Genomic DNA, 57,671 nt, shown 5'->3' with positions numbered 1-57,671 from the left:
TTGCGAACCCTTCAGATGAATATAAATTCATGATTATTTTATCTCCTGTTACATCTTATTATTCAGGTGATGTAAAGGTCCTTATTGCTGAGCATTTTAGTAGAGCTGCAAATGGTGGAATCGGAGCTGCTAAAGCTGCCGGAAATTATGCAGCACAGTTTTATCCAACGAACTTGGCTAACAAAGAAGGTTTCCAACAAGTAATTTGGACTGATGATGCAACACATACCAAATTGGAAGAAGCAGGTACAATGAATGTATTCTTTAGAATCAATGATACTTTACTTACCGCCCCTACAAGCGAAAGAATACTTGATGGTGTTACCAGAAAAACACTAATCGATTTAGCTAAAAGTGAAGGTATAAATGTAGAAATTCGTCCTGTTCTAGTATCTGAACTAGTTGAAGCATCTAAAAATGGAAGCTTGAAAGAAATTTTTGGAGCAGGAACCGCAGCTGTAGTTAGCCCAATTTCCGGATTTTCATATAAAGATGTTTACTATGAATTACCGAAAGTTGAAAACTCAGTTGCTATCCAACTGAAAGAAAAACTGACTAATATTCAAAATAAGCTGGCAGAAGATACTTTTGGATGGACAGTTAAAATATAACATTACCTAATAGTGTATTAAAAAGCGATTTTCAATTGAAAATCGCTTTTTTTATGCCTTATTTTAAACTGTATGAAAACCTTATTATTCAACATCAAGGATTTTGGAAAAATCAGGTTTAAAATAATTAGGACCTTTCATAACTTTTCCGTCTTCGCGATAAATTGGATTTCCGTCCTGACCCAATTTACTCATATTACTTCGCTGAATTTCGTCAAAAACTTCCTCAATTTTATGTTGCAATCCGTGTTCAATGATTGTTCCGCAAAGAATATACATCATATCTCCCAACGCGTCCGCTATTTCTACTAAATCATTATTCTGAACAGCTTCAAGGTATTCTTCGTTCTCTTCTTTCATCAAATGATAACGAAGTGTATTTTTACTTTCACCCAAATCGGCTCTTGGAGTTTCACTATGTCCTATTCTAAATGCAGTGTGAAATTCCTTAACGGCATTAATTTGTTTTTGCATATTTTTATTTGATTAAATGAAGCGGAAAATTAGTAACTATTCCTGAACAATTAACTAAATTTGTCGCAAATAATTTAAACTATGTTTAGTCAAGGACAATTAATTTTTGCTGGCTGTTTCTTTGTTGCTTTTGTTATTGCAATGATTTTTGCCTACCGAAAAGATGCAACGCTTCATCAATTTTTTTACAAAGGAAACTATAAGATTCTAATCGGTTTTGGAATATTTATCGCTATTTTATTCCTGATAAAAATATTTTTCAAACGTTAGTTTTTCTTTTTCAAATAAAAAATGCCCACAATACAGCGGGCATTTTTCTTTATAATAAACTGTTGTAATTAATTTTCTAAAGGCAAAAACCCAAAGTTTTTGGAATAATTCAACATTTGTTCCTCAAAAGATTTAGGCTGCTGTACCTCAATAGACATAATATTTCCTTTATTGTCCAATTTAGGAACCAAAACAGGGTTTACAAAACCGCTGTAAGCCGCCGAATCAAATTGTTTGTTACGTTCTAATACCTCAGCGTGTAATTTTTGATCTACTTTTACACCATAATCTTCCACTAATGCTTTTCCTGCATTATAATCCCCTTCAGATTTTATACGTTGTACTTCACGCAATAATTGCCCGAATAAATCATGCAATTTGTCATAATCCGTAATATTAAAATATGTTTTACCATCACGGCTTATTTTCTCAATTACGTTTTCACTTTTTCCCTTTTCAAAAACCCAAGCACTCACCCATTGGCGATTTCTCATGTGTGCTTCTTCAATATTCGCACCTAATTCCAAACGGACTAATTGCGTCATTAATCCATTGCGGATGTAACTGTCATAAGACTCCGTTCCTAATTTCTTCCAATCATCAACCAAACCTAATTCTTGTAATTTTGGATTGTACAAATAGTATAAACCAACCAAGTCTGCTCTTCCTTCCTCAAGTGTGGAGGCATAACTTTTTAATGATTCTTTTGGAGTACCTACCCCTTGATTTATTTGACCAGATGCATGACCAACCACTTCATGTAAAGCAGTGTGCAATTTATCTCCCAATTCACCGTATTTTTCTGACAAGGCAATCTCTTCCTCATCGTTTGCAAATTCCTTTAATTTCCCTTTTCCTCCAGAATTAGCATAAGAATCTATTATATTCCCCAAAGAAACTGATTTAGAACCATGTTCTGCCCGAATCCAATCTGCATTTGGAAGATTCACACCGATAGGGGTACTTGGTGAAGAATCACCAGCTTCTCCTGCAACAACAACTGTTTTATAAGATACTCCCACAACATTTTTCTTTTTATGTTCTGGCATCAAAGGAGAATTATCTTCAAACCATTGTGCGTTTTTAGACACAACTTCCATTTTGGCAGACATATCAAAATCTTTAATTTGCACCACAGCTTCATAAGAGCCACGATACCCTAAAGGATCATTATATACTTCGATAAAACTGTTTATATAATCAATATTTCCTTCTGTTGCTTGTAACCAGGCAATATTATAATCATCCCAGGTTTGCAAACTTCCAGTTTTGTAATAACTGATAAGTAATCCCAATGCGTCGCCTTGTTTTGGGTTTTCAGCTACACTTTTCGCTTTTTTTAACCAAAAAATAATTTTATCAATCGCAGCCCCGTACATACCTTTGCTTTTCCAAACTTTTTCTTCCAATTTCCCTTTTGAATTGCGAACCAATTTAGAATTCAAACCATAAGAATAAGGTTTCTGTGGATCTGGACTTGATTTTTTAGAATAAAAAGCTTCTACTTCCTTTGCTGAAATCCCTTTGTCATAAAAATTTATTGCCGAACCCTCTAATAAACCTTTTGATTCATCCAAATTTACTTTTTTAGAATCAACATCATTAAATAGTATAGCTGAAATTGTCGGTGACAAATTTGTCTTTGTTTCTTTTAACAAGCTTTTGAAATACGCTTCTGTAAAAGCCGGCTTAATTTTATCACTGGAATAATGGTGGTGAATTCCGTTAGAAAACCAAACTCTTTTTAGATAGATTTCAAAATTTTTCCAATCTGAAGTCGTTTTATCCCCCGAATAATTTTGATAAATATGTTCTAATGCTTTCCTGATTTTCAGATTGTGCTTATAATTTTGGTCCCACATAATATCGCGACCACATGTTCCTGCCTGTGTAAGATAATAAACCAGTGCCTGTTCTTTAAGCGTAAGATTTTCCCAACCAGGAATTTGATAACGCAACACTTTAATGTCTGCAAATTGCTCAACAACGTAATCAAATGGAGCTTCTTGAGCAGTCTTTTTCTCTTGTGCATTACAAATAAATGAAACTGCAACAGTCATAAAAATCCCAGCAATTTTAAATAATTTCATCATTAACGATCTTTAAATGTTTAATATCCAACAAATATACATGATTTTAAAACAAAATATAACAATAATACGTTCGGTTGCCCGATAAAAAATTTACAAGCCTTTGATTTAAAATTCCTTACTTCTAAATCCCAATTTTTCAATTTCTAAATTTAGTTTTAGAAAAAAGGTTCAAAAAGTATGATTTTTTTTAATTTTTTAATACTTACTATAGCATATTAATAAAATTTTTAACTTTACAAAACAAAACATCACCCCAATCATGAGAATTTTAAAATATTTATTTCTTTTACTTATACTTAGTCTAGTTTCATTATCTGTTTTTGTGGCAACTCAAAAAGGGAATTTCAGTGTGGAAAGAAGCGAAGTAATCAATTCGCCTCGATCAGCAGTGTATAACTATGTGAATGATTATAGAAATTGGGAAGATTTTAGCACGTGGATTAATAATGATTCAGAAATGAAAATCACTTATTCGCAAAAGACAATCGGTGTAGGAAGTGCCTTTTCTTGGGAAGGTAAAGACGGTAATGGTAATATGAAAACTCTCTTCGTAAAAGAAAATGACAGTATAGCCCAAAAAATGGACTATGATGGGACTTCTTCAGATGTTTATTGGACTTTTAAAGACACATTAGGTGGAACAAAGGTTACTTGGAAAACGACGGGAAAAATGAGTTTTGTATTTAAAATTTACACAGCACTTAACGGGGGGGCGGATAAGGTAATAGGAAGAATATATGAAAAAAGCCTAACTAATTTAGACAAACGTTTGGATTATGAAATTAAGACTTATGCCGTAAAAGTAAATGGTCTGGTAAAAAAATTGGAAACTTTTTATTTAAAGCAAACATTCACCAGTAAAATTTCAGATGTCACCAAAAATACTAGAGTTGTATTTCCTAAAATTATTGAGTTTTGTACCCAAAACAATATAGAACTTAACGGAAAACCATTTGTAATCTACCATACCTATGATTTGGTAAAAGGATTAACAAAACTGTCATTTTGTGTACCTATTAAACAAGGGATTTTCACCAGCGAAGGAAGCGATATTTTATCTGGTAAGCTAAATTCCTTTGTGGCGGTAAAAACAACTTTGAAAGGTGATTATTCACATAATAAAAAGGCATTAGATAAAGCAACTGAATATTTCAAAACAAACCATCTGGTTGCTGATCCGTCCTTTTCACATCTTGAAATATACACTATTGGTAAATCAGAGGTAAAAAACCCTTCAAAATGGACTACCGAAATTTACTTTCCAATAAAACCAAAAGTAATCGCTTCAAAACCAAGAGTAATCACTTCTAAAACAGAAGTTATAGAAACTCCGAAAATTGAAGAAGAGGTTCCTTCCGAATTTTAATATTTTTTCAATAATAATTTTAAACCTTTTTGATAAATTCCGTTCTAACTACACAAATAAAAGCTTTGCAAGAAGAAAAGGAATTTATACAAGAGCTATTGAACCCTAAAACGCAAAATGAAGCGTTTCAAAAACTCTTGTTCACCTATCAAAAGCCTTTATATAATCACATTCGGAATATTGTTTTGAATCACGATGATACGGATGATGTTTTACAAAATACATTTATAAAAGTATTTCAATATTTAAAAAATTTTAAAGGAGAAAGCAAACTTTTTTCATGGATGTATCGCATCGCTACCAATGAAGCAATCACTTTTATAAATCAAAAGGCAAAATTAAACGGTATTACTTCGGAAGCATTACAGAACAAGACCATTGATAATTTGAAAGCTGACGTTTTTTTTGACGGAAATGAAATTCAGATAAAACTACAAAAAGCCATTGCAACTCTACCTGAAAAACAACAATTGGTTTTTAAAATGAAATATTTTGAAGAACTCAAATACGAAGAAATATCAGAAATATTAGGAACATCTGTCGGTGCTTTGAAAGCTTCTTATCATCATGCCGTAAAAAAAATTGAATCCTTTGTAACAACTGCTTAAACCTTTTTTGTTTAATGAAGTCTAATGAACAATTATGAAAACATTTAAATTAGAAGACGAACCAAAAATTGAATCTGGATTTAAAACTCCAGAAAATTACTTTGAAAATTTTTCAGCTAAAATAATGCAACAATTACCTGAAAATGAAGCTAAAGTAATTTCACTTTTTCAAAAAAGAAAAATAATCCTTATGGCTGTAGCTGCAATTTTAGTTGTAGCAATGATGATTCCCATTTACACTCTCTTTTCAACAAACTCAAAAGAACTGGACGAAAGCACTTTAGAGAATTATATAACCTATCAATCCAGCATGAATCAATATGATTTAATAAGCGAATTGGAAGCTGAAGACATTAACAGAATCAAAACTACAATCCCTTTGGAAGATGAAACCATTGAAGATATATTGACAACAAATTCAGATACGGAGCGTCTTATTCTTGAATAATATCTAATTTATAAATTGAAACTGAACACAAAAAAGAGAACAATGAAACTAAAAAAAATATTCCCAATACTACTGTTTCTCGTTTCTTTTAGTTTTTACGCCCAAGGCGAAGGAATGAAAGAAAAAAAAGAACAAATTAAAGCTCTAAAAGTAGCTTTCCTAACGACAGAACTTAATTTAACGGCTAGTGAATCTGAAAAATTCTGGCCGGTCTATAACACTTTTGATGACAAACAATTTGAATTGAGACATCAAAAAATGAAAGCCTTTATGAGGAGAATGAATGATGAATCAATTGAAAAAATGACCGAAAAAGAAGCCATTGCTTTTTTAAATCAAATTGAAAGTACAGAAGAAGAATTATTTTTGTTGCGAAAAAAATTCATAATCACATTAAAAAAGATTCTGCCAGCTACAAAAATTATACAATTAAAGAAATCTGAGGAGGATTTCAATAGAAAATTACTGCATCAATATAGAGACAGAGGCTCCAGAAAACAATAAAATACTTTTTTCATCATTTGGATATCTAACCCTAAATAATGAGTTATCATTATTTAGGGTTTTTATTTTTTAAAATGGATACGAATCATTTTATTTCTTCCTGCGGCAACTGCAGTATTATTATCAATAAAACGAATCGTATAAAGATTCGGGTCAGCCAATAATTGTTTCCATAAATTACCTCCATCTGAAGAATAATACAATCCGGAAGCCCCTACCGTGACTAATCCCTTTCCATAACTATTAGGAACGTATTGCACACAGGAAGTGTAACCAAATCCTTGATTTTGGGCAAGGGTATTCCAGTTTTTCCCTCCATTAAAAGTTACCGCTTTATTATCAAAATTTTGAGCAGGAATTTCATAATTTCCACCTGCTATAAATCCTGTTTTCGCATCATAAAAATCTGCAGTGAAAATTCCTGTCATTTTTTCCCCTTGAACAATTGGTGTCTCATAAACTGTCCATGAATTCCCTTTATCAGCCGAATAAAAAATCCTTGCTTTTTGACCTCCTGAAACAACCCAAGTATTCTTTCCTTTTACTACAATATTTGTATTGCTTGCCGCAAAAGCCGCTTCACCCTCATAAATTTTTGGCAATTTTTCGGAAGAAATTTTATGCCACGAATTACCTCCATCTCTAGTTATTATAATAGAAAAGCAATTATCAATCGGGTCTCCTATTGCTATTCCTTCTTTATCATTCCAAAACTGCATACTATCATAAAAAACCTTTTCATGGTTTTCCTGATAAACTAATTTTGTCTCCAAATTGTCTTTTGAAACCTTATAAAGCAAAGCTGGATTAGCTACATTCAATATAAAAATATAATCAGCGGTTTTAGCAATACTTCTAAACTCTAATTTCAAACTATCTTTTACAATATGGTTTTCAGTTTTCTTATTTTCTTTTAAATCAAAAAAACCATATCTGGATTTATCTCCAGCATACCACACTTTATTTTCGTCAAAAACGATTGCTCTGATACTAATTTTATCTTGAAACAAAGTATCTATTTCAACCGTATTAAAAACCCCGTTCTGCTCATTTTTAATTTTATAATCAACTGTTTTACAAGATAAAAAAGCGAAAAACACGAATAGGATCAGGATAATATTCTTCATTTTTAAGATTAATTTTGGTAGCTAATTTACAATTAAATTAAAGAATCCAAATTGTTTCTTTTATTTATTGGCACAGTAATTGGATTATTGGAAGTATTAAACTTAAATACACTGCCATGAAAACTAAATTACTTTTATTAACTGCATTGACATCAATTTTTGCAACACAAATTCAAGCACAAGACAGAACCACTATAAATGCGATGAATTCTGAAATTAGCGATAATTTAGACTTACGGGCCGTTGCCTCCATTTTTGGTGATTCACAAAATTTACAGGATTTTGAAAGACGCTTAAATGATCCTAAAATTCAAATATCGAATTTAGATTTAAATAATGATAATGAAGTAGATTATTTGCGAGTTATTGAAACCGTTGAAAAACGCACACATGTTATTATTATCCAAGCTGTTTTAGATCGCGATGTCTATCAAGATATAGCAACAATTGATGTTGAAAAAGATAAATACAACAGAGTCCATGTACAAGTTGTTGGTGATGTCTATATGTATGGTCAAAATTACATTTACGAACCGGTTTATTATAGCAGACCTGCAATTTACGCTTCATTCTGGTTATCTAATTATCGCCCGTATTATTCAAATTGGTACTGGAATTACTACCCAACTTACTATTATGCATGGAATCCTTACCCAGTTTACAGATATAGAAATAACATTAACCATTGTTTGAATGTAAACAACTATTACAATTACGTAAGTTATAGAAGAAGTTATAATGCTCCATATATATATAACTCCAGACGCTCTAATGGCTATGAAAGACAATATCCAAATTACTCTTTTTCAAAAAGAAATTCGAATGTTGCCAATCGTTACGAATTGGATCAAAGAAGATCCTCTCGAAACGTATCCTATAAGAACGAAGTTGGTTATTCAAATAGAAGAACAGTAAATCAAAAAGACTATTCTCAAAACAGAACAAATTCACAAAGAGAGGTGAACTCTCAAAGGGATTATTCACAAAATAGAGGAAATTCTTCCAGAGAAGTAATAGAACAAAGAAAAGACAATCAAAGAGACTATTCTCAAAACAGAACAAGTCCATCCAAAGAAGTAAACTCTCAAAGGGATTATTCAGAAAATAAAACTAGCCCTTCAAGAGAAGAAAGAACTCAAAGAACGGTCTCTCAAAGGGACTATTCACAAAACAAAGGGAATTCTTCAAGAGAAACGACTTCGCAAAGAGGTGCAACTCAAAAAGACTACTCACAAAACAGAGGAAATTCTTCTAGAGAAGCAACTCCACAAAGAGCAGCAACTCAAAAAGAATATTCCCAAAATAGAGGAAATTCTTCCAGAGAACAAAACTCACAAAGAACTGAATCCCAAAGAGATAATTCTTCTTCAAGAAATAACTCCAGAAGATCTTAAATTCAAGAAATAAATTGGAATTGAAAACACGGTCAATATGACCGTGTTTTTTTTTATCTTTTTATCCATATTTCCCTATAATTTATTAGAAAGCATTAACTTTGAAAAGTTTTTTAAAAAAAATTCATGAGCGCATCGCATAAAGACCTCCATACTAAATTAACATTAGGCGGTTTATTAGTTTCTTTAGGAATAATTTATGGTGATATTGGTACATCACCTTTATACGTAATGAAAGCCATTCTTGGTAGTCATATTATTGATGCCGATGTCGTTTTGGGAGGCGTTTCGTGTGTCTTTTGGACGCTTACACTTCAAACTACTATTAAATACGTACTTATTACCCTTAGTGCTGACAATCATGGTGAGGGAGGAATTTTTGCTTTATACGCCTTGGTCAAAAAAACAAAAATTCAATGGCTCATTGTCCCCGCCATTATTGGAGGGAGTGCCTTACTCGCCGATGGAATAATAACACCTCCTATTTCTGTATCCTCCGCAGTTGAAGGAATCAGAACATTTTCTCCAGAAATAAATACGGTTCCTATTGTTATTGGAATCCTTTTTATACTTTTTACCATACAGCAATTTGGGACCAAGTTGGTGGGCAAATTTTTCGCTCCAATTATGTTGATTTGGTTCAGTATGCTTGCCATTTTAGGAACTTTACAAATAGCACAACACACTGAAGTTTTCAAAGCACTGAATCCTTACTACGCTTACCACTTATTGACTATTCACCCTGATGGTTTTTTTGTACTTGGGTTTGTTTTTTTATGTACCACAGGAGCTGAGGCATTATATTCAGACATGGGACATTGCGGAAGAAAAAACATCAGAATTAGTTGGATCTTTGTAAAAACAGCTTTAGTTCTTAACTATTTCGGTCAAGCTGCTTATCTAATTCACCACGAAGGAGAAACTTTGCAGAGCCTTGGAGGAAAAAATGGAAATCCATTCTATCTTATAATGGCTGATTGGTTTCAACCTATAGGAATTGTAATCGCTACCCTTGCTGCAGTAATCGCTTCGCAAGCATTAATCAGTGGATCATTTACACTTATAAATGAAGCTATGCGATTAAATTTTTGGCCAAAAGTTAAAATTAAATACCCAACCGAATTAAAAGGGCAATTGTATATCCCATCAATAAACTGGTTATTGTTTTTAGGGTGTGTGGGAATCGTTTTACACTTTGAAGAATCCAGCAACATGGAACACGCCTACGGTTTGGCAATTATTTTATGCATGATAATGACCACTATTCTACTCAATTATTATCTGATAATGAAAAGAGTAAAATTGTATTTTTTCATGCCATTAATAACTATTTATTTATTAATTGAATTTAGTTTTCTTGCCGCCAACATCACAAAATTTGCCGAAGGTGGTTATGTAACACTTTTCATAGCCATATTATTGATTTCAGTAATGACGATTTGGTATTTGGCTAAGAAAATCAACAAGAGTTATACTAAAATTGTCAAAATTGAAGACTACAAAAAAGTACTTGTTGAATTGAGCGCTGATTTATCTATCCCTAAATATGCTACTCATTTAGTTTATATGACAAATGCCGGCAGAACAGATGAAATAGAGGAAAAAGTAATGTATTCTATTTTACAAAAAAGACCTAAAAGGGCTGATATTTACTGGTTTGTTCACGTAAACATTTTAACAGAACCCTATAAAACGGAATACAAGGTTACCGAAATTGTAAAAGACGATTTGTATCGTGTCGACTTTAATTTAGGTTTTAGAGAACCTACAAAAATAAACTTGATGTTTAAAGAAGTAATTAAAGACATGGTGAAAAAAGGAGAAGTTGACGTTACGAGCCGTTACGAATCCTTGAATAAGAATAATATTATTGGTGACTTCAAATTTGTATTGTCCGAAAAGTTCCTTTCTAATGACAGTGATTTGTTGTGGCATGAAAAATTAATCATGAATTCTTATTTCTTTATTAAAAAACTAAGTTTATCCGAAGAAAGAGCATTTGGTTTAGACAGTAGCTCTGTTAAAATAGAAAAATTCCCAATGGTACTTCATGCTCCAGAAAATATTGGATTAACACGAGTTAAATAACAAATATAATTTTCAAAAAAACACTGTTTTGAACAGTGTTTTTTTTTGCTCAAAAATTTAAAAACAACATTAATTATTTAAAATTTAACTTTCAAATCAATTAATAGTACCTTTGCACCTCAATTATTTAAAATGAGATTACACAGAAATTTAGTTTATACTACCATCGATGCCTTAAACGCCATTTTCAATGAAGGTGAATATGCCGATAAAGTGGTAGCAAGATCCTTAAAAAAAGATAAGCGTTGGGGAAGCTCCGACAGAAAATTTGTTGCAGAAACCATCTACGAAATCGTACGTTGGAAAAGACTATACGCAGAGATTGCTGAAGTAAAAGAGCCATTTGACAGAGATAATCTTTGGAGAATGTTTTCAGTATGGGCCGTTTTAAGAGGCTATCCAATTCCTGATTGGAGACAATTAGAAGGGACACCTGAACGAAAAATAAAAGGACGATTTGATGAGCTTTCAAAAATAAGAGCTCTAAAAGAATCTATTCCTGATTGGATGGATCAATTGGGAGTTAAAGAATTAGGCGAAAAAGTTTGGGCTACTGAAATAGCAGCTCAAAACCAACCTGCTAAAGTGATCCTTAGAGTAAACACCCTAAAAACGACTAAGGAAAAATTAAGAGCAATCTTGATGGACTTAAACATTGAAACTGAATATTTAAAAGATCAGCCGGACGCTTTGGTACTAAAAGAAAGAGCCAATGTTTTCCTTACTGATGCTTTTAAACAAGGCTTTTTTGAAGTTCAGGATGCCAATTCACAATTGGTTGCCGCTTTCCTTGATGTAAAACCAGGAATGCGTGTAGTAGATACTTGTGCTGGCGCTGGCGGAAAAACATTGCACATTGCCGCTCTGATGGAAAACAAAGGTCAGTTAATTGCTATGGATTTATATGAAAGTAAATTGAAGCAATTGAAATTGAGAGCCAAAAGAGATGGAGCTTTCAATATTGAATATCGCATTATTGATTCCACAAAAGTGATCAAAAAATTACATGAAAAAGCAGATCGTGTTTTGATTGATGCGCCATGTAGTGGATTAGGAGTTCTAAAAAGAAACCCTGATGCCAAATGGAAATTACAACCGGAATTCATTGATAATATTCGCAAAGTACAGTCGGAAGTTTTAGAAAGTTATTCTAAAATTGTAAAACCAGGCGGAAAATTAGTTTACGCAACCTGTTCTGTTTTACCATCTGAAAATCAAGAACAAGTAGCCCGTTTTCTGACTACTGACATTGGTAAGCAGTTTAATTTTATAAAAGACCAAAAAATACTGGCTTCTGAGTCTGGTTTTGACGGTTTTTATATGGCTTTATTAGAACGAAAAGAAGAAGCTAAAAAAGTATAAGGTTTAAAGTTTTAAATCTTACTTTCATAAAAAAGTCCTCGAAATTCGAGGACTTTTTTTATATCATTATTTTTTCTGCTTACTCTTTTTTCTAGGTTAAAATTAAACTAAAAACTTTCAACTAAATTCTTAATCATTCATCGAGATTAAAAACTCTTCATTGTTTTTAGTTTTCTTGAAACGATCGTTTATAAAATCCATGGCTTCAACCGGATTCATATCTGAAAGATATTTTCTCATAATCCACATGCGTTGCAAAGTCTGTTGATCTAATAATAAATCATCTCGTCTTGTACTGGAAGAAGTTAAATCAATTGCAGGAAAAATACGCTTGTTTGCAATTTTTCTATCCAATTGTAATTCCATGTTACCGGTACCTTTGAATTCTTCAAAAATCACCTCATCCATTTTAGATCCCGTTTCTGTCAGGGCTGTGGCGATAATACTCAATGAACCTCCATTTTCAACATTTCTGGCGGCACCAAAGAAACGTTTTGGTTTTTGTAATGCGTTGGCATCAACACCCCCACTTAATACCTTTCCGGAGGCAGGTTGTACCGTGTTGTAGGCTCTTGCCAAACGCGTAATCGAATCTAAAAGAATCACAACATCGTGACCACATTCTACCAAACGTTTTGCTTTTTCAAGAACGATATTAGCAATTTTCACATGTTCTTGTGGTTCTCTGTCAAAAGTAGAAGCAATTACTTCCCCACGCACGCTACGCTGCATATCAGTAACCTCCTCTGGCCTTTCATCTATCAATAATACAATTAAATATACCTCAGGATGATTTGCGGCAATGGCATTAGCAATATCTTTTAACAACATCGTTTTACCCGTTTTAGGCTGCGCGACAATCATACCACGTTGTCCTTTACCTATTGGCGAAAATAAATCGATAATTCGAGTTGAAATCGTGCTTTGCTTTTCAGCTAATTTGAATTTTTCTGAAGGGAAAACTGGCGTTAAATGTTCAAAAGAAACACGATCACGAACTACTTGAGGATCATGTCCGTTTATTTTTAAAACTCGAACTAAAGGGAAAAACTTCTCCCCTTCTTTAGGAGGACGAACCACACCCTTTACAGTATCACCCGTTTTTAGTCCAAACAATCTAATTTGTGAAGTTGATAAATAAATATCATCTGGCGAAGCTAAATAATTATAATCTGAAGAACGCAAGAATCCATATCCATCAGGCATCATTTCCAAAACACCTTCACTTTCTATGATTCCATCAAACTCAAAATCAGAATGACTGAAATTATTTTTTTTGTTTTTAAAATTTGGATTTTGATTCGGATTTTGGTTTTGCTTATTCAGCTGGTTTGGGTTTATTTTTTTTGCTGGAGCAACTGTTTCCGTACTCTCCGTTTTTGCAGGAACAACTACTTCTGTTTCTGTCGCTTCTGTCGTCTCTGTAACTGTTGTATTAGAAACAACCTCATTTTCACTTTTAACTTCCTTAGCTTTTTGTAAAGCTATTTTCTTTTCGTAAGCCGACTTATTAAATTTTACAATTTTGCCCACTTTTTTACCCGGTGTTTCTTGTATTGGAGCTTCACTTGCTTCCACTGCAACTACCGGATTTATTTCCACTGAAATATTTTCTTTTACTGGAATTTCTTCTGCTGGAAAAAGAGAATCGGCTGAAGGTTTTTGGATAGCTACTTTTTTTACTGGAGTAATTCGAGCTCTTTTCGGCTTATCCTCTTCTTTTTTACTTTGTTCTTTTTTAGCTGGAGCTGATTCAACGGTTGCCGCTTGATGCTCTAAAATCTGACTTATTAAAGTTTCTTTTTTTACACCGTTAAATTTTATGGTTTTAGCCGATTTAGCTATTTCTTGAAGCTCAGATAGCTTCATTTCTTTTAATGCAGAAATTTCAAACATGAATGTTCTATGAATTTAATTTATTTGGAAATAGTGAAAAGATAGGTAGTAAATTTTTTCGTTCTGAATAGACCGCAGTATGAAGTGCTTACGGCATTGTTATGCAATATTACGAATAAAATTTAATCATACAATAGTATTTATTAAAAAGAAAATATATTTTTGTAAAACAATTTCAAACAATGATACAAAGAATTCAAACCATATATTTACTTCTTGCATTTGTTGCTACCGGAATTTTGCCGTTTATTTTTCCTTTATGGACAGTAACCGGCGGTAAAGATTATTTCTTCATGCAAAACCAAATTTATGTTATTGCATTAGGTTTAAGCACTACACTTACTTTATTAAGCATTGTATCGTATAAAAAAAGACAAAATCAATTTGTTATAGGCAGATTGAATATCATATTAAATTTAATTTTATTAGGATTGTTTGTATATCGTTCACTAAATTTATCTGGAGAAACACCTGCTGTTTCTGAGAAAGGTATTGGGATGTTTCTACCTGTCTTGGCTATCGTATTATTAGTCTTAGCTAATAAGGCCATCAAGAAGGATGAAGATCTTGTAAAATCTGTGGACCGATTGAGGTAAACCTATAAACTTAGTTTATTAGTGCGAAGAAAACCCGAATAGTATTATTCGGGTTTTTTTGTGGTATATTAGATTTATTTTGCGAAATAAGGATAAAAAAAATCTTATAAAATTAAACTGCCGAATTGTTATTTTTTTATAAATTTGGAAACCCAGAAATAATACCATGACTAAGAAAATCCGAATTCATTTGGCCGATGACCACCAAGTACTCATTGACGGTATGAGGTTCCTACTACACACCATTCCCGATTTTGATGTTGTTGGCTTCTCATTAGACGGAAGTCATCTTTTTGATGAAGTTGTTGCCAACAAAACAGACATTCTTGTCATTGACATTAGTATGCCTGTAAAAGATGGTATTGAAGTACTCAAAGAATTCAACCAAAAAGGATTTCCCTGCAAAGTAATCGTTTTATCCAGTTATGACGATGTAAAAATAATCAAAGAGGTCATGAAACTGGGTTCGAGTGGCTATTTAACCAAACAATGTGCAGGCGAAAACATCGTTGAAGCCATCCATACTGTTTTGAACGGGGAAGAATTTTTTTGCAAATCAGTAAGAGAAAAAATCTTCAGTACTGCCACTAAAGACAATCCTAAACTAAACAGCTATCAAACGGCAGAGAATTCCATTTTAACCGGCAGAGAACTTGAAATTATCACTTTAATTTCGCTGGAATTCAGTGGTAAGGAAATTAGCGAAAAATTGTTTATCAGTACCAATACAGTAGAGACCCATCGCAAAAACATCATGAAAAAACTAGACTTAAAAAACAGTATAAGTCTGGTAAAATACGCCCTCAAAAACAATATAATAAAATCCTAAATCAAGCGATAAAAAAGATTTTTCTATGTCTAAAACCAGAATTCTTTTATTGCTGATCGTATTACTAAATGTTTTTGGTCGAGAGATTTTTGCCCAAGAAAAAATACTTAGTAAAAAAGAAATTTCAAAAGAGCTAAATGAGGCAAAAGAACTCATGAAAGCAGACAATTTTGAAAAATCTTTGGTGCTTTCAAGACATGCTTTACGTCATGCCATAATGATTAAGGACGATAATCTTATCGCCTATTCCTATAATACCATAGGAGGAAATTTTGACGGCTTGGCCGAAGTCGAAAAAGCTTTTTTTTACTACAAGAAAGGATTGCTTTATGCCAGTAAAACCAATAATGATGTGTTAAAAAATTGGCTGTACAACAATCTAGCTAATATCTATTGTTTTGATAAAAAACAATACAAAAAAGGAATCTTTTATTACAAAAAATCACTGGCCTACAGCAAAAAAATAAAGGACGCCAGTCAGGTCCTGTTCACCAAACTAAATATAACCTGGGCCTATTTTGATATTGGCAGTTTTGACGAAGGCTACCCCTATCTGAAATATATCAATGAGAATCATCCAAAATATGGAGACGCTTCGACAGCTGTTGTATTAAACATGCTCAACGGCATGTATTATGCTAATAAAAACGATACTAAAAAAGCCCATTTCTATTTCCAGAATGCAATAAAACTAGGAAATGAAGGAAGCGAAAAATCAGACTTATCGTATTCGCTCCAAGAATATTCTAAATTTTTACTAAAAAATAAAGAATATCAAAAAGCGTATGAAAATCTGGCGCTTTACAACACGATTACAACAGCCCTTAATGATGAGGAAAAGCTGAGAAAAGCAAATGTAGCAGGAATTAATCTCGAGATTGATGAATATAAAAGAGAGATTGATAATATTGAAACCAAATACAAAACCAAGGAACATCAATTATTAGAAAAACAATCCAAAAACAAAAAAATCAGTATTGTTATTATTTCTGTATTGTTAATGGTGATCATCCTTTTGTATTTTTTCTTTCAAAATATACGACTAAAACAAAAAAACAAACTCAACAGCATTAGAAGTAAAATTCAGCAAAACATCATTAATGCCTCTATCACCGGGCAGGAAATGGAGCGCAAAAAGGTAGCCAATTTTTTGCATGACAATATTAGCGCCCTACTCTCTTCAGCGGGACTGCATTTGAATGTGTACAGCATGAAAAATCAAACCCTAAGTGAAGAAATCGCCAAAACCAAAGCAATATTACAAGAAGCCCATGACAAAGTCCGTGATTTATCACACCAACTTTCACCCGCTCTTTTAGGTCGATTTGGTTTGTTCTACGCCTTGCAGGATTTGTGTGAAAAAAACTCCAATTCCAGTATTGTTTTTGAATATGAAAGCTCCATTCCAACTACAAAAAGGTATCAGGAAGAATTTGAAATGAAAATTTATTTCATCATCACCGAACTGCTGAACAATGTTATAAAACATAGTAAAGCGACAACTGCAAAAGTGAAAATCGAGGAAAATAACAACCAATTACAAATTCAGGTAGATGACAACGGCCAGGGATTTGACACACACAATTACTACACACTTGAAGGTTTTGGGCTTAATCAAATTCGTGCCAGGATTGATACCATGAAAGGTCATTTTGCCATAAATTCTAAACTAGGCATCGGAACAACTGTTCATTTAGACGTCCCTATTGACAACAAAGAATAATTATGCCTTCTTTTCGATTTCGATAATTTCTAAATCCTTTATCTTATCACCATCAATCACAAACCGTAACATGGTCCGCACTTGGTGAAAACCGCTTTTTCCCGCCGCGCCTGGATTCATGTGTAACAAATTGTGTTTTTTATCAAACATCACTTTTAGAATATGGGAATGCCCGCAAATAAATAATTTAGGCGGGTTCGCGTCCATTTCTGCTTTGATATTGGGATTGTATTTTCCGGGATAACCACCGATATGCGTAATCCACACATCGACTCCTTCACACATAAAACGATTGTGCAACGGAAATTCCAAGCTGGCTTTGGCATCATCAATATTCCCATAAACACAACGCAGGGGTTTTAGTTTTTTTAAGGTATCGGTTACGACCAGATCACCAATATCACCCGCATGCCAAACTTCATCTGCCTGAGCGACATATTTTAAAATGGTGTCATCAATATGACTATGGGTATCGGAAAGGAGTAAAATTTTTTTCAAAGTATTTTTTTGAAGGCGCTAAGAAACAAAGGTACTAAGGTTCTAAGATTTTATCTAATTAAGTTAAATCGTAATTCAAACTTTTGCAATTTTTTACTCAGAACCATTGCAAGTTTACAAATCAGAATCTTAGTACCTTTATAAAAACCTTTGTACCTTTGCCGCTCAGAACCTTAGAACCTTAATAAAAAATTGAGATATTTTATAAAATTAGCGTACAACGGAACCCATTACCACGGCTGGCAATACCAACCCAATGCATCGTCTGTGCAGGAAACCCTGAACAAAGCGTTTTCGGTTTTATTAAATTCGCGCTCAATCGACAGCGAACAGGCCAAACAAATTAATCTCATGGGAGCGGGACGAACCGATACGGGAGTTCATGCCAAGGAAATGTATGCGCATTTTGATTTTGAACCGTCTTTTGATATTCCGAATCTGGTACACAAACTCAATTCCTATTTACCCAAAGACATTGTCATTTATGATATTATCCCGGTTTCTGGTGAAGCGCACAGTCGTTTTGATGCTTTAAAAAGAACCTACGAATACCATATTCACACGTTCAAAGATCCGTTCTTAGAAGACCTGAGTTGGTATTTTCATCAGGAATTGGATGTAGATTTAATGAATGAAGCGGCGGATTTATTATTTAATTACACTGATTTTCAATGCTTCTCTAAAGTGAATACCGATGTAAACACCTTCGATTGCACTATTTTTGAAGCCAACTGGAAACAGGAAAACAATACACTGATTTTTACAATTTCGGCCAATCGTTTTCTAAGAAACATGGTTCGTGCCATTGTAGGAACCTTAGTCAATGTTGGTTTGCACAAAATTACATTAGCTGATTTCAATGCAATAATCGAAAGTAAAAACAGAGATAAAGCAGGTTTTTCGGTTCCGGCACATGGTTTATATTTGACCCAGATAGAATACGATTATTTATAGCTAGCTTTAGGCTTGAGAAAAAAAATACGTTTATAATTGCAATACGGAATAGCCCTGATAAAAGCGGCATCCTTTTACTTTTTTCTTTAAAAAGTAAAAGATATAGCGGATAGCAGGAAATAGCTCCTGAAAACAATCAGGAAAAATAAAAAAACATGAAAGCAAAGGCATTCGATACCCGATTATTCAAAAGAATACTTCAATATACCAAACCGTACCAAATGCGTTTTAGAGGCGTGATTATTTTCGCTGTCTCTCTTTCTGTTTTTGCGGCTTTACGTCCCTATTTATTGAAACAAACAGTGGATGGCTACATCAAAACCCACGATCAACATGGGCTTTTGTTGTACGTGACCTTGATGGGAATAGTGCTTTTATTGGAGGTGTTTTCACAATTTTATTTTGTGTTTTGGGCCAACTGGCTAGGTCAGGATATTGTGAAAGACATTCGTACCAAATTATTTCGACATATTTTAAGTTTCCGAATGAAATACTTCGACCATGTTCCTGTAGGACAACTGGTAACGCGTTCGGTATCTGATATTGAATCGATTGCCCGTATTTTCAGTCAGGGATTGTTCATGATTATCAGTGATTTGATGAAGATGCTTGTCGTATTGATTTTTATGTTCTACATGAACTGGAAACTGACTTGGATTGTCATTGTGGCCATGCCAATTCTGGTTTTCTTCACCCGAATTTTCCAAAAGAAAATGCAGGTTGCTTTTGAGGAAGTGCGAACCCAAATTGCGAATATGAACTCTTTTGTTCAGGAACGCGTTACGGGAATGAAGATTGTTCAACTGTTTAATCGCGAAAAAATTGAGTCGGACAAGTTCAAGGAGATCAACGATAAACACAAAAATGCCTGGATAAAAACCATCCTTTACAACTCCATCTTCTTCCCTATTGCCGATATTATTTCGTCATTGACCTTAGGCTTTATAGTGCTTTACGGAGGATTTAAAATTTTGAATGGAGATACTTTCACAACTTTTGGTGATTTATTTTCCTATACGATGTTTATTGGAATGCTGTTCAACCCCCTACGTCAAATTGCGGATAAATTCAATGAGATGCAATTGGGGATGATTGCTGCCAACCGTGTTTTTGATATTTTGGATACCCAAGATCAAATTCAAGATACCGGAACCATCGAGGCACCTATTTTTAAAGGAAATATTCGTTTTGAAGGAGTGCGTTTTGGTTATATACCGGATGAAGAGGTCATCAAAGGAATTGATCTAGAAGTTACTGCCGGACAAACTATTGCCATTGTTGGCTCTACAGGTGCCGGAAAATCAACTATTATAAACCTGCTGAACCGTTTTTACGAAATCAATAGCGGTTCGATTTATATTGACAATCACAATATCGAAAATTACACCTTGGGTTCTTTGCGTAAGCAAATTGCAGTGGTTTTACAAGATGTTTTTCTTTTTGCCGATACTATTTACAATAATATTACGCTGAACAATCCTGAGATTTCAAGAGAGCAAGTTTTGGCTGCAGCCAAAAAAATTGGAGTGCATGACTTTATCATGAGCTTACCGGATAATTATGATTTTGATGTCAAAGAACGTGGGGTTATGCTGTCCTCTGGTCAGCGCCAATTGATTGCTTTTTTACGTGCTTTTGTGAGCAATCCTAGTATTTTGATTCTGGATGAGGCGACTTCATCAATTGATACGTATTCGGAAGAACTGATTCAACGCACTACCGAAACTATTACCGAAGGCAGAACCTCTATTGTTATTGCACACCGATTGGCTACGATTGTCAATGCGGATAAAATTGTAGTAATGGATAAAGGATTGATTGTAGAACAAGGGACACATCAGGAATTAATCAATAGAGAAAGCGGGTATTACAAGAATTTGTATGATTCCCAGTTTTTGGTGGCGAATTAGTTTTTCTGTGCTGAGGTACTGAGGTGCTGAGATGCTGAGAGACTGAGAGACTGAGACGCTGAGAGACTAAGATTCTAAGACTTTTAAAAAACCGTTTCATCCGTATAATCTGGGGGCTGTTTTTTACCGCAAAGATGCAAAGGCGCTAAGAGACTGAGATACTTCGCACCTTCGCGGTTAAGAAACTTAACATAAAGATGTTCGAAAGCCCTAATTTTCAATCATTATTACTTTATTCCTTTGAAACTTTCTCAAAACAGAATAAATCCTTAAATTCGCCAAATCAATTAATTTAGAAAAACTTATATAAAATGAAATACGATATTATAGTTTTAGGAAGTGGTCCTGGAGGATATGTTACTGCTATCAGAGCCTCACAATTAGGCTTTAAAGTAGCCGTAATCGAAAAAGAAAATTTAGGCGGAGTGTGCTTGAACTGGGGTTGTATCCCAACCAAAGCATTGCTTAAATCAGCTCAGGTTTTTGATTATCTAAAACACGCTTCCGATTATGGTTTGACTGTTTCTGAATTTGATAAAGACTTCCCTGCGGTTGTAAATCGTAGTAGAGGTGTTGCCGAAGGAATGAGCAAAGGTGTTCAATTCCTAATGAAAAAAAATAAAATTGACGTAATAGACGGTTTTGGAAAACTAAAACCAGGTAAAAAAGTTGATGTTACCGATAAAGACAACAAAGTAACCGAATATAGTGCTGATCATATCATCATTGCTACCGGAGCACGTTCTCGTGAGTTACCAAACTTGCCTCAAGATGGTGTAAAAGTAATTGGATACCGTCAAGCAATGACATTACCAACACAACCTAAATCGATGATTATTGTTGGTTCTGGTGCGATTGGGGTGGAATTTGCACATTTCTATAATTCAATGGGAACTGATGTTACTATTGTAGAATTCATGCCAAATGTAGTACCTGTTGAAGACGAAGACATCTCAAAACAATTTGAGCGTTCTTTGAAAAAAGCGGGAATCAAAATCATGACCAATTCTTCTGTTGAACGAATTGACACTACTGGAGCTGGCGTGAAAGCATTTGTAAAAACTGCCAAAGGAGAAGAAGTTTTGGAAGCAGATATTTTACTTTCAGCAGTTGGAATCAAAACTAATATCGAAAACATCGGATTAGAAGAAGTTGGAATTGCTACCGACAAAGATAAAATCTTAGTAAACGCTTACAACCAAACGAATATTCCTGGATATTATGCAATTGGTGATGTGACTCCAGGTCAAGCTTTGGCTCACGTAGCTTCTGCTGAAGGAATCAACTGTGTTGAAAAAATTGCTGGTCTTCATGTAGAACCAATCGATTACGGAAACGTACCGGGTTGTACCTATGCAACTCCAGAAATTGCTTCTGTTGGTTTAACTGAAAAACAAGCTAAAGAAAAAGGATACGAATTAAAAATTGGTAAATTCCCATTCTCAGCTTCTGGAAAAGCAAAAGCTGCCGGAACTCCTGATGGTTTCGTAAAAGTAATTTTTGATGCTAAATATGGTGAGTGGTTAGGTTGTCACATGATTGGTGCCGGTGTAACCGATATGATTGCTGAGGCAGTTGTAGCACGTAAATTGGAAACGACAGGACACGAAATCCTAAAATCAATTCATCCTCACCCAACCATGAGTGAAGCTGTAATGGAAGCTGTTGCTGATGCTTACGGTGAAGTGATTCACTTGTAATATGTCTTCATAATACATAAAAACAACCCGATTTGAATCATTCAAATCGGGTTTTGTTTTTTAGCCCAAATTCTACCAGCTGATTTATGTTAATCAGATTCATTTTAGTAATTCCCCTTTTTACTTTCCTAGAAAATCTGCAGGCATCTTATTTCAAGTATTAACCTACAGCTTTTATTTTTCAGTAAATCAAAAAAAGAAATATTTATACTACTATTACTAGCCCAATCCTTTTGTAAATTGATAATTCTAAACTATATTTACTTTCAATTTAAACTAATTATCATGCTATACAACAATATATTAGAAACCATTGGTAATACACCACACGTAAAAATAAACAGACTATTCGGTTCGGTCCACAATGTTTGGATGAAACTGGAAAGAGTCAATCCAGGTGCAAGCATCAAAGACAGAATTGCCTTGTCGATGATTGAAGATGCGGAGCTAAAAGGATTATTAAAAAAAGGCAGTACCATTATTGAAGCCACTTCAGGAAATACCGGGATAGGTTTGGCGATGGTAGCCGCCGTAAAAGGATACAAATTAATCTTGGTGATGCCCGATTCAATGTCGGTAGAAAGAAGACGACTGATGAGTATTTATGGAGCCGAATTTGTATTGACTCCCCGTGAAAAAGGAATGAAAGGTTCCTTAGAGAAGGCTCATGAATTAGCAGCCGAAACCCCTAATTCCTGGTTACCGCTTCAATTTGACAACCCTGCCAATATAGAAGTCCATAAAACGACCACAGCACAAGAAATCATCAAAGCTTTTCCTGACGGGCTAGATTATTTAATTACAGGTGTAGGGACCGGCGGTCACATCACAGGTTGTGCCGAAATCCTGAAAGCACACTATCCTAATCTTAAGGTTTTTGCCGTTGAGCCCGAAGCTTCGGCAGTGATCAGCGGGGGTGCTCCTTCCCCACACCCTATTCAAGGTATTGGTGCCGGATTTATCCCAAACAATTTACACGTAGAAATTTTAGACGGAGCCATTCAGGTGACTAAAGACGAGGCGTATTCCTATGCTCAGAGAGCCGCCAAAGAAGAAGGAATCCTATTAGGGATATCTTCTGGAGCTTCCCTGGCAGCGGTGGCCAAAAAACTTCCTGAAATTCCGGCAAACGCCAAAGTACTAACTTTTTGCTACGATACCGGAGAACGATATTTGAGCATCGAAGGGCTTTTTGAATAAAAACATCCCATCTATTTTAAACGATACAAACCGATTGGTAAATGCCAGTCGGTTTTTTTTATGGGCGTATCCCTCCGTAAAACTGCGGGTCAGGCTGTCCGCTGTATCTTTTTCGTCAGAAGCTATGGTTGATGCGACAACAAACCGGAAGACGAAAAAGGATGCCGCTTCCATCCTTTACGCGGGACAACCATAACAATTTCAGTTTCAATGACAATTTCAATTTCAAACAACAATGAAAATGTAATAGTAATAAAAATTACAATCATTAATTAGAACCAAATTATTCAAAATATAATAAATAACCTACAATAAATATTTATCTTTAGCGTGCAGACAACTCGCGAGCCACCCATTTACTGGAAAGCGTAACTGATTTACGTTATATACTAGAATTATTAGGACATAACAGTAGCAAGACCACCGAAATTTATACTCACGTAAGTACGAAAAGTTTGCAGCAAATAAAAAGTCCTTTTAATGATTTATAAGAATTATTCTCTATTTTAGCAATAGCAACAGGAATGATACTAATCAGACCTACCTACCCATTTTTGGGTGTATAGGTCTGATTTTGTCAGACCTATATACAAGTTATGAGCAAGCTTAAAAAAAGACAATAAATGACAAATATTAAATTTCCAGAATACGCTAGTTCAGCCTACAATTGTCCTTTGTGTGGTGCCTATGCGAAACAACATTGGTTTTCAATAGCAAAAGCTTCAAACAATGGCCACGGAATAGCTGTACGTGGGATAATTGAAGATAATTCTGTTTCTGAATGTGACCATTGTGGCCAACACTCATTTTGGAAAGAATACAAAATGATTTATCCATATAGCGGAACTGCTCCCTTACCTAATCCAGATTTACCTGAGAATATAAAAGATGATTATATTGAAGCGCGAAATATAATCGAATTATCTCCTAGAGGCTCCGTAGCACTTTTAAGACTAGCAATTCAAAAACTATGTGTTTATTTAGGCGAACCAGGTAAAAACATCAATACTGACATTGGAAATCTTGTTGCAAAAGGACTTCCGATTAAAATGCAAAGAGCTCTTGATTCAGTTAGAGTTGTTGGTAATAATGCCGTACATCCGGGAGTTATAGACTTGAAAGACGATATTGAAATTGCTAGAAAGTTATTTGCTTTTGTTAACATCATTGCTGATGTTATGATTACTCAACCCAATGAAATTGATAAATTTTACGAAGAAACTGTTCCTGAAAATCTAAAAGAAGCGATTAACAAAAGGGACAGTAAATAAAAGCCAGCTCATAACAGCTACTACAGCAGATTTGGGCAATTGGCTTAATAGAAAAATGGTTTTGTATTTGGGAGAATTGGCAAATCCGAAAATAGAGCTTAATTTAGGCCCAAACCCGCTGTAGTACCAGAACGTTGTAGGCAATTATAAACTCTGAATGAACGAGAAAATAAAATTTACCGATTTAACTATTTCTAGTAAAGCTGAAAATGTTAGCCTCAAGAAATATTTTGATTCAATTAAGAGGAAATTACCTGAAAATTGGTCATGGTTACGAGATAGAAATTATGATGATAATGAAACATTTTTCATCGTTGAAGAAACCATTTTTATAAAAACTCCATATTTTAATAATAAACAGTATAACTTAATATATTTTGGCGTTTTAATATTAGGACTAACAGCAAATAAAATTATTCTCTTAGATATTGAAATTCCGAATCTAATTAACAATGAAGATTTAAGAACAATATATCCCAAGGATGAGATGTTAGAACCAAGAGCTTTATTTTTAAGTATCTTTTCTAAAGAAATTTTGAAAAAGAATAAATATTTTGAAAGCTTCAATCATACATTTGAGTTTGGAGGAAATGATGATGAAAATTGGTTTAAACATGATATTAGAGATGAAAGAAGTATTAAACTTCATGCGAAAGATACTAATAAAATATATTTTTTTGGAAAAGGGAAACAGGCAAAACACGCAGACAAAAGTATAATTTATTTTTCGCCAAACAATATTTCATTATCTCTAAGCTTAATGAAAAAGTCTTATAAAAAATCCCAAAAACAATTAAATAAGCTGTTAGAAAATCGCAATGAAAAACTAATCAAGTTATCAGAAAATGACAAAGAGGTGTTGTATGAATATTTTGAATCTATTACAACAAGTATAATTTTCGCATACATAGCTGTAGAATCTTTTGCCAATGCAGCAATACCAGAAGATTACATTTACGAAAAAATAAATGACCGAAAAATAAAAGAGTCATGGACAAAAGAGAACATTGAAAGATGGTTTTCAACGTCTCAAAAAATTTCTGAAATCTTGCCTATTGTCTTAAAAACTGATGATATAAAAGAACAAGCGTTTTGGTTAGAGTTTAAAAAACTTGAAAAAATTAGGAATGATATTGTTCACCAAAAGACAATTGAAAGCGGAACTAAGTTAGATTCAGATCTATATAATAAATTATTAGAAAAAGATATTTTTAAAACCATCGCTTCTTCGTTGTCAGTAATTGAGTTTTTTTATGACTATGATAATGCACATCCATATTTCCCCCTTGGTTTAGGAATTGCAAAATTTCAACTGAAAGAAATTGAAAATATTGACGCTGAATTTGGCTCATTTAGTGAAGTAGAATAACTGCCTACAACAGCTACTACAACGGATTTGGGCAATAGGCTTAATGGAAAGTTGGTTTTGTATTTGGAAAGATTTGGCAAATCCAAAGAATGGGCTTAATTTAGTCCCAAACCCGCTGTAGTACCAGAACGTTATGCGATATTGCCCAAATAAAACGCTGAAAAATGAAATTAAAACGAAACTCTATAATTTTTAATGTACTCTTTTTTTTATCACTCATATTGAATTTTATCAATTTGAAACTGTATGAAAAGACAATTATTCGAATAGAAATTATATTGGTATTTTACGCTATCGGTATTTTATTTTTTATGATGTTTAAAAACAATCTAAAAAAAATAAGTCCGTGGAATGATTTTAATAATTTCGTCTTTAGTTTTTTAGTTGTTGGAAGTTATTTAACTATAATATTTTTAGGAGCAAATTACAGTTTTTCTAAAAAACAAACCGAATTGAAAACCTATGAAATTGTAAGGAAAACCGAAATTAATGGGGGAAAATATAACAGAAATAATAAAACTCCAGCCGTAATTATTAATACAGAAAACAATGACACTAAACGAATTGAATTTAAAAGAAATTTAAAAAACAAAGTTGATTTTTCAAATTCGTTGGAACTAACATTATCAAAAGGTCTGTTCAATTTTTATATAATCCGAAATGCAGAACTTAAATAAAAACATCGCATAACAGCTACTGCAACGGATTTGGGCAATTGACTTAATGGAAAGTTGGTTTTGTATTTGGGATGATTTGGCAAATCCGAAAATAGGGCTTAATTTAATCCCAAACCCGCTGTAGTACCAGAACGTTATGTGACATAGAACCAAAAATGCGCTAAACCAAAATGATTTATGATACAAAAATCAATAACTATAATTCTTTTTATACTTTCCTTTAATTGTAATTCACAAACACTAAAAACAATTGAAAAAATTGAATCATCTCATCAAATTTGTTTAGATAAAGGAGATAATATGAAAGGGTGTTCTGTTGAATATTACAAAAAAGCCGACAGCTTACTTAATGTTACTTATAAGAAACTAAAGCAAAAACTTACCATTGAAAAACAGTCAAGTTTAAAAACGGAACAATTGGAATGGTTAAAAAAACGTGATAAATACTTCCAAAAAGTCTATTCAGAAACTAAAAAAGAAGGAGATTTTATTGAAGGCAGTAATGATTTTGATATGATTGTAATAGACAAAAAGGCAGAATTTGTTTTTGAAAGAGTAAAAGTACTTATTAAAAGAACATAAATCTACGTCACATAACAGCTACTACAACGGATTTGGGCAATTGGCTTAATGGAAAGTTGGTTTTGTATTTGGGATGATTTGCTTAGCCTGTTCACTATCGCTCGGGTGGCAAATCCGAAAATAGGGCTTAATTTAACCGCAAACCCGCTGTAGTACCAGAACGTTAGTGGCAATTTTAACGAAACGACCATCAAATGACAAATCAACAAAATTTTACTTTTATAAAGACTGACAGAAAATTAATCAAATTAAGTTTTGACGACATTTTGTTTGTAAAAGGGTTGGGAAATTATGTTGAAATCTTTGTCAAAAACAACAAAAAGTATGTTTACTACAAAACTTTAAAAGACCTTATTGACAAATTGCCTGATGAATTTATGAGGGTTCATAATTCAAACATCGTGAATTTGAAAAATGTGGAATATATAGAAGATAATCATTTAATTATTGGCGAACATAAAATTACAATAGCAAAAAGTTACAAAGATTGTCTATTAAACAGTATTGATAAATTGTTACTTTAAATAAGAAATTTGATAGATGACATAAAAACCTAAACGAAGTAAATAACTTATTTTTTTGGACAAAATTATCTGAGTTGCTTTGTAAAAAAAGATTATGAAAGAATTTTTATTTTACTTAACGACTATGGTATTTATGACAACAGGGAATTTAAAAGCACAAAACAAATCATTTGAGGATGATGCAAAAACAATTGACAAATTAATAAAAGCAAGTTATGAGGTTGTCTCAGGCGAAAAAGGTGCAAAAAGACAATGGGAAAGAGACAATTATTTACATCATCAAAAAGCAGTATATTCTTATTTTGACAGAAAAACGCAAAAACAAGTAACTATGACATTGCAAGAATTTCATAAAGAAACTGATGAAATGGTTTTTAATACAGCTTTTTATGAAAGTGAAATTAATCGAGAAGTTAGAATTTTTGGCAATATTGCACAAGTTTGGAGTACTTATGAAACGAAATTAAAAAAAGGCGGAAAAGTTGAACGAAGAGGAATAAATAGCATTCAATTAGTTTTTGAAAATAATCGTTGGTATATTATTTCTTGGGTATTTTGTGGAGAGACGGACAAAAATATAATTCCAAAAACGTTTGACAGAAATTAAAAAAACTGCCCATAACAGCTACTACAACGGATTTGGGCAATAGGCTTAATGGAAAGTTGGTTTTGTATTTGGGATGATTTGCTTCGCCTGTTCGCTGTCGCTCGGGTGGCAAATCCGAAGAATGAACTCAATTTAGTCCCAAACCCGCTGTAGTACCAGAACGTTAGCGGTTATTGTAAGACGACAGAAAACCAACAGAAATGCGAAGTAATTTTATAGTTAGAAAGGGTCTAATAAGCGACTTGACTGAATTGCAAACATTGTTCGTGGACACAATAACGACAATTTGTGCTTCAGACTACGACAAACAACAAATTGAAGTGTGGACTTCAAGCGTTGAAAACAAACAACGTTGGGGGGAAATTATAACAAAGCAATTCATTTTAGTTGCTCAAGACCAAGATAAAATCGTTGGCTTTGCGACACTTGACAGCGGAAATTACTTTGACTTATTGTATGTTCACAAAAACCACCAACGACAAGGAATTGCACAGCGATTACTTGACGACATCGAAGCCGAAGCAAGACGACTAAAACAACCCGTTTTGACTTCTGACGTCAGCAAAACTGCAAAACCGTTTTTTGAAAAAAATGGTTTTAAAACTCTTGAAGAACAGACGAACAAAAGGCAAGGCGTTGAAATCATTAATTATAAAATGATTAAATATTTATGACTTCAAAAAGCAACGGTAAAATAAAATATGAGTTTATCACAAAAATATGGCAACACGCAGGACAAGGCGGCTGGCATTTTGTTTCACTTCCACACGAGTTGGCAAAGGAAATTAGAGATAACCTGAAATCAGAAGAAGAAGGTTGGGGACGACTAAAGGCAACTGCGAAAATTGGAAATAGTGAATGGGGAACTGCAATTTGGTTCGACACAAAAATGAACACTTATTTATTGCCACTCAAAGCCGAAATAAGAAAAAAAGAAAAACTTGAAACAGAACAAAATATCAAAACTATTATCTGGATTTAATAAACAACGAACCGCTAACAGCAGCTACAACGGATTTGGGCAATAGGCTTAATGGAAAAATGGTTTTGTATTTGGGATGATTTGCTTCGCCTGTTCGCTATCGCTCGGGTGGCAAATCCGAAAACAGGGCTTAATTTAGTCCCAAACCCGCTGTAGTACCAGAACGTTACAGGCAAGTTGCACCGAAAATACGCAGATGAAAACAATTTAAAAACACGAATTTCTTTCCGCAGAAAATTTAAAAACAAAAGCGTGAAAGTTGGAATCTAAAAAGAAAAAACTTGAAAGTTGGAGTTTGACAACAGAAGTGTGAAAGTTGGAATTTGACAGCAGAAACTTGAAATTAAGAATAAAAGTTGAATACAATATTATACGGAAAATACAAACCTTAAATTATAATCCAAAAAGGGAATGCAATCAAAACTTAACATCACTGAATTTAGAGAAAAATTAAAAAGCTCTACAAAAATTGGACATCCACAACTCAAAATTAATACTCCACTCAATTTGTTTTTTTTCGATTCTTCAAAATCTTTTTACGGACGTTACGATGACACAACATTCTATCTAACTTTAAATTACAGAATTAATCGTAGCTCATACCTTATAAAAGGAAAATATAAATTTGTGAATAAAAAACTTCAAATTCAATATGAAATTTTTCCAAAATTTAAATATCAAAAATATTTTTTGCTATTATGGTTAGTTTGTGGAATTGGTATGATAATTTATATCAATCTTACATTCAGTAACAAAAATAATGTAATAATCCCAAGTCTATTTTTATCACTAATGTTAATCTTTGGAAGTTGGAATTACAAGTATAGTAAAAGAATTATAGAACAGAAATTTAGAAAAACATTTGAAATTTACACGTAAAAATAACCAGCCTGTAACAGCTACTACGACGTTGGTGGCAATTTTACCGCAGAAAAACACAAAAAAATATATGAAGACATTACTTTCAATTATACTTTTAACATTTTCAGTTACAAATCTACTTGGACAAAGTAATTTACCGAAAGCAAACGAGAAATCCTTCCCAACTAATATTCAAAAAGGAAGCATTGATGAACTTGAAAAGTTTGACGGAAAAGTAGTTGCCTTTAATGGAACAATAGAAAGAATTGAAAATAGTAGAAACAACACGCCATTTTACAGACTTAAAATTAGTGACGATAATTATTTATGGACAGTATTAATGTTTAAGAATGAAGCAAATAAAATTGGAGACAAAATAAGGATTGTTGGGTATTTAAATCAAGCCGTACCAAATAAAACTGAGAAACAATATTTAGACGGAAAATTTATGGTAATTGCGTTTGGACTTATTGACTTTGAAAATTCAAACTTTTTATTTTTAGGCGGTGCAGAAAAACAAAAACAAGAATGGTTGGACGGAAAAATTCCAAGTACCGAATAAAAACTGCCACTAACAGGTACTACAGCGGATTTGGGCAATTGGCTTAATGGGAAGTTGGTTTTGTATTTGGGTCCCGAAGCTTCGGGATTGGCAAATCCGAGAATAGAGCTTAATTTAGTCCCAAACCCGCTGTAGTACCAGAACGTTAGCAGTAATTTTAAAACGAATTCCTATGAAATATTATATATCATTATAATTGGAATTATCTTCATTTTCAGGAGACTTTGCTGAGAAGCCGCTCCTAAATTAAGTACACTTTCCGAGAAATGAAGGATAATTCTTTTAATGATACCACATTAATAGCTCACTATAGAGTTTTACAAATGCCAAATTGAATTCTATTAACATCAGTTCGGAGCGCGAAGATTTTCTTAAGAGCGAACTTCAAGCTTATATCCCTTGCTGCGTATAACAACAATGTTAATATTCGGATCAAGCTCTAGTTTTTTTCTAAGTTTTGATATGAACATATCCAGACTACGCCCCACAATAACACCTTCATCTTCCCATATCTCTTTTTGGAGTCGGCTTCTCTCTATAGTCTCGTTAGGAGATAATGCGAAAATGAGCAACAGACGCGTTTCAGTTCCGGTCAGATCTATGTTTTTTTTATTTATTAGCAGTTGCCGTTTCTGCGCATCAAATAAGACCGAACCAAAAGTGAATATCTTGTTATACTCATCTTTAGGTAAGGCTTTCCGCGGCTTAACCGATCTCAAAAAAATAAAGCCAACAAATGCTAAAAATGACAGGCCGCCCAAAAAATATTTATTCCTTGCTGTAGTTATGCCATTCGGTTTAAATTTAATATTAATCATATAACATGCTATGGGTTGTCTTCTTCCTTTACATGCTACAATATCATCTTTCTTATTTTTGGATATAGCATATCCATAGGCTACACTGGAGTTGCCACAGTTAAGTACGTTAACAACATAATCACGTGCGAACGGGTCTTTGGCTAACAAACGCTGAGTAGTATTCACCAGGGAGTCGGTTTGAAAAGTAAGCTCATTCTCAAACCTGATTTGATATTCATTTTCAGCTATCTTTTTTACCGGAAGAACTCTTGATGTACTGTCGCCGGACTGTAAGAGTAATTCATGTCCGATCCTGCGGAGTAAAACTTCCCTTCTGGCGATATCAAAATCGTCACTATCAGTCATACCGAAAGCTGCGCAGATTACAGAGATAAACGAGAGTAGTATCAATGTGAATAGGTATTTGCGTTTTCCGGAGAGGAGATTTCGACTAAGATGCATAGTGTCAAGTTTTTATTTACAAAGTTTACATTTTTATTTACAATCCCAATCTCTCAAACCGAAAAATATCAATGTAAATTCGAAGAATCAATTTGAAAAGATATGAAACATATGAAAAAAACCATCTATGTGCTGATCTTACCGCTGGCTGTGGTGAGCGTACTAGTATTTGCTAATCGTGAAATTAAAAATGAAACTAAGCCATCCCCAAAGCCGTTGTCCATTGCTGAAAGGAAAGCCGACCTGGATGATAGAAAAAAATGGGAGGCTTCTCCTGACGGTATAAAGTACAAAGAATGGGAGGTTTCTCCTGAAGGTAAAAAAGTGCATGCCAGTTATGATAAAATAAAGAAATACATAAAGGCTTTCACCAATATGGAGGCCGTGGTAACCTCTCTTACTTTTCAGCGCGCAAACGGGAAATCATCAGGACCAAAATGGCTTATAGTCAGGATTAATGGGGAAGAATACATGATGCAATTTATTCCTAAGGATTTTCAGCAGTTAAATAGCCTGAAAGTTAACGACAAAATAATTATAAGAAGCCGCAACGCAGGGTATTCGCATAATCATCCATATTTGATTATATCGGGCGACTATATTGCGCGAAATAATAAGATACTTTTTAAACGTGACTTTAGCAAAAATAACGGTTGCTGAGGATTAGGGGCCTCAAGATTAGCGGCACCCAAGGCTGCAAGCCGAACAGAGCGAAGCTAATGGCAATTAAAACCCCCTCTAACGTCTCAAAAAACGATAATAAATGTTCAAAGAATCTCCCGTAGAGCTACTGGAAACACTAGCAAAAAACATTAAAAGCCTGCAAATTCCCGATTGCAGGCCAACCGAGTAATTCTCAAAATGCCTTTCAAGAATAATTATGGATATTGGATTGATAACAATTAGTGTTTGATGATTTCCGAAAACAATTTGCTGCGATAGAAATTAGCAAGGAAAATTTTGAGGAAAAGTGGAAATTATTATAAAAACTAATGCTAACACGTGTTTTACGCTATTGCTGGGCTTGCTCTTGCTATTTTGCTCTTCGTGGAAAATAATCCGGTGACTACAATTCTATCTTTCAAGAAAATTCGTAGGTTTGTTTGGTTCAGTAAGCATTGAGCGACATTAAACATTGACAATATGAACATAGAATATAGTTTTGACAAACGACCAACAGCAGAACAAATAATTAAACTTTACGACGACACAGGTTTGCCTAGACCAACAAATGACAAAGAACGGATACAAAAAATGTATGACAGTTCAAATCTAATAGTTACAGCTTGGGACAATGACCTACTGGTTGGGGTTTCACGTTCAATTACAGATTGGGTTTGGAGTTGTTACCTTGCAGACCTTGCCATTCATCCCGACTATAAAAAAGGTGGAATTGGCAAAAAACTTGTTCAGTTGACAAAAGAAAAACTTGGAGATGAATCTATGATACTTTTGCTTTCAGTTCCAACTGCAATGGAATACTACCCAAAAATTGGAATGACAAAAGAAGATAGAGCATTTACAATACTTAGAACAAAATAGTGTTAAACTAAAAATTGACTTTCTTCATAACCTAAACAAAATATTCTGCTAACAGTCACTACAACGATTTGGGCAATTGGGTTAATAGAAAGTTGGTTTTGTATTTGTGCTGATTCGCTTCGCCTGTTCGCTATCGCTCGGGTGGCAAATCCGAAAATAGGGCTTAATTTAGTTTCAAACCCACTGTAGTACCAGAACGTTATAAGCTACTCTAAAAACTAATCGTATGAAAAACATATTTATAATTATTGTTTGTTTATTATGGTTTGGGACTCATGCCCAAAGTATTAAAGAGCAATTAAAGCAAGTAACGACAATTGAAGATGCTAAAAAGTTTGCACAAGAAAATCAGACTCTTGAAGCTCAGCTCATATCTTCAATCCCAGAAATTGAAAATGATGAATTTGCAACAAAGCTTTCCACAGCCAAAACTGGAGATATTTTTTCAGACATTGATTTTACATATAAAATACTTTCTACAACAAAAATTCAAGCTTTTCGGGTTAGCTATATTTATTTAGATGGCAGTAAACTTTCAACCAAAGAAATCGAAAAATTAAGAACGAAGATTTTAGCGGAATACAAAAATGGGAATACATTTGCAGTTTTAGCTAAAAAATATTCAATGGACAGTAGTAAAGATGGCGATCTTGGATGGTTTTCCGAAGGTATGATGGTTCCAGAGTTTGAAACTGCTATAAAAAATCATAAACAAAATGATGTTTTTAAAGTTGATGTTCCAGATAAAAAATGGTATTATCTTGTATTAAAAACATTTAACGATAAAGAAGTTGAAGAATTAAGTATTTTGAAAATAAAAAGCAGCACATAACAACTACTACAACGGAGTTGGGTAATTGGCTTAATGGAAAGTTGGTTTTGTATTTGGGATGATTTGCTTCGCCTGTTCGCTATCGCTCGGGTGGCAAATCCGAATAATGGACTTAATTTAGTACCAAACCGCTTGTAGCAGGGGAACGTTATAAGCTATGTTAAATGACTGCTCAGTATGACGGAAAATAACAACTTGAAAGATTAATTTAAACAAACATTAATATTATGGAAAAGTTACAATTCAAAGTAAGCATCAATGCACCTGTGACCAAAATTTATGATCTTATGCTTGGCATCAAAAGTAAATCAACTTATGAGCAATGGACTTCTTTGTTTAATCCGACATCGACCTATGAAGGAAGTTGGGACAAGGGAAATAAAATTCTATTTATTGGAGTAGATGAGAAAGGAGAAAAGGGAGGTATGGTTTCCAAGATAGCTGAAAACATTCCCAACCGATTTGTTTCGATTCAACATTATGGTCTTGTTAAAGCTGACCAGGAAATTACAGAAGGACCAGAAGTAGAAAAATGGGCAAACGGATTTGAAAACTATACCTTCGAAGAAAACAATGGAACTACAACCGTTACTGTTGACTTAGACACCGTTGAAGATTTTTTAGATTATATGAACCAGACCTACCCAAAAGCACTCGATAAGTTAAAAGAACTTTGTGAAAAATAACAATTTCAATCCCGATAGCTATCGGGATTAAAAATACAAAGAAATAAACACAGCCTATAACAGCACCTACAAGAAATTGGCGGTTTAGTGGTTAAATTAAGCTTTGTGCTTGATTTTGTAGCCGTAAAACGTTGTATACAACTTAAATAAAACCCGTTTAAACATAAACTGTAGACTATGACAAAACATAATTTACTTCGAATGGACAATGTAGGAATTGTGGTAGAATCTCTTGAAGAAACTATTTCTTTTTTCCTTGAACTCGGCCTAGAGTTAGAAGGAAGAGCAATGATTGAGGGCGAATGGGCTGGTCGAGTAACGGGACTTAGTAATCAATCCGTAGAAATTGCCATGATGGTTACACCAGACGGAAACAGCCGACTAGAGCTATCGCGATTCCTTAATCCGAAAGTAATAGAAGATCATCGCAACGCTCCAGTAAATGCCTTAGGTTATCTACGCGTTATGTTCGCAGTTGCTGACATAGACGATACGCTTTCTAGACTTTACAAACATGGCGCACAACTTGTCGACGAAGTAGTTCATTATCAAAACTCTTATAGACTTTGTTACATTCGTGGACCCGAAGGAATTTTAATCGGAATTGCTGAACCTCTTAAATAAAAATAAGCATCGCATAACAGCTTCCACAAGGATTTGGGCAATTGGCTTAATGGAAAGTTGGCTTTGTATTTGGGATGATTTGCTTCGCCTGTTCGCTATCGTTCGAGTGTCAAAGCTAAAGACAAGGCTTAATTTAGTCTCAAATCCGATGTAATACTGGGACGCCATACATTCCTAAAAATAAGAATAATCCTCTTTTTATACGAGTATTTTGTTATATTTGGTGGCAATACAAGAGCCTTTTTTTCACAGACTGACGTTTTAGGCAATTTTTTAATACCCACAAATATTTATGAAAATTATTCTTTACCTCCTACTAATCCTTCCTGCATGCAGTTTCGGACAGGCTCCCAGTCAAAATGATAATAAGATCTCTATCGGAACCATAGAAACCATTCAATCTTCCATATTAAATGAGAAAAGAGAAATATTGGTTTATGTCCCTACTTCGGGTGGTGTTGGCAGTAAAACCCGTTATCCAGTCATGTACCTTTTAGACGGTTACTCTTTTTTTCATTCGGCAACCGGTATGATGCAATACTTGAGCGCCATTGGGAAAATGCCCGAAATGATTGTTGTAGCTATAGTTAATACCGATAGAGTAAGAGACCTTACTCCTACCCATTCCATATCATGGTCTGACGGAAAAGAAGCCGCCAACTTCTTAAAAAACTCAGGAGGAGGAGAAAAATTCATTTCATTTATTCAGGAAGAGCTGATTCCTTATATTGATTCCACTTATAAAACAGAACCATACCGCATGTTTGTAGGCCATTCGCTAGGCGGATTAACTGTTATCAATACATTGATCAACCACCCTACATTGTTCAATTCTTACGTAGCCATTGATCCCAGTCTGTGGTGGGACAGGCAAGTCCTCTTAACAAAAGCTGAACAAGTTCTGGGACAAAACGACTTTACTGGCAAAAGTCTCTTTTTTGCGGCGGCCAATACCAAGGAAAAAGGAATGAATGTTGAGGCAAATGATCAAACTAACGGCAATGTACCGGCTAGTGACAAACTTCTATTCCATGAAATACTCAAAAAAAGTAAGAACCCTACCCTTACCTGGGACTGGAAATTTTACATGGAAGACAATCATTCTTCAGTCCCGCTTATCGCTGAATATGATGCCTTGCGTTACATCTTTAAAAAATATGAATTAGACAAAGAATTGAGCGACTCTACTATCACGGTGGAGTACATCAAAAACCATTACCGTAACTTATCTACTATGTTACAGTACACCTTACTTCCTGCACAAAGTACTATTAACTTACTGGGGTATAATTTCATGGCAAGTAAACACTATGACAAAGCATACAGTTTTTTCAAGATGAATATTGACAATTACCCAACAAGTGCAAATACCTATGATTCTATGGGAGATTTTTATGTTGAGAAGAATGATAGAAAAAAGGCAATAGAATCATTTGAAAAGGCATTGTCCTTGAAAGAAGTTTCCGAAACCAGAAAGAAACTGGAGAAACTACAAGCTAAACAATAAATACAGCCACTAACAACGGATTTAAGCAATTGGTTTAATGGAAAGTTGGTTTGTATTTGGGATGATTTGCTTCGCCTGTTCGCTATCGCTCGGGTGGCAAATCAGAAAAGAGGGATTAATTTAATCTCAAACCTCGCCAAGCATCATTACCTTAGTACTAAATGGGACAATTCACAGACGATTATAATTTTAAAAATAATGACAATGAAAATACTTAAAATAAAATGGCAAAGACTGCTTCATGGCGGACAAACCTGCCCAAGATGCAAATCTACGGGTGACGAAGTTGAGAAAGCAGTTATTATTTTGAAAGAATCGCTTAAGCCCATGAATATTGAAGTAGTTCTTGAAAAAGAGGCTTTGACAGAGACACAATTTAAAAAGGATACGTTGGAATCAAATAGAATATGGATTAATGATATTCCAATGGAGGAATATATCGGAGGGAAAGTTGGTCAAAGCACTTGTTGTGATGTTTGCGGACCTCATGAATGCAGAACAGTTAATATTGAAAAAGAAGTACTTGAAACCATTCCGTGCGACACCATTGTTAAAGCTGGTCTGCTTGCTGCCTCAAGTATGATTTAAATATAAAATCATTATTACTGACCAACTAAGTCATGCTATTCTGCAGACACACAAGCAAAACATAATCTATATCCCGCGATCAACCACTAGCAGTACCTTGCAGTAATTGGCGTGGACGAGCTAAAAGAAAGTTTTGTATCTTTAAACAACAATTTGTGGTTATAGACAGCTGGCTGTTGCAAATGCCAAATACTGGGGCACAATGCTGGACAAGCAGTCTTCTCCACAGGTTGCAAAATTATCGAGCAGACAATCACCTGACACGAAATTCCAACATTTTGAAAACAGATATGAACACGGAAATTCAAACATATAACAACAATCAAACATCGGCAGACAAAGAAATTTGCGACTTTCTCGCCAATTCAATTGACAGCGAACTGACTGAAGCAGAAAAAAAAATTTGGCACGCTCATCCGGTTTGGTTTTTAGACGGCAACCCCATAGTTGGCTATAGCAAACAGAAAAAAGGAATAAGACTAATGTTTTGGAGCGGAGCGGACTTTGAAGAAGAAAATTTAAATGTAAAGGGAGAGAAATTTAAAGATGCTTCCATTTTCTTCAACAATGTTTCTGAAATTGAAACAAACGACATAAAACGCTGGCTGAAAAAATCAAGAGAAATACAATGGGACTATAAAAACATTGTGAAAAGAAAAGGACATTTAGAAAGACTTAAATAATATGACACCAACACCCGAACACAATGAACGTATGGCAAAAATGACTTTTTCGTCGGTATATCCACACTATATCGCGAAAGTTAAGAGAAAAGGAAGGACAAAAGAAGAATTGCATCAAGTAATCGAGTGGCTGACCAACTTTGACGACAATAAACTGCAAAAACTGATTGACGAGAAAGCTACTTTTGAAACTTTCTTCAAGAACGCAAAATTGAACCCGAACGCTCATCTGATAACAGGAGTAATTTGTGGCTATAGGATTGAAGAAATTGAAAATCCTTTAACCAAACAAGTAAGATATTTGGACAAGTTGGTGGACGAATTGGCGAAAGGCAAAAAGATGGAAAAAATTTTAAGAGTTGGATAAAATCACGAATAACAAACGACACCTCTCCAACCAAAAAGAGTTTAGCGCAACAGTAGTTTAACGGTTCAATTTATTTTTTACTTTTATCGTAACAACTTAAAAAAATAAAATTATGGCACTTATCAATCCTCATATTAACTTCAACGGAAATGCCGAAGAAGCATTCAATTTTTACAAATCAGTATTTGGCGGAGAGTTCACAAAGATTATGCGTTTCAAAGATTTAGCAAGCCCTGAATATACAGTAGCAGAAAATGAAGCAAATAAGATAATGCACATTGCTTTGCCCATTGGCAAAAATATTTTAATGGCTAATGACGTTCCGGAAAGTATGGGTAAAGTAAATGAAAATGAAAACAGATCTAAAATATCTATTAGCGCAGAAAGTCGCGAAGAAGCCGACAAGTTATTCAGCGGACTTTCAGCAGGCGGAAATATTGAAGCACCTATTGGCGACAGTCCTTGGGGTTCCTACTTTGGGATGTTTCGAGACAAATTCGGTATTGAATGGATGGTGGATTTCGATCCAAAATATAACGAAAAAATATGAGCCGATAACAATGAACGTCTAAAAGCGGTTTGGCAAACTTACTCGAAAATTTCTCTAAAAAATGAATCACGAAATAATAACCGATAAACTAAAATTAAAAATTGTTGAAAACTCGGACGCAGAATTAATTCATAAATTAAGAACAAATCCTGAAGTTGGTAAATTCATTAAAAGAGATTTAAATAAATCATTAAATGATATTGAAAACTTTATAGAAGAAATAAATAAAAGTGATTTGTTTTTTTCAATAAGAACGCTTGAAAACAATGAATTTGCAGGAACAATTGCTATTTGGAATATTAATCCCGAAAGAAAATATGCCGAACTAGGATATGAATTATTTCCAAGTTTTCAAAATAAAGGAATAATGACTAATGCAATTAACGGAATTTTGGATTATGCTTTTAACAAACTAGATTTTGAAATTATTGAAGCATATACTGATAAAGAAAATCAAAATTCAAGAAAATTATTAGAAAAAATAGGATTTAATTTGGTCTGCAATAAAATTGACAAAAAAAATCTAAACAACATAATTTACGAAATAAAAAAAGTCTGCAACTAACAAGAGTTTTGCGTCAGGCGGGCTAAAGTGCAAAATTCAAAAGCAATATTTCCTTAATATTTAAACAAATGAAATACTTCCTACTAGTTATTCTTTCTCTGTGTTTTAATCTCATTCATGCACAACAAAATTTAGTCAAATATGTAAAACCCATCATTGGTTCGGAAAAAATGGGTCATACTTATCCTGGCGCAACTGTGCCCTTTGGAGCAGTTCAATTAAGTCCGGAAACCGATACTATTTCATATGAATTAAACGGAAAATACAATGGTGATGTTTACAAATATTGTGCGGGATATAAATACGAAGACAAGACTATTGTAGGCTTTAGCCATACCCATTTAAACGGAACGGGACATTCTGATCTTGGTGATTTTTTGGTGATGCCAACCCAAGGAAAACTGCAATTGAATCCCGGAATTGCCTCCGACACAAAAAGCGGTTATCGTTCTGCGTTCTCCCATTCCAACGAAATCTCTGAAGCCGGTTATTATAAAGTAAAACTCGATGACGACAGTATTATTGCAGAAATGACAGCAACTACCCGAGTTGGAATGCACCAATACACATTTCCAAAATCTGATGAAAGTCACATCATCCTTGACTTAATGGCTGGTATTTATAATTATGATGAAAAGAACGTTTGGACTTATGTGCGAGTGGTTAATGACACACTTATTACGGGCTACCGACAAACAAATGGCTGGGCACGGACCCGAACGGTTTACTTTGCCATGTCATTTTCGAAACCATTTATCAGTTACGGACAAAAAAATTATGACCCCAAACAAGCGTACCGAGGATTTTGGAGGAAATTTGATCAATCTAAAAACTTTCCTGAGATAGCTGGAAAAAGAATACGCATGTATTTTGATTTTAAAACTGATGAGGGCGAAAAAATCAAAATAAAATTGGCACTGTCTTCTGTAAGCCAAGAAAATGCATTGGAAAATATGCAATCCGAAATTAAAGACTGGGATTTTGAAAAAGTAAAAATCAACGCCCAAAAATCTTGGAACACCGAACTGAATAAAATTAAAATAGAAGCTTCTGAAGATACTAAGGTGAATTTCTACACCGCCATGTATCATACATTTATAAACCCAACCGTTTATACAGACGTAAACGGACAATACAAAGGTTTGGATCAGGACACTCATATAGCTAATGGTTTTACCAATTATAGTACGTTCTCCTTATGGGATACCTATCGTGCCCTACATCCTTTTTTTAATATAATTCAGCCCTCGCGCAATAGCGACATGATAAAATCGATGATGGCACATTACAATCAAAGTGCCTTAAAGATGTTGCCAATTTGGTCTCATTACTCCAACGATAATTGGTGTATGAGCGGCTATCACAGTGTTTCGGTAATTGCAGATGCCATACTTAAAGGCACTTATAATGGTGATGCAAACGAAGCTTTAAACGCTTGTGTCACAACAGCAAAACACCGAAACTACGAAGGGATTGACTCTTATATGGATCTCGGTTTTATTCCTGATGAAAAAAGTGGCATTTCAGTTTCAAATACTTTAGAATATGCATATGATGATTGGTGTATTGCACAGTTAGCAAAAAAATTAAACAGACAAGACATTTATGAAGAGTTTCTAAAACGATCTGCAAATTGGCAAAATAATTTTAATTCAGCTACAGGATTCATGCAACCAAAATTGGCTAATGGAACTTTTAAAACCGATTTTAGTGCTTTGTCTACCCATGGTCAAGGATTTATTGAAGGAAACAGTTGGAATTACAGCTTTTTTGTCCCACACAACCCAACCGAACTTATTGCCAAAATGGGTGGTACAGCTGCTTTTGCTTCCCGTTTAGACACTTTGTTCTCCATGCATTTGCCGGATTCATTTTTTGCAGAAACAGAAGACATTACCAGAGAGGGAATTATTGGCGGTTATGTTCACGGAAATGAACCCGCACATCATGTCGCTTACTTTTACAATTGGACAAACCAAGCTTGGAAAACACAATATCAGGTTAGAAAAATTATGCAAATGCAATACAAACCAACACCCGATGGTTTGGGAGGAAATGATGATTGCGGACAAATGAGTGCTTGGTATATCTTTTCATCATTAGGATTTTATCCGGTTGCACCAGGCTCCACTGAATATGCTATTGGGTCCCCTTTAGTAAACAAAGCAGTCTTAACTTTAGAAAACGGTAACACTTTTACAATAGATGTGATTAACCAAAACGACAAGAATGTATATGTTCAAAAAATACTGCTAAACGGCAAGCCTTTACCCCATTTATTTATAAACCATAGTGATATTACAGCTGGCAGTAAATTGACATTCTATATGGGAGCTAAACCTAAAAAGTAACGATACTAATTGCATTCATTTAATAACATTCAATCAAGAATAAGAAAAACACAGTTCTTTAAAAAGTCGGTTTTTATGATATAGAAATCGACTTTTAAATGATAAGCGGAAACTTCTTTTTGTATATTTGACTTAAACGGAAGACTAAGAGAATAAAAATTAGCAGCATTCGAAAGCCCAAAAAAGAGCATCCAATAATCAAACGCAACAAATGACAAAAAAGACTCTATTATTAATTGGTTTTATTGTATTGAAATTTTTGCTGCAATATGTTTTAATAAGTTCTGAGTATGATTTACAAAGAGATGAATACTTGCATCTGGATCAGGCAAAACATTTGGCTTGGGGCTATTTATCCGTTCCTCCTTTTACTTCCTGGATTTCAAGTATTATTTATTTTCTGGGTGGCTCTGTTTTTTGGGTAAAATTTTTTCCTGCGCTGTTCGGTGCATTGACAATTTTTGTGGTATGGAAAGCAATTGAAGAATTAAACGGTGATTTGTTTGCTTTGTTATTGGGAGCAACTTGCGTTCTGTTTTCAGCCCTTTTAAGACTCAATACTTTATTTCAGCCTAATTCTTTTGACGTTTTGAGCTGGACCGCATTTTATTTTATTTTAATCAAATATTTCAAAACCGAAAATTCAAAATGGCTTTTTATTGGTGCAATCGTATTTGCTGTTGGTTTTCTTAATAAATACAATGTCATTTTTCTGCTCTTTGGTCTCTTGCCTGCTATTTTATTATCCGAACATAGAAAAATTTTTGTACAAAAGAAATTTTACATGGCATTCGTTTTAGGGTTGCTACTTATTTTGCCAAACCTTCTATGGCAATACAACAATAATTTTCCGGTTATTTCTCATTTAAATGAATTAGCAAGCACCCAATTGGTAAATGTTGACCGATTAGAATTTTTAAAATCGCAACTGTTTTTTTTCATAGGCTCTTTATTTGTAATTATTTCGGGCCTTTACGCTTTGGTATTTTACAAGCCATTTAAAAAATATACCTTTTTATTTTGGTCCATTATTTTCACACTGATCGTTTTTGTTTACTTCAAGGCAAAAGATTATTATGCTATTGGCCTTTATCCTATTTATATTTCGTTTGGTTCGGTTTTCCTTGCTGATATTTTAAAGGATGGCTGGAAAAAATATTTACGCCCAATACTTATTCTGATTCCTTTTTTATTTTTCATTCCGATGTACGGATTTTTATTTCCTAACAAAAGCCCTGAAACCATTGTAAAAAATGCAAAGCATTATAAAGATCTTGGCTTGCTCCGTTGGGAAGACGGGAAAGACCATTTATTGCCCCAAGACTTTGCTGATATGCTTGGCTGGAAAGAACTGGCGGTAAAAGTAGATTCGATTGCTGCTACGATTCCGAACTTGGATCAAACCTTAATTCTTTGTGACAACTACGGACAGGCAGGGGCAATAAACTACTACACCCAAAACAAAAAAGTGATCGCAACCTCCTTTAATGCAGACTATATCAATTGGTTCAACTTCGACAAAAAAATTACAGATGTTATTTTGGTAAAAGAATCAGATGATGAAGACAAAGAGAGAAAAGAAGAGATTCCACTATTTGACACTGTCTATTTGGCCGGCAAAAGAATCAATCAATTTGCAAGAGAACCCGAAATTTCCATTTACGTTCTGCGAGGGGCAAAAGTTGATATAAAAAAACGGATTATTGACGAAATGGAAAAAAAGAAAAAATGACGAATCACGGTTTTTTCAAGTAAAATTGTAAAGCCTGAGCGAAAATTATTTTTTTCTATTTGGCTAAAATTAAAACCTGAAGTAATCCAAATCCTCATCCCTGCTCAAAGCAACTTATATAACAGTAATTATAACTAAAAAGACAATTGTGAGATGGTAGTAAACAATTCGAATTATTCAGAAGCAAAAATGCTTATCCGAAAACCAAGTTCAGAAGTTTTTGAAGCTTTAATAAATCCAGAAATCACCAAGAATTTTTGGTTTACAAAAAGTAGTGGAAAACTGGAAGCAAACAAAAGCGTTACTTGGGAATGGGAAATGTATCAGGTGTCGGCTGTAATCACTGTGATAGCCATTATCGAAAATGAAAAGATCAAATTTGAGTGGAATAATCCGGCCAGAACAGTTGAATTTACTTTTGACCGTATGGGTGATAATTCAACTTATGTCTCTGTAAAAGAATATGGCTACACGGAAACCGGTGAAAAACTTCTAGCAATAATTAGAGATTCGACGGGAGGATTTACAACAGTTTTGGATGGCATGAAAGCTTTCCTTGAACACGGCATTAATTTAAACTTGATTAAAGATAAATTCCCAACAGGACATTAGGTCTCAGAGAACGAAAACGGTACATTAAACAAATCTGAATATTATTAATCTTTTTAGCCCTTATAATCAAAATGAAGAAAGTATTTTATCTAGGAATTTTAGGTTTCCTCTTATTTGAGATTGCGAATGTTTTTTTCATTATGCCAATGCCCGGCAGCCAGGAAATGAATAGTATTGATATCGCTTATTTTCTATACTCGTGGCGTTGGTATTTTCGTATATTATTTGGCGCAATGATTCTTTTGGGTTTAAAAAGTACTTTTTTAAAATCAAAGTGGTTGTCTGTTGCAGCCATTTTAATTGTTATAGCCGTCTATTATGCTGCAAATTATGAAATGGCTGCAGACACTATGTTCTATCAACCAACTGTGCTACAGCTTACAAACACAACGAAAAACACTGTAAATCCTGATCGATTGGTATTGGCTGTAAAATACAATGGACAAGCCAAAGCCTACCCTATTCAATTTTTGGGCTATCATCATCAGGTACGGGATAGTGTCGGCGGTAAGCCAATTATGGTAACCTATTGCACGGTTTGTCGCACAGGAAGAGTTTTTGAGCCTGTTGTTAATGGTAAGCCCGAGAATTTTAGATTGGTAGGCATGGATCATTTCAATGCGATGTTTGAAGATCAGTCAACCAAGTCTTGGTGGCGACAAGCAACGGGAGAAGCCATCGCAGGTAAACTAAAAGGATATACCTTACCAGAGTTTCCTTCTGTTCAAATCACATTACGCAAATGGATAGCGCTAAATCCGAACACATTGATTATGCAGCCTGACAAAAAATTTCAAGCGGAATATGATAGCTTAAAAACATACGAAAAAGGAAGATTAAAAGGAAAACTTACACGTCGAGACACAGCATCCTGGCAGGCAAAATCATGGATTGTGGGTGTCATCATAGGCAAATCCAGTAAAGCCTACGATTGGAATAAACTACAAAAAGAACGAATTATTTACGATACGGTTGACAATAATCCAATCGCCGTAATAGTATCAAAAGACAATAGCAGTTTTGTGGTTTTGGAAAGACAAAATAATGATCAGGTTTTTACCCTTGTAAATGATACTTTAATCAGTCAAGACAATAGCTATACCTTTATGGGACTATCGCAAAATCCGGCGAAGCCAAGTCTAAAAAAATTAAATGCTTATCAGGAATATTGGCACAGTTGGAAAACGTTTCATCCTTCAACTCAAAGATAAACAGTTACCTACGACGCTTTTATTTAAAAAAAAGTAACATTCGAACTTAAAAAACAGTAATTTCGATTAAAAACAGTCAAACAACATCATTATGAAATGGAAATTATCCTTTTTTCTTATCCTGCTAGTTAACATGGTCAATTTCGCTCAATCAAAAGAGGAAGACGCTATCAAAAAAGTATTAGAAAAAGAATCCGCCACTTGGAGAGCCAAAGACAGCAAAGGTCACACAGAATGCTGGCATGTTCAACCCTATAGCAGAATATTAGTATCTACCACCAAGGGAGAAAGCTTTGATGTTCCTCCAATGGCAATGATTGATACAAAACCCGAAAATATGGGTAATGGCGGTTTTTCCGTAAACACCAATTACAAAATGAGCATCAACGGCAATACTGCCTGGGTGAGTCACGATGAGGAGTCGACCGCTAACGATGGTAAAAAAACATTCTCTTATGAAATTCGAATGCTGGAAAAAATAGCCGGACAATGGAAATTAGTGGGTCAATCCATTCATATTTACAAACAAGAATAAAACTAAAATAACCAACCAATGCATTACATCTAAACCTCGTTTATTACAAAATAGACGGGGTTTTTAGTTGACAGACCTTTTTTCAATTACTATCATTATTTGCGAATAGTCTCAATCATCCGCTCAATTGCAATGTCATTAACTGAATCTTTTATTCCTCAGCTTAATGCATTGCAATCAATCTGACAAAAAATTACATCTTCATTTCGGGAATAAATTTTGGCTGTGAGGTTTTATTTCTTAAATTTATCAAAATCATAGGGCAAACAATTCCTTTTGAACCCATTTGATTACTGATTCCTTTCAATAATGAATAAATAATACCATTCGTTTTGGATTAGAGTGCAGCCCAAGACTTTTTTAATAAAACATAAATAAAAACATATTCCCAAGATGAAAATAGCTCTTTTTTCAAACGAATTCCCACCAAATATTTATGGTGGTGCCGGTGTACACATTGATTTCCTTAGTCAGGAATTAGCCAAATTAGGAGAAGTGGAAGTACGATGTTTTGGTGACCAAAATACGGACGCTTCAAGCATGCATGTACGTGGCATCAATTCCTGCCTGACCAAAATGGAAGACAAAGACAATGCACATATTAAGATGTTTCATAATCTGAGCCGTAATGTCGAAATGTCCCAAGCTACCCCTCAGGCTGATATTATTCACTGTCACACTTGGTACACCCATTTAGCAGGTGTTTTTACTCGAGAATTATTGCAAGTGCCGCTTATTCTTACCACACATAGTTTAGAAACACACCGTCCCTGGAAAGTGGAACAATTAGGAAACGGTTATTTCCTTTCCCGTTGGATCGAAGACAAAGCGTATAAAACAGCTGATGGTGTTATTGCTGTGAGCGAACAAATGAAACAGGATGTTATCGAAGCCTATGATGTTGCGCCCGAGAAAGTGACTGTAATTCATAACGGCATCGATCCTGAATTTTACAAACCAACTTTTGATACTGATTTACTCTTGGAATATGGTATCAATCCAGATATTCCTTTTGTTCTTTTTGTAGGCCGTATCACCCGCCAAAAAGGAATCTCCCAACTTATTGCAGCGGCCAAACATTTCAACAAAAATTGTCAGGTAGTTCTTTGCGCAGGTGCGCCGGATACTCCGGAAATTGCAGCCGAAACAGAAGCTTTAATCGCTGACTTAAAAGCAGAACGCGAAGGCATTATTTTAATTTCTGAAATGTTGCCACGCGAAAAAATAAAAGTATTGTACAGCCATGCCCGCGTGTTTGCCTGTCCCTCTTTATACGAACCTTTTGGCATCATTAATCTGGAAGCCATGTCTTGTGAAACTCCAGTAGTGGGAAGTTTGGTTGGTGGAATTCCGGAAATAATTGTGGAAGGAAGTACAGGCTATTTGGTTCCGCTTCAAAGTATTTCCAGAACCGATTTCAATCCCGCCGATCCAGAGGCTTTCCAAAAGAACTTCGCAGCCAAAATAAACCTTCTTTTAGACGATGAAGCATTGGCCACAAAAATGGGTAAGGAAGGTCGTGTTCGTGTACTGAAACAATTCAGTTGGGAATCCATCGCCCGAATCACTTTTGATTATTATCAGGAAGTTATAGCCCGATTCGAAAAAGAAAAAGCTTAGTTTTACTTCCAAGCAAACATTTAATTGCAAATCCATTTTTTCATGTTCCAAAAACAGATAAAATGGATTTTTTTTATTTTTTCAAAACCTAAATTCTTTTTATAATTTTAAGTAAAACAATATAGTTTAATTAGCATTAATACTGATTTCACTTTATTAAAATCAGAATTTTAGAAAAAGAGGAAAAGAAATAACAGTTATTATTTCTTCAAAAAAAAGCGCTCAAAAAATGTTTATATTTGTCCAAAAATTAGATAAATGCAACATATTATAGATAGATTCATCAGTTATGTAACAATTGATACTGAATCAGATGCGAATTCCGAAACAACTCCAAGTACCGCAAAACAATGGGATCTTGCCAACAAACTGGTAGACGAATTAAAAGCAATTGGAATGCAGGATGTCACTATTGATGACAAAGCCTATATCATGGCTACTTTACCAAGTAATGTGGATCACGAGGTACCCACTATTGGATTTATCTCTCATTTTGACACTTCCCCTGATTTTTCCGGAGCCAATGTAAAACCTCAGATTGTTCCGAACTATGATGGCGGTGATATTGTATTGAATGCCGAAAAAAACATCGTTTTATCTCCAAGTTATTTCAAAGATTTATTGCTTTACAAAGGACAGACTTTGATTACGACAGATGGAAATACTTTATTAGGCGCAGATGACAAAGCCGGAATTACCGAAATTGTTACGGCCATGGAATTCCTAATCAACAGTCCTGAAATCAAACACGGAAAAATCAGAGTCGGCTTTACACCTGATGAAGAAATTGGTCGTGGTGCCCATCATTTTGATGTGGAAAAATTTGGAGCTGATTGGGCCTATACTATGGACGGAAGTCAAGTAGGTGAATTAGAATATGAAAATTTTAATGCGGCTGGAGCCAAAATTACTTTCAAAGGAAAAAGCGTTCACCCAGGTTATGCCAAAGGAAAAATGATCAATTCTATGTTGATTGCCAATGATTTTATCAATGAATTACCAAAAGGAGAGACTCCCCAGGAAACCAGAGGTTATGAAGGATTTTTTCATGTACATCACCTAAACGGAAGTATTGAAGAAACTGTTTTGGAATTGATTATTAGAGATCATAACAAGAAAAAGTTTGAAAAACGCAAAGAACTGATTGAGAAAATCACCAAAAAAATCAATAAGAAATTTGCAAAACAATTTGGTGAAGACATTGCCATAGCAGAAATAAAAGACCAGTATTTCAACATGAAGGAAAAGGTTTTACCTGTAAAATATATTGTGGATATTGCCGAAAATGCGATGAGAGATTTGGGTATTAAACCGCTTATAAAACCAATTCGCGGCGGAACAGATGGTTCTCAATTATCTTACAAAGGATTGCCTTGCCCTAATATATTTGCGGGTGGACATAATTTTCATGGTAAATACGAATATGTTCCTGTAGAAAGTATGCAAAAAGCTGTCAATGTAATTGTAAAAATTGCTCAATTGACATCTATTACCGATTTTAAAGCACCAGTAGAAAACAAGAAAAGAAAAAAATAATTTGGATTCTTCAAAAGACATAAAGCCAAGTTGGAACAAAACTGAAAAATGGTCTGAAGAACTTCATTTACTTCAATCCATTATAGCCCAAACAGAACTCCTGGAAACTTCCAAATGGGGTGGTTCTGTCTATGTTCTCAATGGCAAAAATGTCTTAGGTATTGGTGGATTCAAAAATTATTTTGCCATTTGGTTTTTTAATGGTGTATTCCTCAAAGATGAAAAACAAGTATTGGTCAATGCCAATGAAGGTGTTACCAAATCTTTGCGTCAATGGCGTTTTTCATCAAAAGAAGAAGTCAATGAAAAAGAAGTACTGCACTATATTCTGGAAGCCATCGAAAATGAAAGACAGGGAAAAATAATCAAACCTGAAAAAGGAAAAGTGATTGTTTCAGAACTTTTTCAAAAAGAATTGGATTCAGATTTACTTTTGGCCGAAGCGTTTCATAAGTTCACTCCTTACAAGCAAAAGGAATTTTTAGAATATATTGAAACAGCCAAACGCGAAGAAACCAAACGCTCCAGAATTGAAAAAATAAAACCCATGATTCTTGAAAACATAGGTTTAAATGACAAATACCGATAAAATAAATTATCGTATAAAAACCAAATCCCAAATTTCAATCATTATAATTGAAATTTGGGATTTTTTTTCTAAACCAAACTCCAGCAGTTTAAGCCATTTTAACATGGTTTCCTTTTTATCTTATCCCTAAAAACGTCTGTAAGTAAAAACTTAACATCAAGATATCCTTTTTTTAGTTAAATTTACTAATGTTCTGTTAATCATTAATTAACATTGGAACATGGCTAATTTTTTCAAAATATAAACACAATATAAAAAATGATGTTATGGAAAAAAAACAAGAACAGATTTTAACCCCTACCACAAAAGCCGCTGAAGCCGTTAAAGTACCAGAAGCCGCCAAGCCGGTTAAAACAAGAAAAGCCAGAGTAAGTAAACCAACTGTCGAAACGGTTGAAGCAGTTGAAGTTATTGAACAACCCACCGCGGTTATTACAGAAATAATCACTGAAATGATTATTGAAGAAGTCCAAGAAAATCCTGAAGTTCTAAATGAAGAAGAAAATCAGAAAAATAAGAAAAAAAATAAAGTAAAAATGAAAGAAAAAGATAAAAAAAAGGCATTGAAAGCCATTGCTAAAGAGAAAGCGAAACAAAAAGCAAAAGCTAAAAAGGCAAAGGCCAAAAAAGCTAAAAAAGAAAAAGCTAAAAAGGCTAAAGTCAAAGCAAAAATTAAAGCTAAAAAAGCTAAAGCAAAGGCTAAAAAAGCAAAGAAGAACAAAAAAAACAAGAAGAATAAAAAGTAATCTTATTTTTTAAGACATAAAAAAGTCCCAATCCGAATATCATATCGGTTGGGACTTTTTTATGTATAGCTTAAAACTATTTTTTATTCAATGCTGCACTCATTTCCATAGAAATAGCAGAACGCTCCATTTTAAGTTTTCCTGACATTGTTTCAATAACAACAGTTGTTTCAGCAAGCTCTGAAACTTTACCATGAAGACCACTTTTTGTTATGATTTTATCGCCAACTTTTAATGCGCTTTCAAATTCTTTTTCCGCTTTAGCCTTTTTTTGTTGTGGTCTGATCATGAAGAAATAGATCACTACAAACATTAATAAAAACGGTGCAAATTGAGTTAATTGTTCCATAATTTTAATTCTTTTTTTTTGTTACTTTTTACATTAAACCACGGCCAGCTTTAATCATCTTTTTGCTCGCCTGAAGTTCTTTTACTAAATTATCTAAAATTCCGTTGATAAAAATACTACTTTTTGGAGTAGAATATTCTTTGGCAATCTCTAAATATTCATTTAAAGTTACTTTTACCGGAATGGATGGAAATTTCAAGAATTCACAGATAGCCATTTTAAGGATAATCGTGTCTACTTCAGCAATTCTTTCACTATCCCAGTTAGGTGTTTTGTCATCGTATTCTTTGGCCAATTCGCGCTCGTTCAGAATTGTTTTTCTAAACAAATCCCTAACAAAATCTTTATCTTCATTGTCCTTATATAATTTCGGAACCCTGAAATTATCATCTTCACCTTGTTTAATCGCTTTCAATTGTTTAACAATATGCGTATTAACCAATGGAATATCATCAACCCAAGTCAATTTATCATCTTCCAGATAATCGTATAATTTTTCGTTAGGAACAATTACCTCTGAAAATATATCAACAATAAACTGTTTGTCTTCCTCGAAAGTATTGATAGCATTTCTCATGTAATTCGCATACAATTTACTTTCCTTTACCGCATTAAGAAGTAAGATGATGTAATCATCATTTAAAGTCCAATTGTTGATTTTACGATTTTCTAAAGCAATACTTAACGAATTATTTTCCGCAAGAATTTGGAAAATACTGTTTTTAATAAATTTTTCGTTTGGATTACGCTCTGCTGGAGTAGCGAGATGTTTTTGACTTGATAAATGCAAAAAGACAGTTTCTTTTTTACATATTTCAATTAGGGAAGAAAGCATTATGAGGTATAAATCCTGAATGGCATCGATACTGTAAAAAAGAAATTTTTCTTCTTTTTCCATATTATCAGATCCGTTTTGATGCATCGCATAAATGGACTGCATGACTTTGACGCGTATGTGTCTTCTATTTACCACCTTGTAAGAACTTTTATAAATTAGTCTGCAAAAATAAGAATAACATCGGTGAAAATAAAATTAAAACACCTTTTTTTAAATTAATTGCAATGGTCAGCTCAGTTACCAGCTCCCTTAGATAAGGCATAACCGGTAACTGAACACTAATTCCTGACCATTGAATTAACCTTTCTTATTCTCTATTTTTCTTAAATCAATACGATTTTGCGCAATAGTCAAAGCGGCTTGATGTGTCGTTATTCCATTTGCAACAGCAAAATCAATAATTTCTAAAGTAGTATTGTATATATTTTCTGTTTTACGCATGATTTCAGCTTTGTCATAATGTGCTAATTCAGCATAAACATTGATAATTCCACCAGCATTGATCAAGAAATCCGGAGCATACAATATTCCTCTTTCCTGCAAAATAGCACCGTGAACAGTCTCATTTGCTAATTGGTTATTCGCAGCACCAGCAATTACTTTTGCCTTGATTTTATTTACAGTCGCATCATTTAAAGTTGCTCCCATAGCACAAGGTGCGTAAATATCTACATCAGCAGAATACAAATCATCACCTGTATATATTTCAGCATTGTATTTCTTTCCTACTTCATACAATCTTTCTTCATTGATGTCAGTAATGGTAACTTTTGCGCCTTCTTTTGTCAAATAATCAACCAAAGTTTCTCCAACATGTCCGATTCCTTGTACCAAGACTTTTTTACCATCCAAAACATCAGAACCAAATTGATGTTTAGCAGCCGCTTTCATTCCCATATACACACCGAAAGCAGTCACGGGTGAAGGATTTCCTGCTCCTCCTCTTTCCTCAGAAATTCCGGTAACATAAGGAGTAACATCTCTCACAAGATCCATATCACTGGTTTCCATTCCTACATCTTCGGCAGTAATATATCTTCCGCTTAAAGAATGTACAAATTCACCAAACTTACGCATCAATTCAGGCGTTTTTTGAGTTTTGGCATCGCCAATAATCACTGCTTTACCTCCACCAATATTCAATCCGGTAATCGCCGCTTTGAAAGTCATTCCTCTTGAAAGACGTAAAACATCATTGAGAGCTTCCCATTCATTAGCATAATTAAACATTCGGGTACCTCCCAATGCTGGTCCCATAACCGAATTGTGAATACCAATAATTGCTTTTAAACCTGTATCTTTGTCGTTGCAAAATACGATTTGTTCGTGATCGTCAAATGATAATTGACCAAAAACGGGATCCATTTTTTGAAGTTCCTTTCCTGTTGTGAAAGCTGCATTCATAGTACTATTATTTTTAGTGATAAATTATGAATTTGTCAAAAAGACAAGTCAAAAGTACACAAAAAATAAGAATATCTAAATATTTTTATTTAAAATTACGTATTTGATAATACAAAATAAATAAAAAGGCCTGTTTTGCATTTAATAAAAAACAAAAATACTTCTGTAAACAGGATTATTTAAATACAGAATATCATAAAAACATGAAAGAATTAAGCTATTTAAACAAATACTTTGTCAAATATAAATACAGTTTTTTACTTGGAATTGTTATCACTATAGTCGCACAAATATTTTCTTTGTTTACACCAAAACTGATTAGCGAATCTTTAGGTGCCATTGAAAAATTTGACAAACTTTCTTCAGAAGAAAAGTCATCCCAAATTGTCATAGCTCACTTTAGAGGCGAGCTGATAGATAATATCTTGCTTATAATAGGAACAACCATTGTTGCCGGTTTTCTAACTTTCCTGATGCGTCAAACTCTGATCGTAATGTCGCGTCACATCGAATTCGATTTGAAAAATGAAGTGTTTCGTCAATATGAAAATCTATCCCAAAATTTCTACAAACAAAACAGAACCGGCGACTTGATGAATCGTATTAGTGAGGATGTCTCCAAAGTGAGAATGTATGTGGGACCTGCCGTTATGTACACCATCAATACATTCATCCGTTTTGCCATAGTGATTGCCTATATGTATAATGTCTCACCGCTGCTGACGCTCTACACCATTCTGCCCTTGCCCGTTTTGTCTTATGCTATTTTCAAATTGAGTTCAGAGATCAATGTTCGAAGCACCGTATTTCAACAATACTTATCTAAAGTTTCCAGTTTTACGCAAGAAATATTTTCTGGAATTCGGGTAATAAAAGCCTATTCATTAGAGAATCAACACCAAAATAATATGGTGGATTTAGCCAATGAAAGTAAAAGCAAAAGTTTAAATCTGGCAAAAGTACAGTCCTTATTTGGCCCTTTGATGCTTGCATTGATAGGAATCAGTAACTTGGTAGTGATTTATTTTGGTGGTCTGATGTACATTAACGGAACAATCACAAGCATTGGAACTATAGCAGAATTCATCTTATATGTCAACATGTTAACTTGGCCTGTTGCTTCTTTGGGTTGGGTTTCCTCAATGGTTCAGGAAGCAGAAGCCTCACAAAAACGCTTGAATGAGTTTCTGAAAATTGAACCTGAAATCAAAAACAAAAACCCTGAGCATTCAATTATTGAAGGGACTATCGCTTTCAAAAATGTAAGTTACACATACGAGGATACCAATATAAAAGCCATACAGGACATCTCTTTTACTGTAAAAAAAGGAGAAACACTGGCTATTTTAGGAAAAACCGGTGCCGGAAAATCGACTATTTTATCTTTGATTTCAAGACTTTATGATGTGACTGACGGAGAAATAACCGTTGACGGAAAAGAAATCAGTAGCTTAAATTTATTCGACTTAAGAAACAGTATTGGAATCGTACCACAAGATGCCTTCTTGTTTTCAGACAGCATCAAAAACAACATCAAATTTGGCAAAGAAACAGCTACCAATGAGGAAGTTGAAGCTGCTGCCAAAAGCGCTGTGGTACACGATAATATCATTGGTTTCAACAAACAATACGAAACTATCCTGGGCGAAAGGGGAATCACACTTTCCGGCGGCCAAAAGCAGCGTGTTTCTATAGCCCGAGCCATTATTAAAAATCCGGCCATCTTACTTTTTGATGATTGTTTGTCTGCTGTGGATACAGAGACCGAAGAAGCTATTTTGAACAACTTAAATGAGATCTGTAAAGACAAAACAACCATAATTGTGAGTCACAGAATCTCCTCAGCCAAAAATGCAGACCGAATTATCATTATTGAAGACGGCAAGATTACACAACAAGGCTCTCATAATCAATTGATAAATCAAGAAGGGTACTATGCAGCCCTATATTTGAAACAACTTTCGGAAAAAGAATTGCAATAATTGTTGTTTAATCCATATATTTTTATGATTTTTGATTGCTATTTAAACAAAAAAATTGACAGAAAGGATTATGAGAGAAAATGACATGTTAGAAAAAGAAGAGATATTTTCTAAAGTTTTACGAGCTGGAAGAAGAACCTATTTCTTTGATGTAAGAGCTACCAAAGCTGACGATTATTATATAACAATTACCGAAAGCAAAAAGTTTACTGAAGAAGACGGATCGTTCCATTTTAAAAAACATAAAATCTATTTATACAAAGAAGATTTCGCTGCTTTCGCAGAAATTCTTGGAGAAATGACTTCTTATGTTTTGAACCACAAAGGCGAAGAAGTAATCTCAGAAAGACATCAGAAAGATTTCAAAAAAGAATATGCTTCCGATAAATTTGAAGACAGCGATGTTTTACCTCAAACATCAAGTTTTACTGATATTGATTTTGACGATATATAATTTACCGTTTATACTTAAATAAAAACAGAAAGTCCAAAAGTCTACCGATTTTTGGACTTTTTTTGTACATTTAAAAAATATAAGAGCGTCAGTTTTTTATGATACTTTCAAACAATTCTTATATCAAATTATAAAAAAGTACTATGGCGACTGCTATAAAAGATGTTGACTCCTACCTTTCTACCCTAGCTCCACATTTTAGGGAAGCTTTGGAAAATCTGCGAAAGACAATAAAAGAAGTCGCTCCAGACGCAGAAGAAGTAATCAGTTACCAAATACCTGCCTACAAATTTCATGGTATGCTGGTCGGTTTTGCCGCCTTCAAAAATCATTGCGGTTTTTATCTTTGGAATTCAGAAACGGTAAACCATTTTAAAGATGATTTAAAGGACTTCGATATCTCGAAAGGCACCATTCGTTTTACCCCCGAAAAACCAATCCCTGACAAACTATTAAGGGAACTGATTAAAGTCCGAATACAAGAAAATTTAAATAAATAAATAAATCAACCAAATAAAAACCAAAAAATGAAGAAAACAGTTGCGCTTTTCACCATCACTTTATTCCTAACAACTTCCGCTCTATTTGCTCAGACCCCATTAAAAGAATACAAAGCCGGTCATATTTTTTATATTAGTTTACCGGATTATATGAGCAAAACGGTAGAATTAAACAGTTCCGCCATCATACAATACAAAAGTGCCGTGAAAGACGTTTATGGTTTCGTCATTGAAGACAATAAGGAAGAACTGGCATTAGCCGACTTAAATTATGTTTCCCTTGCCGAATTCTATGAAGACTTCATCAAAGATTTTGTTGTCGACCAAGATAAAAGAGCGGTCTCAAAGCCTATTTATAAAAAAGTGGGCACCACCAATTTTGTTGAATCAGACGTGACTTACTACGACAAAGAGGCCACAATTGAAATTTATTATTTGGTTGGAATTGTGGAAACTAAAGATGCTTTTTATAAAGTATTATCTTGGTCATCAGCCGAAAACAAAGACAAATTTAAAGCCGATTTTCAAAAAATCCTATACAGTCTAAAGGACTAAATAGCTGATTAAAGATTGAATCAAAAATGACAATTTAACATGAAAAAATTTTTTCTTTTCCTTTTTACATTCTCTTTTTGCATAACCGTTTCGGCTCAGAAATTAGAATACACATCACAACTAAACATTCCGTATTACTCAGATGCAGTAAATAAAACAGATGCTTACATCAAGGAAAGATGTGTTTTGGATGTTTATTATCCAAAAAACAGTAGCGGCTTTGCAACCGTAATTTGGTTTCATGGCGGTGGATTAACAAGTGGAAGTAAAGAACTCCCAGAAGCCCTAAAAAATCAAGGAATTGCCGTGATTTCAGTAAATTATCGTTTAGGACCAAAGGTTAGCGCTCCAAAATACATTGAAGA

Annotated in this window: 59 protein-coding genes and 1 pseudogene (2 of these 60 only partly in view); 51 read left to right on the top strand and 9 right to left on the bottom strand. The window is 34.2% G+C overall.

What is annotated here, in order from left to right; translation table 11 throughout:
* On the top strand, window positions 1-611 hold the 3' portion of the coding sequence (locus tag ABEB23_RS02985) for a branched-chain amino acid aminotransferase (protein WP_348810888.1). Its footprint begins 457 nt before the window's first position; 611 of the gene's 1,068 nt are visible here — the last part of the coding sequence; its start codon lies off the left edge, out of view; the stop codon is at window positions 609-611.
* Between the two features lie 84 nt (window positions 612-695).
* Here ABEB23_RS02985 and ABEB23_RS02980 read toward each other — a convergent pair whose 3' ends face one another.
* A complete protein-coding gene (locus ABEB23_RS02980; RefSeq protein WP_348810887.1) occupies window positions 696-1,085 on the bottom strand; it encodes a pyrophosphohydrolase domain-containing protein in 390 nt (129 codons plus the stop codon).
* 338 nt (window positions 1,086-1,423) lie between these two features.
* On the bottom strand, window positions 1,424-3,445 hold the full coding sequence (locus tag ABEB23_RS02970; protein ID WP_348811128.1) for a dipeptidyl-peptidase 3 family protein: 2,022 nt from the start codon (window positions 3,443-3,445) through the stop codon (window positions 1,424-1,426).
* A 262-nt stretch (window positions 3,446-3,707) separates the two neighbouring features.
* Between ABEB23_RS02970 and ABEB23_RS02965 the strand changes: the two genes are divergently transcribed.
* From ABEB23_RS02965 to ABEB23_RS02950, 4 genes are all read left to right on the top strand, one after another.
* Entirely contained in the window at window positions 3,708-4,814 is a 1,107-nt protein-coding gene (locus ABEB23_RS02965; protein WP_348810885.1) for an SRPBCC family protein, read from the top strand.
* A 65-nt stretch (window positions 4,815-4,879) separates the two neighbouring features.
* Window positions 4,880-5,422, top strand: coding sequence for an RNA polymerase sigma factor (locus ABEB23_RS02960; protein WP_348811126.1), 543 nt, complete (start codon window positions 4,880-4,882; stop codon window positions 5,420-5,422).
* A gap of 34 nt (window positions 5,423-5,456) precedes the next feature.
* A complete protein-coding gene (locus tag ABEB23_RS02955) occupies window positions 5,457-5,870 on the top strand; it encodes a hypothetical protein (protein ID WP_348810884.1) in 414 nt (137 codons plus the stop codon).
* 42 nt (window positions 5,871-5,912) lie between these two features.
* Window positions 5,913-6,374 (top strand): sensor of ECF-type sigma factor, encoded by a 462-nt coding sequence (locus tag ABEB23_RS02950; protein ID WP_348810883.1) that lies wholly within the window; start codon window positions 5,913-5,915, stop codon window positions 6,372-6,374.
* 62 nt (window positions 6,375-6,436) lie between these two features.
* On the opposite strand, the gene ABEB23_RS02945 is transcribed toward ABEB23_RS02950, so the two are convergent.
* Window positions 6,437-7,501 (bottom strand): WD40/YVTN/BNR-like repeat-containing protein, encoded by a 1,065-nt coding sequence (locus tag ABEB23_RS02945; RefSeq protein WP_348810882.1) that lies wholly within the window; start codon window positions 7,499-7,501, stop codon window positions 6,437-6,439.
* A gap of 116 nt (window positions 7,502-7,617) precedes the next feature.
* Here ABEB23_RS02945 and ABEB23_RS02940 point away from each other — a divergent pair, with 116 nt between their 5' ends.
* From ABEB23_RS02940 to ABEB23_RS02930, 3 genes are all read left to right on the top strand, one after another.
* Window positions 7,618-8,895: a hypothetical protein gene (locus ABEB23_RS02940; protein WP_348810881.1), complete on the top strand. Its 1,278-nt coding sequence runs from the start codon at window positions 7,618-7,620 to the stop codon at window positions 8,893-8,895.
* A gap of 126 nt (window positions 8,896-9,021) precedes the next feature.
* Window positions 9,022-10,983, top strand: a complete 1,962-nt coding sequence (locus ABEB23_RS02935) for a KUP/HAK/KT family potassium transporter (RefSeq protein ID WP_348810880.1) — start codon at window positions 9,022-9,024, stop codon at window positions 10,981-10,983.
* A gap of 132 nt (window positions 10,984-11,115) precedes the next feature.
* Window positions 11,116-12,345: an RsmB/NOP family class I SAM-dependent RNA methyltransferase gene (locus tag ABEB23_RS02930; protein ID WP_348810879.1), complete on the top strand. Its 1,230-nt coding sequence runs from the start codon at window positions 11,116-11,118 to the stop codon at window positions 12,343-12,345.
* Between the two features lie 129 nt (window positions 12,346-12,474).
* Here the strand turns inward: ABEB23_RS02930 and rho are convergent, their stop codons facing one another.
* Window positions 12,475-14,241, bottom strand: a complete 1,767-nt coding sequence (gene rho, locus ABEB23_RS02925) for a transcription termination factor Rho (RefSeq protein WP_348810878.1) — start codon at window positions 14,239-14,241, stop codon at window positions 12,475-12,477.
* Window positions 14,242-14,423: 182 nt separating this feature from the next.
* Between rho and ABEB23_RS02920 the strand changes: the two genes are divergently transcribed.
* The 3 genes from ABEB23_RS02920 (at window position 14,424) to ABEB23_RS02910 (ending at window position 17,389) form a co-directional block, all read left to right on the top strand.
* Window positions 14,424-14,837 (top strand): DUF4293 family protein, encoded by a 414-nt coding sequence (locus ABEB23_RS02920; protein WP_348810877.1) that lies wholly within the window; start codon window positions 14,424-14,426, stop codon window positions 14,835-14,837.
* Window positions 14,838-15,003: 166 nt separating this feature from the next.
* A complete protein-coding gene (locus ABEB23_RS02915) occupies window positions 15,004-15,666 on the top strand; it encodes a response regulator (protein ID WP_348810876.1) in 663 nt (220 codons plus the stop codon).
* Window positions 15,667-15,691: 25 nt separating this feature from the next.
* On the top strand, window positions 15,692-17,389 hold the full coding sequence (locus ABEB23_RS02910; RefSeq protein WP_348810875.1) for a tetratricopeptide repeat-containing sensor histidine kinase: 1,698 nt from the start codon (window positions 15,692-15,694) through the stop codon (window positions 17,387-17,389).
* Here ABEB23_RS02910 and ABEB23_RS02905 read toward each other — a convergent pair whose 3' ends face one another.
* The gene (locus tag ABEB23_RS02905) at window positions 17,390-17,887 is read right to left on the bottom strand and encodes a metallophosphoesterase family protein (RefSeq protein WP_348810874.1); all 498 of its coding nucleotides are present in this window, start codon (window positions 17,885-17,887) and stop codon (window positions 17,390-17,392) included.
* 192 nt (window positions 17,888-18,079) lie between these two features.
* On the opposite strand from ABEB23_RS02905, the gene truA reads away from it, so the two are divergent.
* The 15 genes and pseudogenes from truA (at window position 18,080) to ABEB23_RS02830 (ending at window position 31,086) form a co-directional block, all read left to right on the top strand.
* Window positions 18,080-18,841 carry a tRNA pseudouridine(38-40) synthase TruA gene (gene truA, locus ABEB23_RS02900; protein ID WP_348810873.1) on the top strand — a complete coding sequence of 254 codons (762 nt, stop codon included), beginning with the start codon at window positions 18,080-18,082 and terminating at the stop codon, window positions 18,839-18,841.
* A 155-nt stretch (window positions 18,842-18,996) separates the two neighbouring features.
* Window positions 18,997-20,751 (top strand): ABC transporter ATP-binding protein, encoded by a 1,755-nt coding sequence (locus tag ABEB23_RS02895; protein WP_348810872.1) that lies wholly within the window; start codon window positions 18,997-18,999, stop codon window positions 20,749-20,751.
* 311 nt (window positions 20,752-21,062) lie between these two features.
* Entirely contained in the window at window positions 21,063-22,451 is a 1,389-nt protein-coding gene (gene lpdA / locus ABEB23_RS02890) for a dihydrolipoyl dehydrogenase (RefSeq protein ID WP_348810871.1), read from the top strand.
* Between the two features lie 285 nt (window positions 22,452-22,736).
* Window positions 22,737-23,651 (top strand): cysteine synthase A, encoded by a 915-nt coding sequence (gene cysK / locus ABEB23_RS02885; RefSeq protein WP_348810870.1) that lies wholly within the window; start codon window positions 22,737-22,739, stop codon window positions 23,649-23,651.
* Between the two features lie 356 nt (window positions 23,652-24,007).
* Window positions 24,008-24,142: pseudogene (locus ABEB23_RS02880) on the top strand (integrase); the annotation flags it as partial.
* Between the two features lie 132 nt (window positions 24,143-24,274).
* Complete coding sequence (locus ABEB23_RS02875; protein ID WP_348810869.1) at window positions 24,275-24,922, top strand: DUF4145 domain-containing protein; 648 nt, start codon at window positions 24,275-24,277, stop codon at window positions 24,920-24,922.
* Window positions 24,923-25,079: 157 nt separating this feature from the next.
* Window positions 25,080-26,291: a hypothetical protein gene (locus tag ABEB23_RS02870; protein WP_348810868.1), complete on the top strand. Its 1,212-nt coding sequence runs from the start codon at window positions 25,080-25,082 to the stop codon at window positions 26,289-26,291.
* Between the two features lie 164 nt (window positions 26,292-26,455).
* Complete coding sequence (locus tag ABEB23_RS02865; protein ID WP_348810867.1) at window positions 26,456-26,968, top strand: hypothetical protein; 513 nt, start codon at window positions 26,456-26,458, stop codon at window positions 26,966-26,968.
* Window positions 26,969-27,145: 177 nt separating this feature from the next.
* Window positions 27,146-27,550 (top strand): lysozyme inhibitor LprI family protein, encoded by a 405-nt coding sequence (locus ABEB23_RS02860; RefSeq protein ID WP_348810866.1) that lies wholly within the window; start codon window positions 27,146-27,148, stop codon window positions 27,548-27,550.
* A gap of 194 nt (window positions 27,551-27,744) precedes the next feature.
* The gene (locus ABEB23_RS02855; protein WP_348810865.1) at window positions 27,745-28,074 is read left to right on the top strand and encodes a LytR/AlgR family response regulator transcription factor; all 330 of its coding nucleotides are present in this window, start codon (window positions 27,745-27,747) and stop codon (window positions 28,072-28,074) included.
* A 94-nt stretch (window positions 28,075-28,168) separates the two neighbouring features.
* Window positions 28,169-28,681: a hypothetical protein gene (locus ABEB23_RS02850; RefSeq protein ID WP_348810864.1), complete on the top strand. Its 513-nt coding sequence runs from the start codon at window positions 28,169-28,171 to the stop codon at window positions 28,679-28,681.
* Between the two features lie 266 nt (window positions 28,682-28,947).
* Window positions 28,948-29,355, top strand: coding sequence for a GNAT family N-acetyltransferase (locus ABEB23_RS02845; protein WP_348810863.1), 408 nt, complete (start codon window positions 28,948-28,950; stop codon window positions 29,353-29,355).
* Window positions 29,352-29,663 (top strand): DUF1905 domain-containing protein, encoded by a 312-nt coding sequence (locus tag ABEB23_RS02840; protein ID WP_348810862.1) that lies wholly within the window; start codon window positions 29,352-29,354, stop codon window positions 29,661-29,663. Before ABEB23_RS02845 ends, ABEB23_RS02840 begins: the two co-directional genes overlap by 4 nt.
* 411 nt (window positions 29,664-30,074) lie before the next feature.
* Window positions 30,075-30,542 (top strand): hypothetical protein, encoded by a 468-nt coding sequence (locus tag ABEB23_RS02835; protein WP_348810861.1) that lies wholly within the window; start codon window positions 30,075-30,077, stop codon window positions 30,540-30,542.
* The gene (locus tag ABEB23_RS02830) at window positions 30,526-31,086 is read left to right on the top strand and encodes a hypothetical protein (RefSeq protein ID WP_348810860.1); all 561 of its coding nucleotides are present in this window, start codon (window positions 30,526-30,528) and stop codon (window positions 31,084-31,086) included. Before ABEB23_RS02835 ends, ABEB23_RS02830 begins: the two co-directional genes overlap by 17 nt.
* Window positions 31,087-31,457: 371 nt before the next feature.
* On the opposite strand, the gene ABEB23_RS02825 is transcribed toward ABEB23_RS02830, so the two are convergent.
* On the bottom strand, window positions 31,458-32,252 hold the full coding sequence (locus ABEB23_RS02825) for a winged helix-turn-helix domain-containing protein (protein ID WP_348810859.1): 795 nt from the start codon (window positions 32,250-32,252) through the stop codon (window positions 31,458-31,460).
* 207 nt (window positions 32,253-32,459) lie between these two features.
* Here ABEB23_RS02825 and ABEB23_RS02820 point away from each other — a divergent pair, with 207 nt between their 5' ends.
* From ABEB23_RS02820 to ABEB23_RS02725, 20 genes are all read left to right on the top strand, one after another.
* Complete coding sequence (locus ABEB23_RS02820) at window positions 32,460-33,008, top strand: hypothetical protein (protein ID WP_348810858.1); 549 nt, start codon at window positions 32,460-32,462, stop codon at window positions 33,006-33,008.
* Window positions 33,009-33,491: 483 nt separating this feature from the next.
* Complete coding sequence (locus ABEB23_RS02815) at window positions 33,492-33,890, top strand: GNAT family N-acetyltransferase (RefSeq protein ID WP_348810857.1); 399 nt, start codon at window positions 33,492-33,494, stop codon at window positions 33,888-33,890.
* Between the two features lie 226 nt (window positions 33,891-34,116).
* Window positions 34,117-34,722, top strand: coding sequence for a peptidylprolyl isomerase (locus tag ABEB23_RS02810; protein WP_348810856.1), 606 nt, complete (start codon window positions 34,117-34,119; stop codon window positions 34,720-34,722).
* Window positions 34,723-34,949: 227 nt separating this feature from the next.
* Window positions 34,950-35,408, top strand: coding sequence for an SRPBCC domain-containing protein (locus ABEB23_RS02805; RefSeq protein ID WP_348810855.1), 459 nt, complete (start codon window positions 34,950-34,952; stop codon window positions 35,406-35,408).
* Window positions 35,409-35,585: 177 nt separating this feature from the next.
* Window positions 35,586-36,032: a VOC family protein gene (locus ABEB23_RS02800; protein ID WP_348810854.1), complete on the top strand. Its 447-nt coding sequence runs from the start codon at window positions 35,586-35,588 to the stop codon at window positions 36,030-36,032.
* Between the two features lie 292 nt (window positions 36,033-36,324).
* Complete coding sequence (locus tag ABEB23_RS02795) at window positions 36,325-37,539, top strand: alpha/beta hydrolase-fold protein (protein WP_348810853.1); 1,215 nt, start codon at window positions 36,325-36,327, stop codon at window positions 37,537-37,539.
* A 204-nt stretch (window positions 37,540-37,743) separates the two neighbouring features.
* Window positions 37,744-38,127 carry a DUF2703 domain-containing protein gene (locus tag ABEB23_RS02790; protein ID WP_348810852.1) on the top strand — a complete coding sequence of 128 codons (384 nt, stop codon included), beginning with the start codon at window positions 37,744-37,746 and terminating at the stop codon, window positions 38,125-38,127.
* Between the two features lie 290 nt (window positions 38,128-38,417).
* On the top strand, window positions 38,418-38,810 hold the full coding sequence (locus ABEB23_RS02785) for a DUF1801 domain-containing protein (RefSeq protein WP_348810851.1): 393 nt from the start codon (window positions 38,418-38,420) through the stop codon (window positions 38,808-38,810).
* A 1-nt stretch (window position 38,811) separates the two neighbouring features.
* Window positions 38,812-39,177, top strand: coding sequence for a DUF2200 domain-containing protein (locus tag ABEB23_RS02780; RefSeq protein WP_348810850.1), 366 nt, complete (start codon window positions 38,812-38,814; stop codon window positions 39,175-39,177).
* Window positions 39,178-39,289: 112 nt separating this feature from the next.
* Window positions 39,290-39,727 (top strand): VOC family protein, encoded by a 438-nt coding sequence (locus ABEB23_RS02775; RefSeq protein WP_348810849.1) that lies wholly within the window; start codon window positions 39,290-39,292, stop codon window positions 39,725-39,727.
* A 61-nt stretch (window positions 39,728-39,788) separates the two neighbouring features.
* Complete coding sequence (locus tag ABEB23_RS02770) at window positions 39,789-40,292, top strand: GNAT family N-acetyltransferase (protein WP_348810848.1); 504 nt, start codon at window positions 39,789-39,791, stop codon at window positions 40,290-40,292.
* A gap of 68 nt (window positions 40,293-40,360) precedes the next feature.
* Window positions 40,361-42,643, top strand: coding sequence for a GH92 family glycosyl hydrolase (locus ABEB23_RS02765; protein WP_348810847.1), 2,283 nt, complete (start codon window positions 40,361-40,363; stop codon window positions 42,641-42,643).
* Window positions 42,644-42,854: 211 nt separating this feature from the next.
* Complete coding sequence (locus ABEB23_RS02760) at window positions 42,855-44,375, top strand: glycosyltransferase family 39 protein (protein ID WP_348810846.1); 1,521 nt, start codon at window positions 42,855-42,857, stop codon at window positions 44,373-44,375.
* A 153-nt stretch (window positions 44,376-44,528) separates the two neighbouring features.
* Window positions 44,529-44,987, top strand: coding sequence for an SRPBCC family protein (locus tag ABEB23_RS02755; RefSeq protein WP_348810845.1), 459 nt, complete (start codon window positions 44,529-44,531; stop codon window positions 44,985-44,987).
* A gap of 71 nt (window positions 44,988-45,058) precedes the next feature.
* Entirely contained in the window at window positions 45,059-46,198 is a 1,140-nt protein-coding gene (locus ABEB23_RS02750) for a DUF3179 domain-containing (seleno)protein (RefSeq protein WP_348810844.1), read from the top strand.
* 91 nt (window positions 46,199-46,289) lie between these two features.
* The gene (locus ABEB23_RS02745; protein ID WP_348810843.1) at window positions 46,290-46,733 is read left to right on the top strand and encodes an endo-arabinase; all 444 of its coding nucleotides are present in this window, start codon (window positions 46,290-46,292) and stop codon (window positions 46,731-46,733) included.
* Between the two features lie 393 nt (window positions 46,734-47,126).
* The gene (gene glgA / locus ABEB23_RS02740) at window positions 47,127-48,353 is read left to right on the top strand and encodes a glycogen synthase (RefSeq protein WP_348810842.1); all 1,227 of its coding nucleotides are present in this window, start codon (window positions 47,127-47,129) and stop codon (window positions 48,351-48,353) included.
* A 258-nt stretch (window positions 48,354-48,611) separates the two neighbouring features.
* The gene (pepT, locus tag ABEB23_RS02735) at window positions 48,612-49,889 is read left to right on the top strand and encodes a peptidase T (RefSeq protein WP_348810841.1); all 1,278 of its coding nucleotides are present in this window, start codon (window positions 48,612-48,614) and stop codon (window positions 49,887-49,889) included.
* 1 nt (window position 49,890) lies between these two features.
* The gene (locus tag ABEB23_RS02730) at window positions 49,891-50,478 is read left to right on the top strand and encodes a YdeI/OmpD-associated family protein (RefSeq protein ID WP_348810840.1); all 588 of its coding nucleotides are present in this window, start codon (window positions 49,891-49,893) and stop codon (window positions 50,476-50,478) included.
* 266 nt (window positions 50,479-50,744) lie between these two features.
* Window positions 50,745-51,224 carry a hypothetical protein gene (locus ABEB23_RS02725; RefSeq protein ID WP_348810839.1) on the top strand — a complete coding sequence of 160 codons (480 nt, stop codon included), beginning with the start codon at window positions 50,745-50,747 and terminating at the stop codon, window positions 51,222-51,224.
* 76 nt (window positions 51,225-51,300) lie between these two features.
* Here the strand turns inward: ABEB23_RS02725 and yajC are convergent, their stop codons facing one another.
* The 3 genes from yajC to ABEB23_RS02710 all read right to left on the bottom strand — a co-directional run bounded on the left by yajC (window position 51,301) and on the right by ABEB23_RS02710 (window position 53,815).
* Window positions 51,301-51,573 (bottom strand): preprotein translocase subunit YajC, encoded by a 273-nt coding sequence (gene yajC, locus ABEB23_RS02720; RefSeq protein WP_348810838.1) that lies wholly within the window; start codon window positions 51,571-51,573, stop codon window positions 51,301-51,303.
* Window positions 51,574-51,601: 28 nt separating this feature from the next.
* Complete coding sequence (nusB, locus tag ABEB23_RS02715) at window positions 51,602-52,513, bottom strand: transcription antitermination factor NusB (protein WP_348810837.1); 912 nt, start codon at window positions 52,511-52,513, stop codon at window positions 51,602-51,604.
* A gap of 195 nt (window positions 52,514-52,708) precedes the next feature.
* Complete coding sequence (locus ABEB23_RS02710) at window positions 52,709-53,815, bottom strand: Glu/Leu/Phe/Val family dehydrogenase (protein WP_348810836.1); 1,107 nt, start codon at window positions 53,813-53,815, stop codon at window positions 52,709-52,711.
* A gap of 203 nt (window positions 53,816-54,018) precedes the next feature.
* On the opposite strand from ABEB23_RS02710, the gene ABEB23_RS02705 reads away from it, so the two are divergent.
* From ABEB23_RS02705 to ABEB23_RS02685, 5 genes are all read left to right on the top strand, one after another.
* Entirely contained in the window at window positions 54,019-55,797 is a 1,779-nt protein-coding gene (locus tag ABEB23_RS02705; protein WP_348810835.1) for an ABC transporter ATP-binding protein, read from the top strand.
* Window positions 55,798-55,867: 70 nt separating this feature from the next.
* Window positions 55,868-56,251 (top strand): PUR family DNA/RNA-binding protein, encoded by a 384-nt coding sequence (locus ABEB23_RS02700; RefSeq protein ID WP_348810834.1) that lies wholly within the window; start codon window positions 55,868-55,870, stop codon window positions 56,249-56,251.
* A gap of 143 nt (window positions 56,252-56,394) precedes the next feature.
* Window positions 56,395-56,751: an iron chaperone gene (locus ABEB23_RS02695; RefSeq protein ID WP_348810833.1), complete on the top strand. Its 357-nt coding sequence runs from the start codon at window positions 56,395-56,397 to the stop codon at window positions 56,749-56,751.
* Window positions 56,752-56,778: 27 nt separating this feature from the next.
* Window positions 56,779-57,306 carry a hypothetical protein gene (locus ABEB23_RS02690; RefSeq protein WP_348810832.1) on the top strand — a complete coding sequence of 176 codons (528 nt, stop codon included), beginning with the start codon at window positions 56,779-56,781 and terminating at the stop codon, window positions 57,304-57,306.
* A gap of 39 nt (window positions 57,307-57,345) precedes the next feature.
* On the top strand, window positions 57,346-57,671 hold the 5' end (the start) of the coding sequence (locus ABEB23_RS02685) for an alpha/beta hydrolase (protein ID WP_348810831.1). It continues 499 nt past the right edge of the window; the window shows 326 of its 825 coding nt (coding positions 1-326); it begins with the start codon at window positions 57,346-57,348; the stop codon falls past the right edge of the window.

It is taken from the genome of Flavobacterium maritimum, from assembly GCF_040049085.1.
Taxonomy (GTDB): domain Bacteria; phylum Bacteroidota; class Bacteroidia; order Flavobacteriales; family Flavobacteriaceae; genus Flavobacterium; species Flavobacterium maritimum.
The sequence above is the reverse complement of the archived record's forward strand: the minus strand, read 5'-3'. Positions and strand labels throughout refer to the sequence as shown.

Excerpts from the sequence above, each read along its gene's own strand:
- ABEB23_RS02980 (WP_348810887.1), bottom strand. The coding sequence starts at position 1,085 with ATGCAAAAACAAATTAATGCCGTTAAGGAATTTCACACTGCATTTAGA.
- ABEB23_RS02970 (WP_348811128.1), bottom strand. The coding sequence starts at position 3,445 with ATGAAATTATTTAAAATTGCTGGGATTTTTATGACTGTTGCAGTTTCA.
- ABEB23_RS02965 (WP_348810885.1), top strand. The coding sequence starts at position 3,708 with ATGAGAATTTTAAAATATTTATTTCTTTTACTTATACTTAGTCTAGTT.
- ABEB23_RS02955 (WP_348810884.1), top strand. The coding sequence starts at position 5,457 with ATGAAAACATTTAAATTAGAAGACGAACCAAAAATTGAATCTGGATTT.
- ABEB23_RS02950 (WP_348810883.1), top strand. The coding sequence starts at position 5,913 with ATGAAACTAAAAAAAATATTCCCAATACTACTGTTTCTCGTTTCTTTT.
- ABEB23_RS02945 (WP_348810882.1), bottom strand. The coding sequence starts at position 7,501 with ATGAAGAATATTATCCTGATCCTATTCGTGTTTTTCGCTTTTTTATCT.
- ABEB23_RS02940 (WP_348810881.1), top strand. The coding sequence starts at position 7,618 with ATGAAAACTAAATTACTTTTATTAACTGCATTGACATCAATTTTTGCA.
- ABEB23_RS02935 (WP_348810880.1), top strand. The coding sequence starts at position 9,022 with ATGAGCGCATCGCATAAAGACCTCCATACTAAATTAACATTAGGCGGT.
- ABEB23_RS02930 (WP_348810879.1), top strand. The coding sequence starts at position 11,116 with ATGAGATTACACAGAAATTTAGTTTATACTACCATCGATGCCTTAAAC.
- rho (WP_348810878.1), bottom strand. The coding sequence starts at position 14,241 with ATGTTTGAAATTTCTGCATTAAAAGAAATGAAGCTATCTGAGCTTCAA.
- ABEB23_RS02920 (WP_348810877.1), top strand. The coding sequence starts at position 14,424 with ATGATACAAAGAATTCAAACCATATATTTACTTCTTGCATTTGTTGCT.
- ABEB23_RS02915 (WP_348810876.1), top strand. The coding sequence starts at position 15,004 with ATGACTAAGAAAATCCGAATTCATTTGGCCGATGACCACCAAGTACTC.
- ABEB23_RS02910 (WP_348810875.1), top strand. The coding sequence starts at position 15,692 with ATGTCTAAAACCAGAATTCTTTTATTGCTGATCGTATTACTAAATGTT.
- ABEB23_RS02895 (WP_348810872.1), top strand. The coding sequence starts at position 18,997 with ATGAAAGCAAAGGCATTCGATACCCGATTATTCAAAAGAATACTTCAA.
- lpdA (WP_348810871.1), top strand. The coding sequence starts at position 21,063 with ATGAAATACGATATTATAGTTTTAGGAAGTGGTCCTGGAGGATATGTT.
- cysK (WP_348810870.1), top strand. The coding sequence starts at position 22,737 with ATGCTATACAACAATATATTAGAAACCATTGGTAATACACCACACGTA.
- ABEB23_RS02875 (WP_348810869.1), top strand. The coding sequence starts at position 24,275 with ATGACAAATATTAAATTTCCAGAATACGCTAGTTCAGCCTACAATTGT.
- ABEB23_RS02870 (WP_348810868.1), top strand. The coding sequence starts at position 25,080 with ATGAACGAGAAAATAAAATTTACCGATTTAACTATTTCTAGTAAAGCT.
- ABEB23_RS02865 (WP_348810867.1), top strand. The coding sequence starts at position 26,456 with ATGAAATTAAAACGAAACTCTATAATTTTTAATGTACTCTTTTTTTTA.
- ABEB23_RS02860 (WP_348810866.1), top strand. The coding sequence starts at position 27,146 with ATGATACAAAAATCAATAACTATAATTCTTTTTATACTTTCCTTTAAT.
- ABEB23_RS02855 (WP_348810865.1), top strand. The coding sequence starts at position 27,745 with ATGACAAATCAACAAAATTTTACTTTTATAAAGACTGACAGAAAATTA.
- ABEB23_RS02850 (WP_348810864.1), top strand. The coding sequence starts at position 28,169 with ATGAAAGAATTTTTATTTTACTTAACGACTATGGTATTTATGACAACA.
- ABEB23_RS02840 (WP_348810862.1), top strand. The coding sequence starts at position 29,352 with ATGACTTCAAAAAGCAACGGTAAAATAAAATATGAGTTTATCACAAAA.
- ABEB23_RS02835 (WP_348810861.1), top strand. The coding sequence starts at position 30,075 with ATGCAATCAAAACTTAACATCACTGAATTTAGAGAAAAATTAAAAAGC.
- ABEB23_RS02825 (WP_348810859.1), bottom strand. The coding sequence starts at position 32,252 with ATGACTGATAGTGACGATTTTGATATCGCCAGAAGGGAAGTTTTACTC.
- ABEB23_RS02820 (WP_348810858.1), top strand. The coding sequence starts at position 32,460 with ATGAAAAAAACCATCTATGTGCTGATCTTACCGCTGGCTGTGGTGAGC.
- ABEB23_RS02815 (WP_348810857.1), top strand. The coding sequence starts at position 33,492 with ATGAACATAGAATATAGTTTTGACAAACGACCAACAGCAGAACAAATA.
- ABEB23_RS02810 (WP_348810856.1), top strand. The coding sequence starts at position 34,117 with ATGAAAAACATATTTATAATTATTGTTTGTTTATTATGGTTTGGGACT.
- ABEB23_RS02805 (WP_348810855.1), top strand. The coding sequence starts at position 34,950 with ATGGAAAAGTTACAATTCAAAGTAAGCATCAATGCACCTGTGACCAAA.
- ABEB23_RS02800 (WP_348810854.1), top strand. The coding sequence starts at position 35,586 with ATGACAAAACATAATTTACTTCGAATGGACAATGTAGGAATTGTGGTA.
- ABEB23_RS02795 (WP_348810853.1), top strand. The coding sequence starts at position 36,325 with ATGAAAATTATTCTTTACCTCCTACTAATCCTTCCTGCATGCAGTTTC.
- ABEB23_RS02790 (WP_348810852.1), top strand. The coding sequence starts at position 37,744 with ATGAAAATACTTAAAATAAAATGGCAAAGACTGCTTCATGGCGGACAA.
- ABEB23_RS02785 (WP_348810851.1), top strand. The coding sequence starts at position 38,418 with ATGAACACGGAAATTCAAACATATAACAACAATCAAACATCGGCAGAC.
- ABEB23_RS02780 (WP_348810850.1), top strand. The coding sequence starts at position 38,812 with ATGACACCAACACCCGAACACAATGAACGTATGGCAAAAATGACTTTT.
- ABEB23_RS02775 (WP_348810849.1), top strand. The coding sequence starts at position 39,290 with ATGGCACTTATCAATCCTCATATTAACTTCAACGGAAATGCCGAAGAA.
- ABEB23_RS02770 (WP_348810848.1), top strand. The coding sequence starts at position 39,789 with ATGAATCACGAAATAATAACCGATAAACTAAAATTAAAAATTGTTGAA.
- ABEB23_RS02765 (WP_348810847.1), top strand. The coding sequence starts at position 40,361 with ATGAAATACTTCCTACTAGTTATTCTTTCTCTGTGTTTTAATCTCATT.
- ABEB23_RS02760 (WP_348810846.1), top strand. The coding sequence starts at position 42,855 with ATGACAAAAAAGACTCTATTATTAATTGGTTTTATTGTATTGAAATTT.
- ABEB23_RS02755 (WP_348810845.1), top strand. The coding sequence starts at position 44,529 with ATGGTAGTAAACAATTCGAATTATTCAGAAGCAAAAATGCTTATCCGA.
- ABEB23_RS02750 (WP_348810844.1), top strand. The coding sequence starts at position 45,059 with ATGAAGAAAGTATTTTATCTAGGAATTTTAGGTTTCCTCTTATTTGAG.
- ABEB23_RS02745 (WP_348810843.1), top strand. The coding sequence starts at position 46,290 with ATGAAATGGAAATTATCCTTTTTTCTTATCCTGCTAGTTAACATGGTC.
- glgA (WP_348810842.1), top strand. The coding sequence starts at position 47,127 with ATGAAAATAGCTCTTTTTTCAAACGAATTCCCACCAAATATTTATGGT.
- pepT (WP_348810841.1), top strand. The coding sequence starts at position 48,612 with ATGCAACATATTATAGATAGATTCATCAGTTATGTAACAATTGATACT.
- ABEB23_RS02725 (WP_348810839.1), top strand. The coding sequence starts at position 50,745 with ATGGAAAAAAAACAAGAACAGATTTTAACCCCTACCACAAAAGCCGCT.
- yajC (WP_348810838.1), bottom strand. The coding sequence starts at position 51,573 with ATGGAACAATTAACTCAATTTGCACCGTTTTTATTAATGTTTGTAGTG.
- nusB (WP_348810837.1), bottom strand. The coding sequence starts at position 52,513 with ATGCAGTCCATTTATGCGATGCATCAAAACGGATCTGATAATATGGAA.
- ABEB23_RS02710 (WP_348810836.1), bottom strand. The coding sequence starts at position 53,815 with ATGAATGCAGCTTTCACAACAGGAAAGGAACTTCAAAAAATGGATCCC.
- ABEB23_RS02705 (WP_348810835.1), top strand. The coding sequence starts at position 54,019 with ATGAAAGAATTAAGCTATTTAAACAAATACTTTGTCAAATATAAATAC.
- ABEB23_RS02700 (WP_348810834.1), top strand. The coding sequence starts at position 55,868 with ATGAGAGAAAATGACATGTTAGAAAAAGAAGAGATATTTTCTAAAGTT.
- ABEB23_RS02695 (WP_348810833.1), top strand. The coding sequence starts at position 56,395 with ATGGCGACTGCTATAAAAGATGTTGACTCCTACCTTTCTACCCTAGCT.
- ABEB23_RS02690 (WP_348810832.1), top strand. The coding sequence starts at position 56,779 with ATGAAGAAAACAGTTGCGCTTTTCACCATCACTTTATTCCTAACAACT.